This window comes from Corynebacterium sp. HMSC30G07 (assembly GCF_001806945.1).
In the GTDB taxonomy this organism is placed as follows: Bacteria; Actinomycetota; Actinomycetes; order Mycobacteriales; family Mycobacteriaceae; genus Corynebacterium; species Corynebacterium riegelii.
Genome location: NZ_KV786449.1, coordinates 110,415 through 168,085 on the forward strand (window position 1 = coordinate 110,415; position 57,671 = coordinate 168,085).

55 protein-coding genes and 1 pseudogene (2 of these 56 cut by a window edge) are annotated in these 57,671 nt (G+C 60.0%); 20 read left to right on the plus strand and 36 right to left on the minus strand.

Going from position 1 to position 57,671, the window contains the following annotated elements; all coding sequences use genetic code 11:
* The 5 genes from HMPREF3104_RS01960 to rplN all read right to left on the minus strand — a co-directional run.
* Positions 1-503: the start of an HNH endonuclease signature motif containing protein gene (locus HMPREF3104_RS01960; protein WP_070493784.1), read on the minus strand. The gene continues 1,081 nt to the left of window position 1, outside the view; only the first 503 of its 1,584 coding nucleotides appear in the window; its start codon is at positions 501-503; its stop codon lies beyond the left edge, outside the window.
* A 270-nt stretch (positions 504-773) separates the two neighbouring features.
* Complete coding sequence (locus tag HMPREF3104_RS01965) at positions 774-2,303, minus strand: L-lactate MFS transporter (RefSeq protein ID WP_070493787.1); 1,530 nt, start codon at positions 2,301-2,303, stop codon at positions 774-776.
* Positions 2,304-2,429: 126 nt separating this feature from the next.
* Entirely contained in the window at positions 2,430-3,008 is a 579-nt protein-coding gene (gene rplE / locus HMPREF3104_RS01970) for a 50S ribosomal protein L5 (protein ID WP_052205376.1), read from the minus strand.
* 1 nt (position 3,009) lies between these two features.
* The gene (gene rplX / locus HMPREF3104_RS01975) at positions 3,010-3,324 is read right to left on the minus strand and encodes a 50S ribosomal protein L24 (protein ID WP_052205377.1); all 315 of its coding nucleotides are present in this window, start codon (positions 3,322-3,324) and stop codon (positions 3,010-3,012) included.
* Positions 3,325-3,327: 3 nt separating this feature from the next.
* The gene (gene rplN / locus HMPREF3104_RS01980; RefSeq protein WP_052205378.1) at positions 3,328-3,696 is read right to left on the minus strand and encodes a 50S ribosomal protein L14; all 369 of its coding nucleotides are present in this window, start codon (positions 3,694-3,696) and stop codon (positions 3,328-3,330) included.
* Positions 3,697-3,959: 263 nt separating this feature from the next.
* Here rplN and HMPREF3104_RS01985 point away from each other — a divergent pair, with 263 nt between their 5' ends.
* The 10 genes and pseudogenes from HMPREF3104_RS01985 to thiD all read left to right on the plus strand — a co-directional run.
* Positions 3,960-4,751, plus strand: a complete 792-nt coding sequence (locus HMPREF3104_RS01985; protein WP_070493790.1) for a formate/nitrite transporter family protein — start codon at positions 3,960-3,962, stop codon at positions 4,749-4,751.
* A gap of 33 nt (positions 4,752-4,784) precedes the next feature.
* Positions 4,785-6,662, plus strand: a complete 1,878-nt coding sequence (locus HMPREF3104_RS01990) for a GTPase (RefSeq protein WP_070493792.1) — start codon at positions 4,785-4,787, stop codon at positions 6,660-6,662.
* On the plus strand, positions 6,662-8,260 hold the full coding sequence (locus HMPREF3104_RS01995; protein WP_246816323.1) for a GTPase: 1,599 nt from the start codon (positions 6,662-6,664) through the stop codon (positions 8,258-8,260). The genes HMPREF3104_RS01990 and HMPREF3104_RS01995 overlap by 1 nt, the downstream gene beginning before the upstream one ends.
* 147 nt (positions 8,261-8,407) lie before the next feature.
* The gene (locus HMPREF3104_RS02000) at positions 8,408-9,724 is read left to right on the plus strand and encodes a CaiB/BaiF CoA transferase family protein (protein WP_168156342.1); all 1,317 of its coding nucleotides are present in this window, start codon (positions 8,408-8,410) and stop codon (positions 9,722-9,724) included.
* A 14-nt stretch (positions 9,725-9,738) separates the two neighbouring features.
* Positions 9,739-10,830, plus strand: a complete 1,092-nt coding sequence (locus HMPREF3104_RS02005) for a CoA transferase (RefSeq protein ID WP_070493798.1) — start codon at positions 9,739-9,741, stop codon at positions 10,828-10,830.
* A 5-nt stretch (positions 10,831-10,835) separates the two neighbouring features.
* A complete protein-coding gene (locus tag HMPREF3104_RS02010) occupies positions 10,836-11,993 on the plus strand; it encodes a thiolase C-terminal domain-containing protein (protein WP_070493801.1) in 1,158 nt (385 codons plus the stop codon).
* Between the two features lie 81 nt (positions 11,994-12,074).
* Positions 12,075-12,464: a Zn-ribbon domain-containing OB-fold protein gene (locus HMPREF3104_RS12915; RefSeq protein ID WP_371441034.1), complete on the plus strand. Its 390-nt coding sequence runs from the start codon at positions 12,075-12,077 to the stop codon at positions 12,462-12,464.
* Positions 12,465-12,507: 43 nt separating this feature from the next.
* Entirely contained in the window at positions 12,508-14,157 is a 1,650-nt protein-coding gene (locus HMPREF3104_RS02015; RefSeq protein WP_083278861.1) for a helix-turn-helix domain-containing protein, read from the plus strand.
* A gap of 124 nt (positions 14,158-14,281) precedes the next feature.
* On the plus strand, positions 14,282-15,727 hold the full coding sequence (locus HMPREF3104_RS02020; RefSeq protein ID WP_070493807.1) for a GntP family permease: 1,446 nt from the start codon (positions 14,282-14,284) through the stop codon (positions 15,725-15,727).
* An 88-nt stretch (positions 15,728-15,815) separates the two neighbouring features.
* Positions 15,816-16,643, plus strand: a pseudogene (gene thiD / locus HMPREF3104_RS02025) (bifunctional hydroxymethylpyrimidine kinase/phosphomethylpyrimidine kinase); the annotation flags it as partial.
* A gap of 210 nt (positions 16,644-16,853) precedes the next feature.
* Here the strand turns inward: thiD and HMPREF3104_RS02030 are convergent.
* From HMPREF3104_RS02030 to trpB, 19 genes are all read right to left on the minus strand, one after another.
* Positions 16,854-18,107 (minus strand): ABC transporter permease, encoded by a 1,254-nt coding sequence (locus tag HMPREF3104_RS02030; RefSeq protein ID WP_070493810.1) that lies wholly within the window; start codon positions 18,105-18,107, stop codon positions 16,854-16,856.
* On the minus strand, positions 18,108-19,814 hold the full coding sequence (locus tag HMPREF3104_RS02035) for an HlyD family efflux transporter periplasmic adaptor subunit (RefSeq protein ID WP_141738089.1): 1,707 nt from the start codon (positions 19,812-19,814) through the stop codon (positions 18,108-18,110).
* Positions 19,815-19,864: 50 nt separating this feature from the next.
* A complete protein-coding gene (gene glmS, locus HMPREF3104_RS02040; protein WP_070493816.1) occupies positions 19,865-21,733 on the minus strand; it encodes a glutamine--fructose-6-phosphate transaminase (isomerizing) in 1,869 nt (622 codons plus the stop codon).
* Positions 21,734-21,837: 104 nt separating this feature from the next.
* The gene (locus tag HMPREF3104_RS02045; RefSeq protein ID WP_070493819.1) at positions 21,838-23,928 is read right to left on the minus strand and encodes a PhoX family protein; all 2,091 of its coding nucleotides are present in this window, start codon (positions 23,926-23,928) and stop codon (positions 21,838-21,840) included.
* A gap of 123 nt (positions 23,929-24,051) precedes the next feature.
* Positions 24,052-24,285 (minus strand): sulfurtransferase TusA family protein, encoded by a 234-nt coding sequence (locus HMPREF3104_RS02050; RefSeq protein WP_141738090.1) that lies wholly within the window; start codon positions 24,283-24,285, stop codon positions 24,052-24,054.
* Positions 24,286-24,293: 8 nt separating this feature from the next.
* Complete coding sequence (locus tag HMPREF3104_RS02055; RefSeq protein ID WP_070493822.1) at positions 24,294-25,898, minus strand: sulfurtransferase TusA family protein; 1,605 nt, start codon at positions 25,896-25,898, stop codon at positions 24,294-24,296.
* Positions 25,899-25,908: 10 nt separating this feature from the next.
* Entirely contained in the window at positions 25,909-26,274 is a 366-nt protein-coding gene (locus tag HMPREF3104_RS02060) for a DsrE family protein (RefSeq protein ID WP_070493825.1), read from the minus strand.
* Between the two features lie 112 nt (positions 26,275-26,386).
* Positions 26,387-26,707, minus strand: a complete 321-nt coding sequence (gene rpsQ, locus HMPREF3104_RS02065; RefSeq protein ID WP_052205390.1) for a 30S ribosomal protein S17 — start codon at positions 26,705-26,707, stop codon at positions 26,387-26,389.
* A 2-nt stretch (positions 26,708-26,709) separates the two neighbouring features.
* Positions 26,710-26,949, minus strand: coding sequence for a 50S ribosomal protein L29 (gene rpmC / locus HMPREF3104_RS02070; RefSeq protein ID WP_052205391.1), 240 nt, complete (start codon positions 26,947-26,949; stop codon positions 26,710-26,712).
* The gene (gene rplP / locus HMPREF3104_RS02075) at positions 26,949-27,365 is read right to left on the minus strand and encodes a 50S ribosomal protein L16 (protein WP_052205392.1); all 417 of its coding nucleotides are present in this window, start codon (positions 27,363-27,365) and stop codon (positions 26,949-26,951) included. Before rplP ends, rpmC begins: the two co-directional genes overlap by 1 nt.
* A 2-nt stretch (positions 27,366-27,367) precedes the next feature.
* The gene (gene rpsC, locus HMPREF3104_RS02080) at positions 27,368-28,120 is read right to left on the minus strand and encodes a 30S ribosomal protein S3 (protein ID WP_052205393.1); all 753 of its coding nucleotides are present in this window, start codon (positions 28,118-28,120) and stop codon (positions 27,368-27,370) included.
* Positions 28,120-28,479: a 50S ribosomal protein L22 gene (gene rplV, locus HMPREF3104_RS02085; protein ID WP_052205394.1), complete on the minus strand. Its 360-nt coding sequence runs from the start codon at positions 28,477-28,479 to the stop codon at positions 28,120-28,122. The genes rpsC and rplV overlap by 1 nt, the downstream gene beginning before the upstream one ends.
* A gap of 3 nt (positions 28,480-28,482) precedes the next feature.
* Positions 28,483-28,758, minus strand: coding sequence for a 30S ribosomal protein S19 (gene rpsS / locus HMPREF3104_RS02090; protein ID WP_052205395.1), 276 nt, complete (start codon positions 28,756-28,758; stop codon positions 28,483-28,485).
* A gap of 16 nt (positions 28,759-28,774) precedes the next feature.
* Entirely contained in the window at positions 28,775-29,611 is an 837-nt protein-coding gene (rplB, locus tag HMPREF3104_RS02095) for a 50S ribosomal protein L2 (protein ID WP_052205396.1), read from the minus strand.
* A gap of 41 nt (positions 29,612-29,652) precedes the next feature.
* Positions 29,653-29,958, minus strand: coding sequence for a 50S ribosomal protein L23 (rplW, locus tag HMPREF3104_RS02100; protein ID WP_052205397.1), 306 nt, complete (start codon positions 29,956-29,958; stop codon positions 29,653-29,655).
* Positions 29,959-30,639 (minus strand): 50S ribosomal protein L4, encoded by a 681-nt coding sequence (gene rplD, locus HMPREF3104_RS02105; RefSeq protein ID WP_070493828.1) that lies wholly within the window; start codon positions 30,637-30,639, stop codon positions 29,959-29,961.
* Positions 30,636-31,292, minus strand: coding sequence for a 50S ribosomal protein L3 (gene rplC, locus HMPREF3104_RS02110; RefSeq protein WP_052205399.1), 657 nt, complete (start codon positions 31,290-31,292; stop codon positions 30,636-30,638). The genes rplD and rplC overlap by 4 nt, the downstream gene beginning before the upstream one ends.
* Positions 31,293-31,306: 14 nt before the next feature.
* The gene (rpsJ, locus tag HMPREF3104_RS02115; RefSeq protein WP_003848085.1) at positions 31,307-31,612 is read right to left on the minus strand and encodes a 30S ribosomal protein S10; all 306 of its coding nucleotides are present in this window, start codon (positions 31,610-31,612) and stop codon (positions 31,307-31,309) included.
* Between the two features lie 487 nt (positions 31,613-32,099).
* On the minus strand, positions 32,100-33,458 hold the full coding sequence (trpB, locus tag HMPREF3104_RS02120; RefSeq protein WP_070493831.1) for a tryptophan synthase subunit beta: 1,359 nt from the start codon (positions 33,456-33,458) through the stop codon (positions 32,100-32,102).
* An 86-nt stretch (positions 33,459-33,544) separates the two neighbouring features.
* Between trpB and HMPREF3104_RS02125 the strand changes: the two genes are divergently transcribed.
* Genes HMPREF3104_RS02125 through HMPREF3104_RS02150 form a run of 6 tightly spaced genes read left to right on the plus strand, consistent with a single transcriptional unit; the run spans position 33,545 to position 36,707 of the window.
* Positions 33,545-34,078, plus strand: a complete 534-nt coding sequence (locus tag HMPREF3104_RS02125) for an Asp23/Gls24 family envelope stress response protein (RefSeq protein ID WP_070493834.1) — start codon at positions 33,545-33,547, stop codon at positions 34,076-34,078.
* Positions 34,079-34,080: 2 nt separating this feature from the next.
* Positions 34,081-34,431 carry a hypothetical protein gene (locus HMPREF3104_RS02130; RefSeq protein WP_052205402.1) on the plus strand — a complete coding sequence of 117 codons (351 nt, stop codon included), beginning with the start codon at positions 34,081-34,083 and terminating at the stop codon, positions 34,429-34,431.
* Positions 34,432-34,464: 33 nt separating this feature from the next.
* Positions 34,465-34,665, plus strand: a complete 201-nt coding sequence (locus HMPREF3104_RS02135; protein ID WP_052205403.1) for a hypothetical protein — start codon at positions 34,465-34,467, stop codon at positions 34,663-34,665.
* Positions 34,665-35,552 carry an Asp23/Gls24 family envelope stress response protein gene (locus tag HMPREF3104_RS02140; protein WP_052205404.1) on the plus strand — a complete coding sequence of 296 codons (888 nt, stop codon included), beginning with the start codon at positions 34,665-34,667 and terminating at the stop codon, positions 35,550-35,552. Before HMPREF3104_RS02135 ends, HMPREF3104_RS02140 begins: the two co-directional genes overlap by 1 nt.
* Positions 35,536-36,150: an Asp23/Gls24 family envelope stress response protein gene (locus tag HMPREF3104_RS02145; protein ID WP_052205405.1), complete on the plus strand. Its 615-nt coding sequence runs from the start codon at positions 35,536-35,538 to the stop codon at positions 36,148-36,150. Before HMPREF3104_RS02140 ends, HMPREF3104_RS02145 begins: the two co-directional genes overlap by 17 nt.
* Positions 36,147-36,707: an Asp23/Gls24 family envelope stress response protein gene (locus HMPREF3104_RS02150; RefSeq protein WP_052205406.1), complete on the plus strand. Its 561-nt coding sequence runs from the start codon at positions 36,147-36,149 to the stop codon at positions 36,705-36,707. Before HMPREF3104_RS02145 ends, HMPREF3104_RS02150 begins: the two co-directional genes overlap by 4 nt.
* A gap of 13 nt (positions 36,708-36,720) precedes the next feature.
* On the opposite strand, the gene HMPREF3104_RS02155 is transcribed toward HMPREF3104_RS02150, so the two are convergent.
* The 5 genes from HMPREF3104_RS02155 to rpsL form a co-directional block, all read right to left on the minus strand.
* The gene (locus tag HMPREF3104_RS02155; protein ID WP_070493902.1) at positions 36,721-37,413 is read right to left on the minus strand and encodes a hypothetical protein; all 693 of its coding nucleotides are present in this window, start codon (positions 37,411-37,413) and stop codon (positions 36,721-36,723) included.
* Between the two features lie 445 nt (positions 37,414-37,858).
* A complete protein-coding gene (gene tuf / locus HMPREF3104_RS02160; protein ID WP_070493837.1) occupies positions 37,859-39,049 on the minus strand; it encodes an elongation factor Tu in 1,191 nt (396 codons plus the stop codon).
* Between the two features lie 351 nt (positions 39,050-39,400).
* Complete coding sequence (gene fusA, locus HMPREF3104_RS02165; RefSeq protein ID WP_070493839.1) at positions 39,401-41,521, minus strand: elongation factor G; 2,121 nt, start codon at positions 41,519-41,521, stop codon at positions 39,401-39,403.
* Between the two features lie 227 nt (positions 41,522-41,748).
* Positions 41,749-42,216: a 30S ribosomal protein S7 gene (gene rpsG / locus HMPREF3104_RS02170; RefSeq protein WP_052205410.1), complete on the minus strand. Its 468-nt coding sequence runs from the start codon at positions 42,214-42,216 to the stop codon at positions 41,749-41,751.
* Positions 42,217-42,222: 6 nt separating this feature from the next.
* Positions 42,223-42,594, minus strand: coding sequence for a 30S ribosomal protein S12 (gene rpsL / locus HMPREF3104_RS02175; protein ID WP_052205411.1), 372 nt, complete (start codon positions 42,592-42,594; stop codon positions 42,223-42,225).
* A 403-nt stretch (positions 42,595-42,997) separates the two neighbouring features.
* Here rpsL and HMPREF3104_RS02180 point away from each other — a divergent pair, with 403 nt between their 5' ends.
* The gene (locus HMPREF3104_RS02180) at positions 42,998-44,332 is read left to right on the plus strand and encodes a hypothetical protein (RefSeq protein WP_070493842.1); all 1,335 of its coding nucleotides are present in this window, start codon (positions 42,998-43,000) and stop codon (positions 44,330-44,332) included.
* Here HMPREF3104_RS02180 and HMPREF3104_RS02185 read toward each other — a convergent pair.
* From HMPREF3104_RS02185 to HMPREF3104_RS02200, 4 genes are read right to left on the minus strand one after another with little or no spacing between them, the layout of a single operon-like run.
* Positions 44,272-44,910: a hypothetical protein gene (locus HMPREF3104_RS02185; protein ID WP_141738091.1), complete on the minus strand. Its 639-nt coding sequence runs from the start codon at positions 44,908-44,910 to the stop codon at positions 44,272-44,274. The two genes, HMPREF3104_RS02180 and HMPREF3104_RS02185, sit on opposite strands and share 61 nt — an antisense overlap.
* On the minus strand, positions 44,907-45,458 hold the full coding sequence (locus tag HMPREF3104_RS02190) for a hypothetical protein (RefSeq protein ID WP_141738092.1): 552 nt from the start codon (positions 45,456-45,458) through the stop codon (positions 44,907-44,909). The genes HMPREF3104_RS02185 and HMPREF3104_RS02190 overlap by 4 nt, the downstream gene beginning before the upstream one ends.
* The gene (locus HMPREF3104_RS02195) at positions 45,416-46,024 is read right to left on the minus strand and encodes a hypothetical protein (protein ID WP_070493850.1); all 609 of its coding nucleotides are present in this window, start codon (positions 46,022-46,024) and stop codon (positions 45,416-45,418) included. Before HMPREF3104_RS02195 ends, HMPREF3104_RS02190 begins: the two co-directional genes overlap by 43 nt.
* Positions 46,025-46,075: 51 nt before the next feature.
* Positions 46,076-47,722, minus strand: coding sequence for a cytochrome c biogenesis protein CcdA (locus HMPREF3104_RS02200; RefSeq protein ID WP_070493853.1), 1,647 nt, complete (start codon positions 47,720-47,722; stop codon positions 46,076-46,078).
* Positions 47,723-47,923: 201 nt separating this feature from the next.
* Here HMPREF3104_RS02200 and HMPREF3104_RS02205 point away from each other — a divergent pair, with 201 nt between their 5' ends.
* Genes HMPREF3104_RS02205 through HMPREF3104_RS02215 form a run of 3 tightly spaced genes read left to right on the plus strand, consistent with a single transcriptional unit; the run spans position 47,924 to position 49,504 of the window.
* Positions 47,924-48,220 (plus strand): hypothetical protein, encoded by a 297-nt coding sequence (locus HMPREF3104_RS02205; RefSeq protein ID WP_246816324.1) that lies wholly within the window; start codon positions 47,924-47,926, stop codon positions 48,218-48,220.
* Between the two features lie 40 nt (positions 48,221-48,260).
* Positions 48,261-48,806 (plus strand): sigma-70 family RNA polymerase sigma factor, encoded by a 546-nt coding sequence (locus HMPREF3104_RS02210; protein ID WP_070493908.1) that lies wholly within the window; start codon positions 48,261-48,263, stop codon positions 48,804-48,806.
* Entirely contained in the window at positions 48,806-49,504 is a 699-nt protein-coding gene (locus tag HMPREF3104_RS02215; protein ID WP_083278864.1) for an anti-sigma factor, read from the plus strand. The genes HMPREF3104_RS02210 and HMPREF3104_RS02215 overlap by 1 nt, the downstream gene beginning before the upstream one ends.
* 107 nt (positions 49,505-49,611) lie before the next feature.
* On the opposite strand, the gene HMPREF3104_RS02220 is transcribed toward HMPREF3104_RS02215, so the two are convergent.
* The 3 genes from HMPREF3104_RS02220 to HMPREF3104_RS02230 form a co-directional block, all read right to left on the minus strand.
* Positions 49,612-53,625, minus strand: a complete 4,014-nt coding sequence (locus HMPREF3104_RS02220) for a DNA-directed RNA polymerase subunit beta' (RefSeq protein ID WP_052206460.1) — start codon at positions 53,623-53,625, stop codon at positions 49,612-49,614.
* Between the two features lie 96 nt (positions 53,626-53,721).
* Entirely contained in the window at positions 53,722-57,219 is a 3,498-nt protein-coding gene (locus tag HMPREF3104_RS02225) for a DNA-directed RNA polymerase subunit beta (RefSeq protein ID WP_052206461.1), read from the minus strand.
* Between the two features lie 193 nt (positions 57,220-57,412).
* Positions 57,413-57,671: the final stretch of a cell envelope lipid trafficking protein PgfA gene (locus HMPREF3104_RS02230; protein ID WP_070493855.1), read on the minus strand. 704 nt of this gene lie beyond the right edge of the window; only the last 259 of its 963 coding nucleotides appear in the window; its start codon lies beyond the right edge, outside the window — the gene reads right to left on this strand; the stop codon is at positions 57,413-57,415.

The window sequence follows — 57,671 nt, forward strand, 5'->3', positions numbered from 1 at the left end:
GCGGCGTTGATCTTCTCCGCGCGCCGACGCGCCTCCTTCTGCGCCTTGCGTGCGCGCTCACGCTCTTCCTGGCGCTGTCGCTCCTGCTCAGCCTCGCGAGCCTGGCGCTGCGCCTCCTCATCAGCACCAGCATCAGCGCCAGCTTCAGCACCAGCGCCAGCACCAGCGCCACCGAAGAGATCCTCCTCCGGCAACACCGGCTCCCCAAACAGATCCCGGGCCCTGGCGAGGCGGTCGTACGCATCCTTCGGGCTGCAGCCGAGGCGCTCCTTCAAATACGCAGTGGCATGCTTTGCGCCAACCAGACGCCCGGCCTCATCGCGCTCACAGATCGCGGCAAACGAGGCGTCAATCAAACCCTTTGCCGCAATGAACCCTTCGAGGCGCTCCATGTCCTCGTGCACGTCCACAAACTGCACCTGGTCCGGGTCGGCGAACATGTCGCGGATCTGCAGCATCGCAGCGCCGAGTATTTCCACCAGACGGGTTAATTCTGATGCCATGTTCGCCCCCCCTTTCCGGAACTCTTGCTGGTGCGTTGTAAGCGTCGTTAAGAACTGTGCTTAGTACCTTAAAGACGGATCACACACACAAACCCCATTTTTCGGCCAAAAACTATCAAAGCCGCAGGTCGCCATCAAAATTACTGTGACCAACCTCACATTTAGGCGCCAAAACTGAACCCCCCCAGCCCCATCAGACCACTCTCGTTACATCTAAAAGCAAAGAAAAAGCGGCCCACACCAACGTGCGGACCGCTCAGAAGAAGCTACCTAGCCAATGAACATGCCAGATGCCTTCACAATGGTCTCCCACAGGCCGTAAAGCAGCGACGCACCGATAAACAGTGCCAGCACCATGGAAACCGTGGCGTGGACGCCACCGGAGTAACCATTCGCGTGGCCGTCGCGCTCAGCCTCGGCCTCTGTCTGCAGGACGGACTGACGGTCAGCGTCAGCCTTAGCCTTGACCACTTCCGGATCCTCCATCCAGTGCTCAGCAACCGGGCGAACAAGCAGGTTTGCAATCAAACCAACAGCCAGCAGGCCACACATGATGAACAGGGACAGCTTGTAGAGCTCCGGGCCCTCGTTGCCGCGAGCGGCCTGGGACTCCACAACCATGTTCACGATCAGCGGGCCAGCCACACCCGCTGCGGACCATGCAGTGAGCAGGCGGCCATGGATAGCGCCGACCTGGTAGACGCCGAAGAGGTCGCGCAGGTACGCCGGAATCGTTGCAAAGCCACCGCCGTAGAAGGACAGAATGATCAGGGCACAAATCACGAAGATGGCCAGGTTGGCTGTGCCTGCCGTAGCCAGTGCTAGATAGAGCAGCAGGCCCAGGCCCAGGTACACCATGTAGATGTTCTTGCGGCCAATGATGTCAGACAGCGTGGACCACACGAAGCGGCCACCCATGTTGGTCAGGGAAAGCAGACCCACGAAGCCAGCTGCAGCGCCTGCGGTAATTGCCGGGAAGAAGTCCTGGATCATCGGCGCAGCGTTCTCCAGGATGCCAATGCCTGCGGTGATGTTGCAGAACAGGATCACCCAGAGGCACCAGAACTGCGGGGTCTTGATTGCGTTGGCAGCAGAGACGTTGCCCGCGGTCTTCAGTGGGGACTTCTTTACCTTCGACGGGTCGAAGCCAGCTGGGGCCCAGTCCGGGTGCGGCAAGCGGATCGCGTACGCACCCAAGGCGATAACCACCAGGTAGAGAATGGCCAGGGTCAAAAACGTCGGCTGCAGACCAGCTGCGCGGTTAGCAACCTCAGCGCCGCCGCCGAAGAACTCCATCATGCGGTTGGACACCGGCGACGCAATCAGCGCACCACCACCGAAGCCCATGATGGCGAGACCAGTTGCCAGTCCCGGACGGTCCGGGAACCACTTCATCAGCGTGGACACCGGGGAGATATAGCCAATGCCCAAGCCGATACCGCCAATGAATCCGTAGCCCACATAAACAAGCCAGAGCTGGCCCGTCATAATGCCGATGGTGGCCACGAAGAAGCCAACCACCCACAAGGCGCCAGAGACTGCCATGGACGCGCGCGGTCCGACTCGCTCAACCCACGTGCCAAACAGGGCGGAAGAAATACCGAGCATCAAAATGGCAAGGGAGAAAATCCAGCCGACGGCAACCTCACCCACGGTGAAGTGCTCCATCATTGGGCGCTTAAACACGGAGAAGGCGTAGACCTGACCAATGGACAGGTGGATAGCCAGCGCTGCCGGCGGGATCAGCCAGCGGTTAAACTCCTTTGGCGCGATGATTGCGCTGCGGGAAAAGAAAGACATAAGCAACCTTCTAAAGGTGACGGGGATAACAATCTAGCCGTGATCGTAAACTACGCCACGAGCGTCGGCAAGCAAAAAGCCCCTCAACAGAGGGGCTCAAAGCTATAAGGAAAGCATGCGACAGGCTTATGCCTGCTGCATCTTGCCATCCTTGTCCACGAACGGGAAGCCGAGGTAGCGCAGCAGTGCGCGGCCTTCGTCGTCGTTCGTTGCGGTGGTCACCACAGTGATGTCCATGCCGCGGGTGCGATCGATCTTGTCAATGTCGATCTCGTAGAACATGGTCTGCTCGGACAGGCCGAAGGTGTAGTTACCGTTGCCGTCGAACTGCTTGTCGTTCAGGCCACGGAAGTCACGAATACGCGGCAGAGCCACAGTCAGCAGACGGTCCAGGAACTCCCACATACGGTCGCCGCGCAGGGTGACCTTTGCGCCGATCGGCATGCCTTCACGGAGCTTGAAGTTCGCGATGGACTTCTTTGCGCGACGCAGCTGCGGCTTCTGGCCGGTGATTGCGGTCAGGTCCTCGAGTGCGCCGTTGATGACCTTGGAGTCACGTGCAGCGTCACCGACACCCATGTTGACCACGATCTTGGTCAGGCCCGGGATCTGCATGACGTTCTCGTAGGAGAACTCATCATTCAGCTTGGTGCGGATCTCGTCCTGGTAGCGGGTCTTCAGACGCGGAGTGTAGTTCTCGCTCATGCTAGATGTCCTTCCCGTTCGACTTGGCCACGCGGACCTTGGCGCCGTTCTCGTCGAAGCGGTAGCCAACGCGGGTCGGCTTGCCGTCAGAGTCGAGCAGCATCACGTTGGAAATGTGAATCGGGGCCTCCTGGGTTACAACGCCGCCGGACTCTGCGCCGCGCTCGTTGTAGGAGTTTGCCACGTGCTTCTTGATGCGGTTGACACCCTCAACAAGGACCTTGTCGCGCTGCGGGTAGGCCTCAATGACCTTGCCCTGTGCACCCTTGTCCTTGCCGGCGATGACCTGCACCATATCGCCCTTCTTGATCTTCATGGGTTAGATCACCTCCGGAGCGAGAGAAACAATCTTCATGAACTTCTTGTCGCGCAGCTCACGTGCCACTGGGCCGAAGATACGGGTGCCGCGGGGCTCGGTGTCGTTCTTGATCAGAACTGCTGCGTTTTCGTCGAAGGAGATGTAGGAACCGTCCGGACGACGGGTTTCCTTCTTTGCACGCACGACTACGGCGCGCACAACTTCGCCTTCCTTGACGTTGCCGCCAGGGGCTGCTTCCTTCACGGTGGCGACGATCGTGTCGCCGATGCCGGCGAAGCGCTTGACAGATCCGCCGAGTACGCGGATGCACAGGATTTCGCGTGCACCCGTGTTGTCGGCGACCTTCAGGCGCGATTCTTGCTGAATCACTATTGGTCTCCTGACCTGGGTCAATGTGCGCCAGATTTCCGTCCTGTACGCACGTGGTCAATGTTTTTTGGAGCCTGTTGCTTATCGACGAACCTCGTGCGCTCGTCCCTCGCACACGAGGAGAACGCAGTCTGGCCGAAGGGTCTCGGACGGATCCGACCAGCAACAGACAACTGGAGTATTCAACCACGTCCTGCCCTATTTCCCCAAATCGCGCCGCAGAGAAATGCCGCTATGCGCGAGACTCTTGTAGATTGACTTCGATGAGTTTCCACGTGTCAGCACCGAAGTCCATCGAGAAGAAGCTCGATTTGTTTACCCAGGAGCCGGCCCGCTTCGCTACGAGGGCAATTCTTGCTGGCGTGTTTCTGGGCATTATGACGGCGTTCGCGGCAAACACCGCGACCACGATTGAATCGCTCGCGCCCGGCATGGGACGGTATGCCTTCGCCTCGATCTTCGCATCCACCCTCTACATCATTGTGGTGCTCCAGGGCGAGCTGGCCACCGGCGACATGATGTTTATGACTTACGGGGCGGTACACAGAAAAAACACGCTGCGCAAGGGATTTGCCCTCGTATGCTTTGTCACCCTCTTCAACCTGATTGGCGGGGTGCTGGTTACCTCCATGATTGCCACAACAACGATCGGTGAGGCTGTGACCACGGACAGCTTCATTTATCAGCTGATGGTGTCCAAACTTGAAAAACCGAGCGGCAAACTCTTCATTGAGGCGATTTTGGCCAACATCGTGGTCAACATCGCGTTTATGCTCTCAGCCCAGGCGGGGAAGGATTTCACGGCCAAACTGCTTGGCGTGATCGTGATCATCCCGGCTTTCGCAGCCATGAGTTATGAGCACTCGATTGCCAACTTTGTGCTGACCTCTCTGACCGGTTTCGAGTTCGGCCCAGCCGCCATCCCCGGCTACACGCTGGACAACGTTCTGCGGCACTGGGCAATCGTTTGGGTTGGAAACTTCATCGGCGGTGGCCTCATCATGGGCGGCATCTATGGCTGGCTTAACCTGACCAAGACGGAATACAAGGACTAGTTCCCCACGACTGGCTTCCCGCCGTCTGCAACAATGGGTCGGGTGAATACCCCCATGCTTGACCCGATTGATGCGGTCACTCGCCTGCGCAACGCGCTGGCCGCCACGACGCTGCCCGATGAGGCGGCCGCTGAGGCGCGCGCAGTGGTGAATCAATTCGACGATTACATCCTGCCCCGCCTGACCAACCTGGATGCCCCGTTGCTTGCCGTCATTGGCGGCTCCACCGGCTCCGGCAAGTCCACGCTGGTCAACGCGCTTTTGCGTGAGCGCGTTTCCAACCCGGGCGTGATCCGCCCGACCACACGCCAGCCGGTGTTGGTGGCGAATCCGGGCGATGCTGAGTGGTTTAACTCCCCGCGCGTCTTGCCTGGCCTGACCCGCTCCCACGGCGCGGGCAATGAGCAGTCCACCACATTGCGCATTGTGGAAACCCCGAACCTTCCGCAGGGCCTTTCGCTTCTAGACGCCCCGGATTTCGACTCAATCGATGACCGCAACCGTGCCCTCGCAACACAACTCCTGGCGGCGGCGGATCTGTGGATCTTTGTCACCACCCCGGCGCGCTACGCGGATCAACTGGTGTGGAACTTCCTGCACGACGCGGCCTCCCGCGGCATCGAGGTAGTGGTGGTACTCAACCGTCTCGACGAGGCCTCGGCCGAAACCGTGCCGCAGGATCTTCGCCGCATGATGGCTGAGGCGGGGCTTGAAGATGCCACGGTGTTCACGGTCCCGTTCGTGGCCGACCTTGGCAACAACCAGAAAACCCAAGCCACAGACGAGTTTCTGCCCGCAGAGCTGGTCGCCCCGCTGAACACCTACCTGCACGAGCTTGCGCAAGATACTGCCGCCCGGCGCGCGGTTGCAGGCAAGACGGTCGCGGGCGCTGTTGAGGGGGCGTTGGCGAAGGTGGATGCGGCGGTGGTGACAAGGCAGCGTCGTGAAGACTTTGCTAACCAGCTGGATGCAACCATCTTCGATATATATAAGGACGCGCACCGGCATATTATCGACGCCACCTCGGACGGCCAGATGCTCCGCTCCGAGGTAATGGACCGCTGGCAGGACGTGGTGGGCACCTCCGATGTGTTCCGTGGTTTTGAGCGTTGGTTCTCCCAGACCGTTGACAAGGTGGGCAGTTTTTTCTCCGGCCAGCCTGCACCTTTGCGTGAGGTGGAAACTGAGCTGGAGTCCGGCCTGCACGCTGTGATTGTGGACGCCGCCGATACCGCCTCTTCCCGCTCCTGGTCCCGCATCGGCGTGATGGCCCCTGAGCTGCGCGAGAACGCAGATCCGGCGCTTGCGCGCGCAAGCGAGGACATCAATGAGCAGGCAGCGAAGCTGATCCGTGAGTGGCAGTCCGGCATTCTGGAGCGCATCCAGAACACCGCTGGCGAGAAGCGTCAGCGCGCCCGCGTGATGTCGCTTGGCTTGAACATGTTGACCGTCGCGCTGATGTTGGTGGTCTTTTCCACCACGGCAGGGCTGACCGGCGCGGAGATCGGCATCGCCGGCGGCTCTGCCGTGGTAGGCCAGAAGCTGCTGGAGACTATCTTCGGCGAAGACACGGTGCGCAGGATGGCTGCGGATGCCCGCCGCGACCTGGACCAGCGCCTGGACCACCTGCTGCGCGCGGAGCGCGAGCGCTACCACGTGTTGACGGACCCGCTGTTTGAGGGGGCCTCGGCAGAATCCATCCGCAACGCCGCAGCAGAAGCTCGCACTGCTATTGATCAGCGCTTCCCCGGCACGCTTGCACCGGCCCCAACCCAAGCGAACACACCCGCGCTGCCAGCCACAACAGAAGACGTCAACGAAAGCTTCCAGGGCGGCACGCTTCGCGGACTGTTTGACCAGCTGCGCGGCACCTTCAGCCCGCAGCCGCGCGAGACTGGGAGCGCAGAGTAATGGACATTTTCCAACGTAAAGCCTCGCTCGGTGACCGCCTGACCGCGCTCAACGAGGCCGCCGACATCGCCGCACCCTACCTGCCCGCAGATGAGGTGCAGCGCCTCAAGCAGGTAGCGAAGTCGGGCTCTGAGCGCCGCGCGCTTTCCGCCGAGCACACCGTGGTGGGCTTTTTCGGCGCCACCGGTTCCGGCAAGACCAGCCTGTTCAACGCCGTGGTTGGCGAGGACCTGGGCAAGGCCGCCGCGCGCCGCCCCACCACGTCCTCTCCCCTGGCCGCGATCTGGCACCCGGAGAATTCCGAGGAGCTGCTCGACTGGCTCGGCGTTGAGGATCGCCGCGAGCGCAAGGGCGATTTCGCCCCTGGTGCCGGCCCGTTGATCCTGCTTGACCTGCCGGATTTCGACTCGGTGGAGGCCTCCAACCGTGCGATCGCGGAGCGTCTCGCCGGCCAGGTGGACGTACTGGTGTGGGTTTCTGACCCGGAGAAGTACGCCGACAGCGTGATCCATGACCAGTTCATCCGCCCGCACGCCGCCCACGCGGAGGTCACCCTCGCCGTCTTAAACAAGGCCGATCTGCTGCACCCGAATGACCGCGGAACCGTCGCCAATTCCTACAAGGAGCTTTTGCTTGCCGACGGCCTCACGAACACCACCGTCATCACCACCGCAGCCCGCACCGGGGAAGGAATTGAGGACCTCAAAGCGGCAATCGCGAAGGTAGCCAAGGCGCACAACGCTCAATCTGCGCGCATCGCGGCAGATATTCAGTCGGCGACTGGGAAGTGGGTGCCCGCGAAGGTCGCCGGTGGCGTCGATAAGCAAGCGAAGCAAGCTCTGGACGCAACCCTGGCGCAGGCCGCAGGCGCCCAGCGCATCGCGGAGACCACCGCGGCCGCCTACCGCAAGCGCCTCCACCAGCGCACCGGGTGGCTGCTGACCAGCTGGATTTCCCGCTTCAGGCCGGACCCGTTGAAGCGGCTGGGTTTGCGTGAAGAGTCGGACACGGTGGGCGTGCACCGCACCTCCCTGCCGGAGTTGGATGCAGCGTCCAAAGCCGTGGCCAACAAGGGCCTGCGCGATTACTCCGTGGCCGCCGCGCGCGATGTGCCCAACGCCTGGGCAAGCGCCATCGCGGACCGCACGGAGGAGATCTCCCAGAACCTGCCCTCGGAGCTGGACCAGGCGGCGGCGCGGACAAAGCTGCCCGCGCAACCGTCGAAAGGCTGGAACGTGCTCGCCGTATTCCAGTGGCTTGCCCTGCTCGCCGCGCTGGTGGGAGTGATTTGGTACCTGGTGGTGGCGTTCGTGCCGGGTGTGCTCACGCCGCTCCTTGGTGGCGACCTTGTCCCAGAGGTTGAGGGCTGGCCTATCCCCACCCTGCTCATCCTCGCAGGTCTCCTCACCGGCATCCTGATCGGGCTATTGACCACGGTGTTTGGCGGCATCATCGGCGCGCGCGTGAAACGCAAGACCAAGCAAGCGCTGACAAAGGAAGTCGCGGCAGCCTCACAGACCGCGGTGGTGGAACCACTGCAGCGCATTCGTGATGACTACGACAGGTTTGCCAAGACCATCACGGTTGCCGCTGGGTAGCTGCAGTCCCCATTTATATGGTCCTACCGAGCATAGTTAGGTGGGAAATTGTATCGCTTTCCGACATACACCTTCGAGACGTAGATCATTATCGTGGCATGAAAGTGCCGCATATCACTATGGGTGCTCGTGGTCGGAAGGAGCATGATGACAGAGAGCAAGTTTCCCCTCCCCTTAGAGGGCGTGAAGATTCTCGATTTCACTTGGAGCGTTGCCGGGCCAACCATGACCCGCTATCTCGCAGGTCTAGGCGCCCGGGTACTCAAGGTGGAATGGCCGGAAGGCCCAGACCCGATGCGGACCGCTATGTATCGCACGGATACTGATGAAAAGAATTTGAACAACGGCGCTTTCTTCTCGAACCTCAACGTTGGCAAAGAATCCATCACTATCAACGTGAAGGACGCTGACGGACTTCAGACGGTTAAAGAGATCATCGCTGAGGTAGATGCAGTTACAGAGTCCTTTTCAGCACAAGTGATGGAACGCTGGGGACTCGGATACGAAGCCATGAAAGCTATCAACCCCAAGATTGTTTACGTCTCGATCTCCGGCTTTGGACATACCGGACCGCACCTAGACAAAAACACTTGGGGCCCAACTGCCCAGGCTATGAGCGGCATGACAGCAGCAGTTGGTGTCCCAGGCCGTGACCCAGCAGGTTGGGGATACTCCTACCTCGACGTCTGTGCTGGCTACATGGGAGCAATCGGCGCCACAGCAGCGATCCTGCAGGCAAGGAAAACCGGAGAGAGCCAGCACGTGGACCTCTCACAGGTAGAAACGGGACTTGCGCTTGTTGGACCAATGCTCACGAACTACCTCACCGAAGGTACCCGCCCCCCAAATGGCTATCCGGGAGGGAATAGCAGCGTAGACACCAGCGGCAACGACGTAAGTTTCCGGGGAGACCAAGCGCCCCTCAGCGACATTTTTCCTACTTCTAGCGATGGGTACAACGATTACGTGGCATTGACCGTCCAGAGCAAACAGCAGTGGGACGCTCTATGCCAGCTGGTTACTGAGCTTTCCACTATCCACTTTGAAGATGTCCCAAAACACCGGGCTGAGATAGCCGAGGCCCTGAGCACTTTCTTGCAGTCGAAGTCCAAATACGAAGCAGCAGAACTGTTTGCTTCCTACGGCATAGCAGCAGCCCCAGTTCAAGGTGGAAAGGATCGCGTTGAAGCTGATCCACAGCTCGCCCACCGAGGCCTAATCGAAGAACGTGCCCACCCTCGATTGGAGACACACAACGTACAGTCGCTTCCATATCGCTTTGTCCTCGACGAGGGAGGCTGGCCGTTTAAAGATCAGTTCCCGGTCCTTGGGAAAGATACTCGCGGGATTCTGTCCTCTGTCCTGAACCTTGACCAAGAACGCATCGACGAGCTTGACCGCAACGGCGTTTTATGGCCCGAGGGGGTACCTCACGAAATCACCATCGCAAATTCGCTCTGGTAGGAAGGACCACTGTCTTGCACCCCAATATTCTCAACCGATCCCTCGATGGTCTTAGCGTTATTTACGTCGGCGACCAATTCAGCAGTTACACTGCCCGACTCCTCCGTGACCTCGGTGCCCGCGTCATTAAACTCGTCAGCAGTGACTACGAACCGGCCCAACAAGAGGCGCACTACCTAGCCGGAGTTGTTTTCAAAGAAACTAATCAGTTTTATGAAAACGCCAAAGACGCTGACATCATTATCAACTCCCCACACACTGGTGAAGGATGGCCGGTGCTGTCCACCGAAGAGATCAAGTCGCTGCATGAGAGCAACCCACGACAGATTATTGCAACGATTACCCCCTACGGCTTGACGGGCCCTTGGGCAGGTCGGCCCGCCTCCGACCTGACACTCCTTGCGGCCGGTGGATTCCTGGGCTCCTGCGGATACGACGACGGTGAAGAAGCAGGAATGCCAATGGCGCCAACCGGCGGCCAAGCTAATCACGTCGCAGGCATGCTGACCGCAATTGCCGTCCTTGCACAGCTGAATCATCTACAAGCAGACACTCAAGCCAAGGCAGATCCGCTTGACATCTCTGTGCAGCACGCCTTGTCGGTTTCCACGGAAATGGCAATTCCATACTGGGATTACACTGGCCGCGAAGTGGAACGCCACACCGGGCGCCATGCAATGCCAGTAAAAACAGCCAAGTGGCAGCACAAAGCCGCTGACGGCAAATTTTTCTTGGCACTACCGCTCTACGTGGACGACAAACGCTATGCCGTATTCCGCGAATGGATGCGTGATGAAGGATTTGGACATGCTGTCGAATCCGAGCAAATGACGGAAGACGCGTATCGCAGCCAAAATCAGCCAGAGTTGGTGGAACAGTTCCGTGAATTGGTCAACCATCGCAACACAGGGTGGCTCTTCACTGAAGGGCAGCGCCGCAGGCTTCCGTGGGCCCCCATTAACACTGCGGATGAATGTATTGATGATTCCCACTTCGCCGTTCACCGTACAACCATTGAGGAATTAGACGGAATCCGCCGAGCCAGATCACCTTTTTTGATTGAGGCTTCGAATCCACCCACCCCCAACACGAACGAGGAGAATTAGGCGCCATGAGCCCCTTTAAAGCTGACATCATAGGTGTAGGTCAGACCGAATACACTCGCGGTACCGAGCGCAGTGAATCGCAGCAAATTATCCACGCTGCGTTAGAAGCTTGCAAAGACGCAGGAATCGAACCTAGCGCCGTCGATGGCGTTGTTATGGCCTGGAACGACATCCCCTCCAACGAAGATTTCATCAATGCATTAGGTATCACGGATCTGAGATACCACGCACACGTGCATATCGGCGGCGCATCCGCCGCCGCCGCTGTAGGACAAGCCGCAGCAGCTGTTACCTGCGGCATGGCTGAGAATGTGCTTGTGACCCTCGGGTGGAACGCATACTCCAGCAGCCATAGTTTCAGTTCCGCCGACCAAACTGAATCTGCGATTTATGTTCCTGGTCTCGAAATCCGTAAAAACATCGAAATGCCGCTGGGCATTTTCGCGCCGATGCAATGGTATAGCTTCCATGCAAACCGGTGGATTCACGAGTACAACATCGATCCAAATGCAATGCGGACAGTCTCTTTGACTACACGCAAGCACGCCAATCTCAATCCCAATGCGTACTTCCACTCGCGTCAGCTTTCTGAGGAAGACTACGACAACTCCAAAGTTTTGGTTAAGCCGTTTCATTTATACGACATTTCGTTAGAGACGGACGGCGCAGCTGCAGTTCTGGTTTCTCGCAAAGGCAACAGTAAGAAGGGCGTAGCTGTTCTAGCCTCCACTGAAGGACATGCCGACTATCCGGACGATATCTTGGGCCGTCGCGACATTTTAAATATGGGCATTACCAAGGCCGGTCCACGTGCACTTCAGATGGCGGGAGTAACCACAGACGATATCGATTTCGCTCAGTTATACGACTGCTTCACCTTCATTGTGCTTCGCCAACTCGAAGAAATCGGCTTTTGCAAGCGTGGAGAGTCCCCAGACTTTGTCGCAGATGGACATATTGGATTGGGGGGCAAACTTCCTGTGAACACCCACGGTGGCCTCTTGTCAGAAGCTCATGTCGCTGGGATGAACCACATCGTCGAAGCCGTGAAACAGTTGCGCGGAGAATGCGGTGATCGCCAAGTCAAGGATGCAGAAGTTGGTTTAGTCACCGGCTACGGCGATTTCGGAGACGGATCCGCGCTCATATTAGCCCGTAACTAACCCAGGGAAACACCAAATCTTTTATCTCGTCGGGAGAAAGACATGTCAGAAATAAAAGCTAAAGCAGCAGGCGCTCCTATCATGCCCAGTGCAGCAAACGATCCGCGTTACCAGCCCTTCTTTGAAGGGCTTCAAAGGGGCGAAGTGAAGGTTCGCCAATGCACAAATTGCGGGCGATGGCAGTGGCCTCCCCATGACCTTTGTTTCGAATGCCAGGGGTCAGAGTTCGAGTGGCACCTCATGCCCACAACGGGTGAGGTTTACTCCTTCACTGTAATGAACCGTGCCTTCGACCCATATCACCAAGACAAGTTGCCCTACGGCGTCGTAATCGTTGCATTAGGCCCTGTCCACATCACGGGCAGATTCCTAGGCGATCCTGAATCGCTACGCTGCGGCCTTCAGGTGGCATTGGCCTGGGATGAGCTTGCACTGTCTGGTCACAGCCCAGCTTTCTCTGCGACTGCGTAGAAGCCGCTCCCCCTCTGAAAAACAGCGGTAGACTCCTCGCAGTATGGAGCGAAGTCATACTACTGCAGCTTCGAGACGCGCTGCGGTACGAACTGAACTGTACGACACCGTAGTCCGTCTCGCTTCTGTCTCTGATTCTGCCTCGTTATTACGCATCCTCAGCCAAGATGTAAGGCATGCACTCCACTGTGAAGTCACTTACATAGCCACTACGGATTCCAACGGCGAAACCATCACCGCAATTACAGCGAGTGGCGAACCTGCAGTGCGGTTCTCCTCCGTAAAAACGTCGAAAAACACCGGAGTCGCTGGCCTTGTAGTCTCGACTGGCCGAGTCTTCTCTACCTCCAACTATTGGGAGGACGACGAGCTCCGCCACGACCCAGAGGTCGACGCCATTCTTCGGCAAGAGGCACTGGTGGCATACGCCGCAGCTCCGATTGTCTCCAACGGGAAAACCATCGGGGCATTGCTTGCCGCCGAACGGCACGAACGGAAATTCACACAATTCGATCTTGAGTTACTGAGTGAAATTGCATCAATCGCAGGTCCCGTCCTCGAACGAGTGCAACGCGCCGAAGCTCGAGAAACAGAAATCGCTCAACTCACAGATTCTGCGCAACACGCGGAAGCATATTTAAAGACCGTTATGGCACCGCTGGAAGCCCTGACGGAAGAAATGTCATCGCCAACCGTACGGGATCTAACGCTGAGAACTCTTTCTCAACAGTTCGGGGTAACAGCAACGCTGAAGCAAACCGATGAAAGCCCAAACGCCGTCCGGACATCCGTACAGGAAGTTCCAAAAGCAGGCCGAATAGGGAGCTACCTCCATGTTGAGTGCGGATACGATCCAACCAATACTTGGCTAACTGCAGCATCTGAGTCAACGGCTCTGCTATTGGGAGTCGTCGGACTCATGGAGGACTCTCGGGCTGCCGCAGACGAACGAACACGCGGTGAGCTTCTCCAGGATTTACTTCTGGGGCGCTCGCCAGACACCCTCAGAGAACGTGCCATGAAACTTGGGGTCAATGAGGTCTTAGAAGAGGCTGCGGCACTTGTCATTGTTCCTACCAACCCTGACCGCCGAGGCCTACGATCAATGCAAACAATGTCGCTGCTCAGAAAATACTCAGGGCTGGCCGAAGATCAAGGCACTCGAGTCATCGTCTTACTTCCCAAAGAATCGGTTCAAGAGCGTGCCGAGGCTCTCGCAAAATCTTTCTTCTATGAAACCGGCACTGGCTACGCAGGACTATCCACTACTAACTCGCCTCACAGTTACTCAAGGCTCGTCGTGGAAGCGACTTCGCTCGCTTACGCCGCGAAGAGCATAGGCGCCACTGGTTCCGTTGCCACTGAAGCACGGCTTGGTTTCGTGGGCGCTGCATTGGGCACTGGGGACAACCGCGTGGAGTTGATTGTCAGCAACGAATTGCAGCAGGTTATTGATTATGACCGCGAGAGAGGCACCGAGCTCATCGATACGATGCACAACTATGTCAAGAACAATTTCAACGCCCGTCTAACCGCAGAAAACATGGTCATTCACCCCAAGACGGTTTCCCAGCGTTTAGCTCGAATATCGACATTGCTTGGTTCTGACTGGGCACAGTACCCGCGCAGTTTAAATATTGCCGCGGCACTTGAACTACATATGACTCGGAAGGCTTTAGGGAAACAAACCTAACATAGACAAACCGGATATATTTTTGACTACAAAAATATCCCTCAAGGCAATATTCCATTAGGGCGCAGATCACTACCCTCATGCCACAGTGGTTAATGTCACAACGGCTTGAAGGAAGTATCATATGCTCCTGCCTTTCATCGGCATCATTGTGTCGCTTGTATTCCTCATTGGCATGGCCTACCGAGGACATTCAGTCATCGCAATGGCTCCCCTTGCTGCCCTCATAGCGCTCATTTTTTCCGGAGAGCCCCTATTGGCCTCCTACACTCAAGTTTTCATGCCTGCAGTGGGCAGATTCATCACCAATCTCTTCCCCCTTTTCTTGGCAGGAGCCATTTTTGGCCGACTCATGACTGTGAGTGGCTACGCAACGGACATTGCGCAGTGGATCCCCAAGCTCTTCAAGAAGCCAAACGTGCTCGCGGTAGTCACCCTAGTAACCGCACTACTAACCTACGGCGGTGTGTCGGTGTGGGTCGTGGTATTTACAGTCGCACCTATCGCCAGAGCTCTATTCCGCGAAGCTGGGGTTTCATTCCGCCTCATGCCGGCAGCAGTCGCCCTAGGCGCCGGCACCTTCGCCGCTACTGCTATGCCAGGATCTCCGCAGATCCTCAACGTAATCCCCACCCGCTACTTCGAAACCACCACTTTCGCAGCATCCCTCCTCGGCTTCATCGGTAGCACCGTCGTATTCGGATTCGGCGTCGCCTGGCTTACCTACCGCGCCAAGAAACTGGGACCGGAAGTTGAGATTGCAGATGCGGTAGAGGCTAAAGACAACAAAGTCACTCAAATTTCCGGCGAAGGTCCAACCATCTCCACAGTTCTTGAGAAAGCTTCAGAGCGCACGGGATCTCTAACCAAACGTGGCCTCATTGCCCTGCTGCCTATCGCGCTAGTTATCGGAATCAACTTCTTGTTTGTCTACGTAATTGGCCCACGCCTTGACACGTCCTACCTGGCAGAGGACCGTTTCGGCGGAACTTCGCTGCAATCCGTCATCGGTGTATGGTCCGTTACCTTAGGGCTTTTCGTCGCGGGCCTCCTCATTTTCGCACTACGCCCATCAAAAGCAAAGGAATACTTGGGGACGTTGACGGATGGCGCGACCAACGCGGTGCTTCCATCCTTCACCACCGCCTCTGAGGTCGGATACGGTGCTGTCATTGCTTCTCTTGCTGTATTCGCAGTAATCCGTGACGGACTCTTCGGCGTTAGTGAAAACCCAATCATCGTCGGGATAATCGCTGCCGCAGGCATTGCGGGCATCACCGGGTCCGGATCCGGAGGCATCTCAATCACACTGGAAGCGTTCGGCGATCAGCTCTATCAGCTCGCCCAGGTCAGTGGGACTAGCCCTGACCTACTCCACCGCGTAATCGCCATGGCATCGGTTTCCTTCGACTCGCTCCCCCATAACGGCGCAATCATTACCATGCTTCTGGTTTGTGGCATTACGCATCGTCAGGGCTATAAAGATATTGCGGTCGTCACAATCGGCGGCACCCTACTCGGTCTCCTTACGGTGGTCTTTTTAGGGTTGCTCTTCCCGTTTTTGGTCTAGAGCTCAGTTCTAACAGGGGAGTTTCAACAGAAACAACGTGTCGGGACCACAGAATTCACACGCTTTCGCGCGTACGTTAGAAATAACAATGCGAAAGGAAACCATGACAACCAAAACCCCCAACGTTCTCTCCATCGCCGGCACCGACCCCACTGGCGGCGCTGGCATCCAGGCGGATTTGAAGTCCATCGCGGCCGCCGGCGGCTACGGCATGTGCGTGGTCACCTCGCTGGTCGCACAGAACACCCAAGGTGTGCGCGAGATCCACACCCCGCCCCAGGAGTTCCTGCGCGCGCAGCTTGCCGCGGTATTCGATGATGTTACGGTTGATGCCCTCAAGATCGGCATGCTTGGCGACGCCACAACGACCCACACCGTCTCCTCCTTCCTCAAGGACAACCGCGTAGACATCGTGGTGGTAGACCCCGTGATGGTGGCAACCTCAGGCGACCGCCTGCTTACTGCGGACGCCGAGGAAGCACTACGCCAATTCGTGCGCGACCACGCCAGCTTTGTCACCCCGAACATCCCGGAGTTGGCTGTGCTCACGGGCAAGGAGCCTGCCCAGACGTTTGAGGAGGCCATCGAGCAGGGCCGCGGCTTTGCAGCCGACGCCAACGTCACCGTCGTGGTTAAGGGCGGCCACCTCACTGGGGATATGGCCTCCAACGCGCTGGTCACGCCAGACGGTGACGCCACGGTTACCGAGGTCACCCGGGTGAACACGAAGAACACCCACGGCACCGGCTGCTCGCTGTCCTCGGCGTTTGCCACCCGCGTTGCCATCGACCCCACCCCCGCTGAGGCCTTGGCGTGGGCATCCGACTGGCTCCACGAAGCCATCGCGCATGCCGATGAGCTCAACGTGGGACAGGGCCACGGCCCGGTCAACCACTTCCACCAGCTGCGCCGCCTCGCCGGCTTGCTGTAGTTTCGCTGCTTCCCTTCTCAGCCCCTGCCGATAGCCTGTCAGCCAAGGCTCGACATTTTTGTGAGTAGATGCTCGGTCAGAGGCTTGAGTTTTGGATTTGTAGCGCTCTGACCGAGCATCTAGTCACTAAAAGCGCGAGGGTGCGGGAAAGGACTATCCCAACCAACGCCACAAAACCAGCGCCCAACCAGCGTCCTACTCGTAGCGCAGCGCCTCAATCGGCTTCATGCGCGCCGCCCTGTTGGCCGGGTACCACCCGAAGAACAGGCCGATCCCCAGCGAGAACAGCAGCGCGATCACAACCGCGCCCACCGGCGGCAGCGCCACCGACCCCATGGCGGCCGTCCCCGCCATGCCAAGCGCCGCACCAAGCAGCACGCCCAAGGCACCGCCGAGCAGGCAGATCATCATCGCCTCAATAACAAACTGGGTGCGCACCGCCCGGCGCGTCGCCCCCAACGCCATGCGCACGCCAATTTCGCGGGTGCGTTCCGTGACAGACACCAGCATGATGTTCATCACTCCGATGCCACCAACCAGCAGCGAGATCCCGCCAATGGCGGAGATAACCAGACTGATCATGGCCATGGTTTGGTTCACTTGGTCGATTTCAGACTTGGTGTCTAGCACCTTCGCCACGTAGTCCGCATCATCCGCGTAGGCCTGCTCGGCCCAGGTGTTGACGTCGCTGGCAACATCTGCAGTCAAATCAGGCGAAAGCGTGCGAATCTGCAGCATGCGGAAGCCCTGGGTCGGGTTCGCACTCAGGCGGGATTGTGCGGTGTATGGCACGTAGATGGACGCCTCTTCAAAGGTGCCTACCAGCGGCGAGGAGGTCTCAGCACGCCCGTAAGCGCCAACTACTTGGAAGGATGCGAAGCGTCCCGACACGTCAAGGTCCAGGCTCGCACCGATGGCAGAGGCCGGGTCCCCGTTGAAGTACGTGTCTACTACCTCGGGCGAGATCACGGCCACAGCGCGGTCGCCAACAATGTCGTCCTCGGTAAAGATACGGCCGGCGGTAATCGTGTGGCGTTGGATCTCAATGTAATCGGCGTTGACAAAATCCACGGTGGCGGTGCCCTCGTTCAGCCCGCGCGTCACGCGAGCGGATTCGCCGCCCGCTTCCAGGGCAATACCTTGCACCTTCGGCCCGATGAATCCGCGCAGCTGCTCCACCATGTCTGGTGTGATCAGGGAGGCGTCGGGGACGTCCTCGTACATCCAGGGGTCAGACTCGGAGTGGCGGGTTTTGACTTGGACGTTGACGTCATTAAGACCAAACTGCTCAAAATCGCTTTGGAGCTGCTGCTGCATGCCTTTGCCCAGGCTCATGATGGCCACGACGGCGGCGATGCCGATGATCACGCCGAGCAGGGTGAGCACGGAGCGCAGTTTGTTGGCTCGCAGGCTGGTCGCGGCCAGCCGGATCGCTTCACGCAGGTTCACTTATTCGCCTTTGGGGCTCTCGCTTGTCGACGCCTCCGGCGCCCCCTCCACCGACGTCTCCGCAGTCTCCACTGCAGTCTCCGCAGGCGTCTCCTCCGCAGTCTCCGCAGGCGCCTCCTCCGGCGCGTCCAGCGCCGGACCCACCGTTACGCGCTGGCCAATGCGATCGCGGTACTCCCCCGGCGTCTTGATTACGCGGGTGCCTTCTTCAAGGCCACGTACTTCGGCTTCCAGGTCGGTGACAAGGCCAAGCGTGACGTCGGCGGTGGCGACTTCGAATTCGGTGTCGCTGCCGTCGATAGGCCGAAGCACGAGTACGGAGTAGGTGCCATCCTTATCAATGATGGCTTCACGCGGCACAGTCAGCGCCGCCTTCGAGGTACCCGTGGTGATCTGGACTTTGGCGGTGCCGCCGATGCGCAGGCCCTCAGTATCGCCGGTGACTTCGATGGTCACGGGGAACTCCGGGCGCGCGGGCGCCTGGCCAGCGCCCTCTGCCCCGCCGGGTGCGGGTGCTGCCACCGAGGAGACATCTACAACCTTGCCCTTGTACTGCTTCAAACCGCTACTCGGGGTGGTGAAGGTGACCTCGTTGCCCACCTGCACCTTGCCGGAGTCAACCTCGTTGACGTTCGCGGTCAGGATCAACCGGTTCGGGTCCGCAACCGTAGCCAAATGTCCCGAGGACGGCTGGCCGCGCTGCGCAAGCACCTCGGTGACCACGCCGTTGATTGGGGAACGCACCTCACCGGAGGCAATATCCACACGCAGCTGGCTTTGGCCAACCTCCGCGGCAGCCTGCGAGGCGTTCAGGCTCCGCTGCGCCTGGTCCACAGTCGCCGTGCTCGCATCGATTTCCTGCTGCACCGCAAGGCGGGTGACCTCAAGCGCAATGTCCGCGTCGTTTTTCGCCTGAAACGCCTGAGCCACTGCACGCTGCTTCGCTTCCAAGTCCGCGTTCACACCCAGCAGCGAGGCATCGTAGGCCTTCTGCGCCGCATCCAGATCGCGCTGCGCGCCCGTGTAGCGCTGGTCAGACTCCAAAATCCCCACCACCGGGCTAATCCCATCAACTTGCTGCGTAAAGGCAGCGATAAAGTTCGCCGCATTCGCGCGCACGGAATCCAGGCCCGCAAGCGTCACGTTCCTGCGCGCGGTGTCCACCGCGTTTGCCTGCTGCACGGCCTCCGGTGTCAAACCGGCTTCGTGGAGCTGTTTTTGGTGGTTGAAGGTGGCCAACGTGTCGTCGTAACGCAGCTGCGCCTCACGCTGCGCCGCCTCAGCCTGAGTGATCCGGCCATTGAGCCCCCGGTTCAGCGCGTCCTGTTGTTGGGAGAGTTGCTGCTGAGCCCGCTGGAGCTCATTTTGCGTTGCGACGTCCGACGACATCTGCTGCGCACGCTGCGCATCCAACTGACGCTGCGCACCAGACGTGTCCACCCGCGCCACAATCTGGCCCTCCTGTACCGGCTGGCCAATGCGCACATCCACCTCGGTCACCGGCCCGGTCAGCGTGGTGGTCAGCGCCACCACCTCCTGCGAACCAATGTCCGCGGCAGCCGAAACCTTGGCCACCACGTCCTTCGGCGCAAGCACCACTGTGTCTGTATCAGGAACAGAGGCAGCGCCACCGCCGCACGCCGCGAGTGTCAAAGCTGTAAACGCTGCCACCACAGCAGCGCCGAGGGTTACTCTCCGATTTTTCACGGAGTTAGATTAGCAAATACAACCCCTATTTTCCGAGTGCTATCGAGGCGCTACTCAACAGTCACAGACTTCGCCAGATTACGCGGCTGATCCACATTCAAACCGCGAGCTTCCGCCACAGCACACGCGAATATCTGCAGCGGCACCGTAGCCAGAAGCGGCTGCAACAGCCCAGCCGACTCAGGGATGCGGATCACGTGGTTAGCAAACTGCACCACGTCCTCATCGCCATCTTCTGCAATCACAATGGTCACCGCACCACGCGCGCGGACCTCCTGGATGTTGGAGACCACCTTGGCGTGCAGGTTATGACGCGACCCCTTGGACGGCACGATGATAAACACCGGCTGCCCTTCCTCCACCAGCGCGATCGGACCGTGCTTCAGCTCGCCCGCAGCAAAGCCCTCAGAGTGCAGGTACGCAACCTCTTTCAGCTTCAGCGCACCCTCCAGCGCCACGGGGAAGCCCACGTGGCGGCCCAGGAACAGCACCGACTTGGACTGCGCTAACTCCTTGCCCAGCTGCTTGACCTGGTCCTCATTGTCCAGCACGTTCTGCAGCTTCTCCGGCATCTCCTCCAGATGATCAATGATCTGGCGGATCTCATCGGCGTACTTATTGCCACGCACCTGCGCCAGGTACAGCGCAAGCAGGTAGGCAGCCACAATCTGGGAGATAAACGCCTTGGTAGACGCCACGGCGATCTCCGGGCCAGCGTAGGTGTAGAGCACCGCGTCCGACTCCCTCGGAATGGAAGCACCCACCGTGTTACAGATCGCAATGACCTTCGCACCCTGTTCACGGGCGTGGCGCACCGCCATCAGCGTGTCCATGGTCTCACCCGATTGGGACACGGCAACCACCAGCGTCTGCTCATTCACAATCGGGTCGCGGTAGCGGAACTCATGCGCCAGCTCCACCTCCGTAGGGATGCGGCACCAGTGCTCAATGGCATAGCGCGCCACCTGCCCGGCATACGCCGCGGTACCGCACGCCACGATGATGATCTTGTTAATAGAGCGCAACAGCGACTCATCAATGCGCAGCTCATCCAACGTCAGCTGGCCGTCCTCATTGAAACGCCCATAGAGCGTGTCACGGATCGCCGCCGGCTGATCGTGGATCTCCTTTTCCATAAAGGAGTTGTAGCCACCCTTCTCAGCGGCGGTGATGTCCCATTCCACGCGGAACGGTTTGCCTTGAGCCACCGCACCCTCAAAGTCAGTGATCTCATAACCATCAGCAGTCAGCGTGACAATCTGGCCGTTGTCCATCTCCACCGCGTCGCGGGTGAATTCGATGAAGCCCGACACGTCAGAGCTCAAGAAGTTCTCGCCCTCGCCCACGCCGATCACCAGCGGGGAGTTCCAGCGCGCCGCCACAATACGGTCCGGGTGATCCGCGTGGATAGCCAGCAGGGTAAACGCACCCTCCAGGCGCTGCGCGGTCAGCTGCATCGCACGCGTAAGGTCCCCGTTTGCCTCGGTGTTGTAGATCTCCAGCAGCAGCGTGCCAGCAACCTCGGTGTCCGTGTCAGAGACAAAGGTGTAGCCCTTTTCTGCAAGCTCCGCTTTCAGCTGCGCGAAGTTCTCGATGATGCCGTTGTGCACCACCGCCAGCGCACCATTGCCAACCACATGCGGGTGTGCATTCGCGTCGGTCGGGCCGCCGTGCGTAGCCCAACGAGTGTGCCCAATACCTAGGTGGGAAGCGTCAAGGGGTGCGGCAGCAATCGCTGCCTCCAAGTCAGCAACCTTGCCAGCCTTCTTGCGGCATTCAATGCGCCCACCTGTTGCTACGGCGACACCAGCTGAGTCGTAGCCACGGTACTCCAGCCTGCGAAGGCCCTCAATAATGACAGTTTTTGCGTCGCGTTCACTGTTGTTCGCAGCGCCGACATACCCAACGATTCCACACATAGTTCAAAATTTTAAAGGCAAAAAGCCGCAAACCCCACAGCGGACCTCTCTAGATCTCCTGCGGGGTTGCTGAACGTTCGCCGTGAGCCTTACGGCCCGTGATGTTAGGCCTTTTCCATACCAATCATTTGGCCGTCCGGGCGGAACACCTGCGCCACAGCCGGGCGCGGAACAGACGTGCCACCATCCGGCCAGTGAGAAGCTGGGTTTTCAAAGGTAGCGTCATCTTCCTCACCCGGGTGCTGCACGTTCACCAGCACCAGCTGGTCCGTCACAATCGGGCCACAGGTCTCAGCTGCATACGGGACCGTGAGGAAGCACTTGGTCTGGCCACGGTTCTCACCCTCCAGGCCAATGGCGTAGAGGCCATCGTTGGAGCCCAACGCGTTGCCGTCGGTAGAGATCCACAGGTTGCCATGGGAGTCAAAGGCGATGTTGTCCGGGCAAGAGATCGGGGAAACCTGCTCCTTCGGGAAACCGCTGAAGTAGGTCGACGCCGCCTCCGGGTCACCACAGACCAGCAGGAGGTTCCAGGAGAAGTCAGTGCCAGCGTGGTCATCTACAAGCTCCATGACCAGGCCGTTCTTGTTCTCGCGGATCGGTGCGTACTCGGTGACGTCTTCCTTGCTCTTCTTCTCATTCTCACCGGTGGCGCCGCGGTACTTGTTGTTGGTCAGCGCCAGGTACACCTTGCCGGTAACCGGGTTAACCTCGAAGTCCTCCGGGCGGTCCATCTTGGTTGCGCCAACCTCATCCGCAGCAAGGCGGGTGTAGATGGCAACCTCCTCACCGGTGAAGCCCTCAACGTGGGACTCAGCGGTGCCGTCCGCGTGCGCGGTCAAAAGCGGGATCCACGTGCCGGTGCCGTCAAACTCGCCATCCTCAGGAAGGTCACCATCGCCGGTGATCTCGCCTTGCGGGGAGTTGCCCTCCAGGTTGGCAACGTAGAGCGTGCCCTCATCCAGGATGGTCATGTTGTGCGCAACATCGCCCTCCTTGATCTTCTTGGAGGAAACGAACTTGTAGATGTACTCAAAACGAGCGTCATCGCCGGAGTAGCACACCACGGTGCCATCCTCGGTGACGTGGATGTTGCCGGCTTCGTGCTTGAAGCGTCCCAAAGCCGTGTGCTTCACCGGAATGGACTCCGGATCATAGGGGTTGATCTCCACCAGGTAGCCGAAGCGGTTGAACTCGTTCGGCTCCTTCGCCAGGTCAAAGCGGTCGTGCAGGCGCTCCCACTTGCGTTCCGACGCCTCCTCCGGCACACCAAAGCGCTTCACATCAGCCGCCGGGCGATCCCCCGTCACCGCCTTCGCGTTTGCCCAGTACTGGTCAATGTTCTCCTCACCAGACAGGAAGGTGCCCCACGGGGTCACGCCACCGGCGCAGTTGTTGAAGGTGCCGAACACCTTGGTGCCAGTCGGGTCCACGGAGGTCTTCAGCAGGTCGTGGCCAGCAGCCGGGCCGACAATCTTGAACTCCGTCTCCCCGGTGATGCGGCGGTTCAGCGGGCCGAACTCGCGGGTCAGCTCACCGGTCTTCTCGTCGCGCGAGACCTCCAGGATGGTGTGACCGTGGCTGACAATACCGATGTTGATTTCCTCATCCGTCGGGTTCTCCGGATCGTAGTTCGGCAGCATCTGCGGCTCCGTGGAGTACTCGTGCGAGCAGACGTACACCATGCGGTTTTTGTCCGTCGGGTGCTCCATCAGGCCAGCAAAGTCATTGTTGAAGCCGAACTGGCGGGCAGCGGCTGCAGCGGTCTGGTTGTTCGGGTCAAACTCCGGCGCGTCCTCGTATACCGGGTCGCCCCACGCAATCAGCACGGAGGTGGCGTAGCCAGCCGGGACAACAACCTCGTCCTTCTCGTTCGGCGCAACGCTTTCAAAGCGCATGCCAGCAACCGGGGTGATCACAGCAGCTGCAGCATCAGCGTTGGAAGTAGGGGTTGCAGCCTGGGTTTCGGTACCCGCATCGCCTTCAGCGCCACAGGCAACCAACACAGCGGTGCCGCCAAACGCCACGGTGGAAGCACCGAAGGCCTTCAGCACGCCACGACGCGACATGATGTCGCCGAAATACGGGTTATCGGATTCGTTGGTGCATTCACCAGCACAGGCGTTGCCGCACTTGTAGGTGCAGGTCAGGCTGGAACGCTTGGAATGGAAAAGGTTCTTACCCTTCAAAGACATGGATGTACTCCCCGGGAAACGTTGGTAGCAATGTTTTGCTAGCGGTCACAAACGCTGCAAACGTTATTTCCGCTACCTAACCAATCGGGGAAGTCCAGGTGAACAGTTGCTGAACTTTCTTAGTTACTCCGCTTTACGCAGGTAGTAATGAGGCGGGTCCGTATAGAGCAGCTTGTTACCGGTCAGCCCACACCAGGCGTAGAGGTCAATATGAATAGCCTCGTTGATAGAGCGCAGGTGGAGCACGTCGCCGACCTCCATCTGGTCCCGAAAAAGCAGGAAAAGCCGCACGAGTACATCACCGCAGGCGATGTCTTCCGCATCCCAGTAGTGCTGCGACTCGGGCGGCTCTTCCATAAGCTCCACTACTGCGTATCCCCCACCTGCTGCAGGTAGGTGTCGCGCGCTTGGACGATCTGCGCCAGCTGCTGCTGCGCAAGGCGATCTGCCACGATCGGGTTGTCCGCAAAGGTTGCAAACCCGCAGTCAGTACTCAGCAGCACGCGGTCTGTGCCAAAGGCCTCAACCGCAGCGGCAATGCGGGCCACCACGTCCTCCGTCGGCTCAAGTGCCTGCTGCTTTTGGTTGAGCACGCCGACGCAGACCCGCTGGTCCTCGCGAATCCCGCTCAGCGCATCCAAGCTGCCGGCACGTGGAGTGGCCAGCTCCAAGGAGAGCGTGCCCACATTCAGTGCAGCAAACAGGTCTACAAACGGTGCGTAGTCGCCTTCGAGTGCGGCCGATTCATCCGTGGTCCAGTTGCCGCGGCACACATGCAGAGCAAGCCGCTGCGGGTCGAAACCTGCCGTCAGCTGCTCAAGCAGCGACTGCGCAAACGCGAGCTCCTCGTCCACACTGCCGGACAGCTCATCGAGTGCGCCGCACATGAAGGTGCGCCCACCACCGTCGTGACGGCCGTAGACCACCTCAGTCAGCACCGGCTCATCAATCTGGATCATCGCGGTGCCCAGCGAATACAGCTCATGGAGTTCCTCGCGCAGCACACGCACAATGTCGACGGCCATTTCCTCACGGCTTTCATACGCCCGGTCAGAGACGCACTCCATCCACATCGTGCGGGTCAAAAGATACGGCCCAGGCAGACACACCTTCACCGGCGCGTCCGTCAGGGACTGCAGGAAGCGGACCTCATGAGCCACCAGCGGCTTATCGCGCCCAAGCAGGCCGAAGACCGCGGGGTGGCGGACATCTCCGGCAGGAACGTCCAACGCGCGCAGCTCGCGCTCAAACTCCTCCGGATCATCCACGTACGGCAGCAGGTCCGTAATAGGAATGAGCTGGCAGTTCTGCAGCCTTCCTGCAACGAAGCTGGAGTAGTTGTCGCGGCGCATCTCACCGTCAGTAACCACATCCACGCCGGCACGCTGCTGGGCGGCCAACACGAGCTCCACCGCATCATCGGCGGTGGCCTGGAACTGATCTTCCGGCATCCGGCCAGCCAAATTCTCGTGCACCGCTTCGAGCAGCCACGGCTTACGCGGCCACGACCCCATGGTCATTACCGAAAGCGGCGCAATCTGCGGCGCCGACGCAGGCGCCGGGAAATCCGTTGGCACCGTGGGGGTGACCACTTCCTGGGTCACGGGCATCTGTGGGCGCTTGCGCTGCTTTGCGCCGCGCTTCTTCGCCACTGGTTGTGGCGCACTCTCGGGCTCCGATGGGTCAGCCGAAGGCGTGTCAGCCCCTGCGAACGCGCCTTTACACACTAGGAAACGCCAGCGGCCTTGATCCGTCTCCTCGATCATGTTCACCAGCTCATTGCCGGTAAGCCGGCACCAAGAAGGAAGATCATCCGGGACAGTCGGCTCGTAGGAGATGATCTCCAGCAGCTGGCCCGGATCCAGCGGGTCGATGTGCTGACGGATCAGCAGCAGCAGGCCATTGCCGCAGTCAAGGTCTCCCCCATCAAAACTGGTGTGGGGCGCGTACGGGTGAGTTGCTTCTGCCACGTTGTTATGCCTAGTAGGACACGCTCGGCGTGCCGTCCGCCAGGAACTCGACGAGCTTCGCGCCGCCGACGATCTGCGCGCCCTCGATCAGCTGGTCTTCCGTGTAGCCGCGCTTCTTAATGCACGGTGCGCACACGTAGAGGGCACCGCCAGCGGCGATGAAGTTTGCAATGAGCTCCTTGAGCGGGGCGAAGCCTTCCTCGTGGATGTCGTCAGCGTAGCCCTCAACAGCCAGGTAGGCGCCCTCAGAGGAGAGGAACACCATGGTGTCCTGGGCGGAGCCGACGGCAGCGTTGGCTACGACGAAGCCAACGGTGGCCAGATCCGTGTCGTTCTTAGCGTGGGCAATGGTTACACAAAATTTTCCGGTAGACATGCCCGCTAGGGTACAGAAGGTTGGGGCACGTTAGGCGTCGATAAGCAAAATGCAAAAGCCGCACCACCCGGGAAACGGGGGTGCGGCCTTTGGCGCTAGTAACTAGCTAGAACTAGCGAGCCTTCTCAATGATCTCAATGAGACGGAAGTGCTTGTCCTTGGACAGCGGGCGGGTCTCCTCGATGCGAACGAGATCGCCGACGCCGGCGGTGTTGTTCTCATCGTGAGCCTTCACACGCTTGGTGGTACGCACAATCTTGCCGTACAGAGCGTGGGACTTACGGTCCTCAACCTCGACCACGATCGTCTTGTCCATCTTGTCGGACACGACGTAGCCGCGGCGGCGCTTCTGCAGGCCCTTCTCCTTCGGCTTAGCCTCGGTGTGCTTCGGGCCCTTGCCGGTGTTCTTCTCAGTCACGTTTGCCTCAGTCATGGTTATGCCTCAGCTCCTGCAGACTCGGGTACAACGGACAGGCCGAGCTCACGCTCGCGCAGCACCGTGTAGATGCGAGCAATGTCGCGCTTCACCGTGGAGATGCGGCGGTTGTTGGTCAGCTGGCCAGTGGCAAGCTGGAAGCGCAGGTTGAACAGCTCTTCCTTTGCCTCGGTCAGGCGGGTACGCAGCTCATCATCGTTGAGCTCGCGGAATTCGGATGCGGGGGTACCGGCAGCCATTAGAACTGGTCCTCCTTCTTAATCACGCGAGTCTTGCACGGCAGCTTCGCACCAGCGCGGCGCAGAGCTTCCATTGCAGTCTCCTCGTTCGGGTAGGACATCTCGAAAAGGATGCGGCCAGGCTTAACGTTGGCCACCCACTTCTCAACCGGGCCCTTACCGGAACCCATACGCACGCCGAGCGGCTTCTGGGTCAGCGGACGGTCCGGGAAGATGTTGATCCAGACCTTGCCACCACGCTTGACGTGGCGGTTGATAGCGATACGAGCCGACTCGATCTGGCGGTTGGTAACGTAAGCCGGCTCAAGAGCCTGGAGGCCATAGTCACCAAAGTTGATCTTGTTGCCGCCCTTGGACACGCCGGAACGGGTCGGGCGGTGCTGACGGCGGTACTTCACGCGCTTAGGAATAAGCATGCTTAGCCCTCCTGCTTCTGCTCGGCGCGCTGCTGGCGGCGCTGGCCACCGCGGCGCGGACGACGATCGCGGTCGCCACGGCCACGACGCTCATTGCTCGGCGCATTGAGCTCGGACTCGCGAACGCCACCTACGACATCGCCCTTGTAGATCCACACCTTGACGCCAATGACGCCAAAGGTGGTGTGTGCTTCAGCCGTGCCGTAGTCAATCTCCGCACGAAGGGTGTGCAGCGGCACACGGCCCTCGTGGTAGCGCTCAACACGGGACATTTCGGCGCCGCCCAGACGGCCAGAGCACAGAACCTTGATGCCCTTGACCTGCGGGTTGCGCATCGCAGACTGGATAGCCTTGCGCATCGCGCGGCGGAATGCCACACGGTTGACAAGCTGCTCTGCGATGGACTGTGCGACCAGGGTCGCGTCAGCGTCGACGTTCTTGACCTCGAGGATGTTCAGCGCAACCATCTTGCCGGTGAGCTTCTCCAGCTCGCGGCGGATGCGGTCAGCCTCAGCGCCGCGGCGGCCAATCACGATGCCCGGGCGGGCGGTGTGAATGTCCACGCGAACGCGGTCACGGGTGCGCTCGATGACAACATCGGAGATGCCTGCGCGCTCCAGGTTGTTCTGGAAGAACTCGCGGATCTTGATGTCCTCAGCGACGTAGTCGGCGTAGTTCTTGTCGGCGTACCAGTGGGACTTCCAATCGGAAGTGATGCCCAGGCGTAGGCCGTGGGGGTGGATTTTCTGACCCATTAGTTCGCCTCTTCCTTGGACTCGACGACAACAGTGATGTGAGAGGTGCGCTTACGGATCTGGAAAGCGCGGCCCTGTGCACGCGGCTGGTAACGACGCATGGTCGGACCCTCATTTGCGTAGCACTCTGCGATAACCAGGGTGCGCGGATCCAAGCCGAAGTTGTTCTCGGCGTTGGCCGCAGCAGAAGCGACGACCTTGGCAACCGGCTTAGCGGCTTCCTGCGGCGCGTACTTCAGGATCGCGAGAGCCTCAGCAACAGACTTACCGCGGACGAGAGCCAGCACGCGGCGGGCCTTCATCGGGGAAGTGCGCACGAACTTGGCCGTCGCGGATGCAGTGGTGATGGTGTCAGCCATTGCTTATCGACGTCCCTTCGTTTCCTTGACGTGACCCTTAAAGGTCTTGGTGGGTGCAAACTCGCCGAGCTTGTGACCAACCATGGACTCGTCGACGAACACCGGAACGTGCTTACGACCGTCGTGGACGGCGAAAGTGTGACCGATGAAGTCAGGGAGAATGGTTGAGCGGCGAGACCAGGTCTTGATGACCTGCTTGGTGCCGGCCTCGTTCTGAGCGTCCACCTTGTTGAGGAGGTGCTCATCGACGAACGGGCCCTTCTTCAGGCTACGTGGCATGTTGTCTTACCTCCTCTTAGCGCTTCTTCTTGGTGCGACGGCGGCGCACAATCATGTTGTTCGAGTAACGGTTCGGGTTGCGGGTGCGGCCTTCCTTCTGGCCCCACGGGCTCACCGGGTGGCGACCACCAGAGGTCTTACCTTCACCACCACCGTGCGGGTGATCAACCGGGTTCATAACCACACCACGCACGGTCGGGCGCCAGCCCTTCCAGCGCATACGGCCGGCCTTACCCCAGCGGATGTTGATCTGGTCAGCGTTGCCAACCTCACCAACGGTTGCGCGGCAACGGATGTCCACGCGGCGGATCTCAGAAGACGGCATACGCAGCACTGCGTAGTTGCCTTCCTTACCCAGCAGCTGGATGGACGTACCTGCGGAACGAGCCAGCTTTGCACCAGCGCCCGGCTTGAGCTCCACAGCGTGGATGGTCGTACCGGTCGGGATGTTGCGCAGCGGCAGGTTGTTGCCAACCTTGATGTCGGCGTTCGGACCGGACTCCACAACGGTGCCCTGCTTCAGGCCCTTCGGCGCGATGATGTAGCGCTTCTCGCCGTCGTAGTAGTGCAGCAGTGCAATGTTTGCGGTGCGGTTCGGGTCGTACTCAATGTGAGCAACCTTTGCCAGCACGCCGTCCTTGTCAGAGCGACGGAAGTCAATCACGCGGTAGCGACGCTTGTGGCCGCCGCCGCGGTGACGGGTAGTGATGTGGCCGTGCGTGTTGCGGCCACCCTTCTTCGGGAGCGGGCGCAGCAGGGACTTCTCCGGCGTGGAGCGGGTAATCTCCTCGAACTCGGAAACGGAGCTGTTGCGGCGACCCGGGGTTGTCGGCTTGTACTTACGAATAGCCATAGTTTGTCCTTTTCTATCGTCTCTTCATCAGAGCGATGGCCTTAGGCCGTCGCACCGCCGAAGATGTCGATGGAGTCGCTGCCCTCGCGGAGAGTGACGTAGGCGCGCTTGGTGTCCTTACGCTTGCCAAAGCCGGTGCGGGAGCGCTTGCGCTTGCCCTCACGGTTGGCGGTGTTCACCGAAGCAACGTCAACGCCGAAGATCTCTTCCACGGCAATCTTGATCTGGGTCTTGTTTGCAGACGGGTTCACGAAGAACGTGTACGTGTTCTGCTCCATCAGCGCGTAGGTCTTCTCAGAGAGGACCGGTGCGATGATGATGTCGCGCGGATTCGCAACCTTAGCCATTTACTTCTCCTCCTCAGCCGTCGCTGCCGCGCCGGCAGGTGCAGCCACGACGTTGCCGCGGTTGATGAAGGTGTGCAGTGCTTCGACCGAGAACACAACGTCATCTGCATTCAGGACGTCGTAGGTGTTCAGCATGGACGGAGCGATAACGTGCACGCCCGGCAGGTTCCTTGCGGAAAGGCGGGAATTCACATCGTCGCTGCCCAGGACCAGCAGAACGGACTTACGGTCGGTCAGGCGCTCAAGGAAAGCACGTGCAGACTTGGTGGACGGGTTCTGGCCAGGGACCAGATCCTCCACCACGTGGATGCGCTCGTTGCGAGCACGATCCGTCAGCGCACCTGCGAGAGCGGCCTTGATCATCTTCTTCGGGGTCCGCTGCGCGTAGGAACGCGGCTGCGGACCGTGGACGGTGCCACCACCGGTGAAGTGCGGAGCACGGGTCGAGCCCTGGCGTGCACGGCCGGTGCCCTTCTGGCGGAACGGCTTCTTGCCGCCACCGGAAACCATGCCACGGGTCTTCGTTGCGTGCGTACCCTGACGTGCTGCAGCCAGCTGTGCAATTACAACCTGGTGCATCAGGGGAATAGATGCCTCGCGGTCAAAAAACTCTGCCGGAAGCTCAACGGAGCCGTTGGTCTTACCATCAGCGGTGTGGACGTCAAGCGTCAGGTTCGTCATGCGTGAGCACCGCCCTTCACTGCGGTCTTGACGGTAACAATGCTGCCCTTGGCACCCGGGATTGCGCCCTTGACCAGGATCAGGTTGTTGTCGCCGTCGATGCGTTGGATCTTCAGGTTCTGGGTGGTAACGCGGTTACCGCCCATGCGGCCAGCCATACGCGTGCCCTTGAACACGCGACCCGGGGTAGCACATGCACCGATGCCACCCACGCGACGGTGAGCAGCCTGGTTACCGTGCGAAGCACCCTGGCCAGCAAAGCCGTGGCGCTTCATGGCGCCAGCGTAGCCCTTGCCCTTGGTGGTGCCGACCACGTCAACGTAGGTGTCACCCTCAAAGATGGTGGCGTTGTACTCCTGGCCAACCTCGTACGCGGAGGTGTCATCCATACGGATCTCCACGACGTGGCGGCGCGGGTTCACACCGGCCTTCTTGAAGTGACCAGCCTGCGGCTTCTTGGTCTTACGGGGGTCAATATCGCCATAAGCGATCTGGATGGCAGAGTAGCCATCGATTTCGGGGGTGCGGATCTGGGTGACCACGCACGGACCAGCCTCGACGACGGTAACCGGGATAACACGGTTGTCCTCGTCGAAGATCTGGGTCATGCCGATCTTCTTGCCCAGAATGCCCTTCATCTGGTTGTCAGACATTTCAGTTCTCCTGCTTACTGGATGTTCACGTCAACGCTGGCCGGAAGGTCAATGCGCATGAGCGCGTCGACGGTCTTCGGCGTCGGATCGAGAATATCGATGAGGCGCTTGTGGGTGCGCATCTCGAAGTGCTCGCGAGAATCCTTGTACTTGTGCGGAGAACGAATGACGGCGTACACGTTCTTTTCAGTGGGCAACGGCACCGGCCCCACGACGCGGGCACCCGTGCGGGTGACCGTCTCAACGATCTTCTTCGCGGATGCGTCGATCGCCTCGTGATCGTAGGCCTTGAGCCTGATGCGGATCTTCTGTCCCGCCACGCTTACCTCTTCCTCGCATCCCCACGTTCAACTCTCGCTTCGCTCGAAGTTGAACGAAGTGAAACGAGAGCGAAGCGGTGGGGTTGTAGCTTCTAGTTTCTCTATAACGTTGTCCGGGCTGGGCCCTTGGCTCAACGCCAGTGTCTTGTAATTGACTGTCATGACACTTCAGAAAGTTGGGACGGGCGTGCAACAAACTGCTCGCGTACGTCTCCAGTGCTTTCCCCGCGCCTACATACCTACATAAGGCACATATATGACGTGGGTGTCAGACTCGGAAGGGTGCGTGACTCTTCGCGTACTGCCGCTGTTTATTTGCCATGGCCCCTTCCCGGTGAAGGTGTCATGGTTACCTCACCATCGCTCGCCTTTTACAACGAGCCATGTCAAAGCAACCCGAGTATTTAAACACAAAGGCCACAAAAGCGCAAACCCCCGTCGCGCGTGAGAATGTTGGGACGGGGGTGCGTCGATAAGCAAAAGCTCCCTAGTGGTGCGAAACCGCGTTACCGGCCTCCCGCTCGTTGGAAGCGGACGTCATCTCCGCGAGCACCTCGGTGACCTTGATGTCCGCCACGGGCGACTCATACGGGTCCTCAAAAATCTGGTCCCCCAGGATGTTGAACACGTAGTCCATATCCTTGTCACCACGGCCGGAAAGGTTGACCAAGAGGTTCAGCTCCTCACCAGTCTCTTCCGCCTCCTCCGCCATGCGCAGCGCGTGCGCCAACGCGTGGGAGGACTCAAGGGCAGGAATGATGCCCTCATGACGCGAGAGGATACGAAACGCCTGCAACGCCTCCACATCGGATGCCACCACATACTCCGCGCGGCCCGTCTGCTTCAGATACGCGTGCTGCGGACCAACGCCCGGGTAATCCAGGCCGGCAGACACCGAGTGGGACTCATCCATCAACTCACCATCCTGGTCAGTAACCACATAGGACCGAGAACCGTGGAGAAAGCCGATCTTGCCGTGAGCCAACGGCGCGCCATGCTTGTTAGTGTCCAGGCCCTCCCCCGAAGGCTCAACACCAATCAGACGCACCTTGTCATTGCCCGGCTGATCCTCCAAGTACTGCGCGAATGCACCGATGGCATTGGAGCCGCCACCAACGGCAGCGATGACAGCATCCGGCAAACGACCAGTCTCAGCCAGCATCTGCTCACGCGACTCGCGCGAGATCACAGCCTGAAACTCCTTGACCAACGTGGGGAACGGGTGCGGGCCGCAGGCGGAACCCAGCACGTAGTGCGTCGTGGAAAGGTTCTCCAGCCAGTCCCCCAGCGCCACGTCAATCGCATTCGACATGGAGCCGCCGTCCTCATTGGTCACCGGCGAGACCTTCGCACCCATCAGGCGCATACGGCGAACATTCGGCTGCTGGCGCGCAACATCCTGCGCACCCATATAAATAACGCACTCCATGCCCAGAAGCGCAGCCACCATAGCGGTAGCGGTACCGTGCTGGCCTGCACCGGTCTCTGCAATCAGGCGACGCTTACCCAAACGCTTTGCAATCAGCGCCTGCGCCAACACCTGGTTAGCCTTGTGCGCACCGCCGTGCGCCAAGTCTTCACGCTTCAAAAACAGACGGACGTTTTCAAGCTTCTTGCCCGTTTTCTTGGAGCGTGGCAAGTTCAGGCACTCATAGACCGGGGTTGGGCGCCCCAGGTACTTAGCCTGCAGCTCTGCAAGCTCGGCGAGAAACTCCTCATCATGCCGAGCATCAACAAACGCCTGCTCCAACTCATCTAAGACCGGGTACAACGAATCCGGTACATACTGTCCACCAAATTCACCGAAGTATGCGCTGATAAGCGTCTTGCGAATGTCCTGCGTCATGGACCCACATTATGCATGAGCCCAGCGCCCAGCGGGGCTAAACGGGTAGGGTTGAGCAGGTACACCAATCCAATGAAAGGATCATCATGGCTGACAACAACACCCCGAAGACCCCGAACACCCCGTCTACCACTGATTCCACTGCAAATTCCAAGGCAGTAGAGACGGAGCAGGTCCGCCCGCGCAACGAGAACCTGGAGACCGATCACGGCACCACCGTTATTGATGACAACGTGGTGGGCAAGATCGCCGGCATCGCAGCTCGCGAAGTTTCCGGTGTGCACAACCTCGGCGGTGGCGCTGCACGTATGTGGGGTGCTGTGCGTGAGTCCTTCACCTCCTCCACCAACGTCCAGCAGGGCGTAAACGTTGCGGTGGACCAGGGACACGTCAGCGTTGCGGTTGCCATCATCGCTGAGTACGGCGTTGCTATCCACGAGCTGGCTAACGCTATCCGCGAGAACATCACCGTTGCCATTACCCGCATGACGGGCCTGATTGTGGACCGCGTTGATGTGACTGTGCATGACGTGAACCTGCCGGAGCAGGAGACCGCTTTGTCCGAGCAGTACGACGAGAACGTGAACTACCAGGCTGCTAACCCGGCACTGGGCCAGTAGTTATGGCGCAGACCTCCGTAACCCGAGAAACCGCGGAGGCAGCCCGTACCGCAGCACTTGCAGTCTCCGGCGTTGCCGGCCTCCACGCAGGCCGCTTCGGCGAAGTGGCAATTCTGCTTCCCGGTGAACGCATCGAGGGGCTTCGTAACTCTCGGCGCAGCGTTGAGCGTGGCGGCGATAACGGCGGAGAGCACGGCACCGAACTTGGCCTTGAGGTCCACGTTGTGTTTGACGTTGGCTCTGAGCGCGAAGTGCAGGCTGTTGCAACCGACGTTCGTGAAGCGGTACTTCAGGCTACTTCTCTCGGTTTTGTAGACGTTGTGGTGGCGGATGCTGTCCGCGCGTCACACTAACTGGAAGACAATCTGGAAGATTTGGTGTTCCCCATGAATATCTTCGAAAACAAGACGGTGCTGGGCATCATCATCGGCCTGATCGTTGCGTTTTTCGTCACCTTTGGCGGTGTGTTCGGCCTGATTTGGCTGCTGCTGTTCACCGTCATCGGTGGCGTAATCGGCGCTCAGCTTGATGGCCGGCTGGACTTGGCCCGCGCCGTGAGCAAGACCTCCGGCAAGGGCCAAAGCTAATGGACGGCACGTTTTACCACATCAGCGAGAAGGCAGTTGAGCACGTAGCAGAGCAGGCCGTGCTCACTGTTCCCGGTGTACTCAGCCTCGACGCCCAGCTAGCTGGCCTTGCGGGGCGCAAGTACCCGCGGGTGAATGTGCACTTGGACCGCGCCTCAGCAATTGCTGCGGTAGAGGCCGAGATTGCCACCACCTACCCTGCCCCAGTTGCGGCTATTACGGACGCGGTGCGGGCCACCATCATCGCCCACATCCGTTCCCTGTGTGGGCTGGATGTTTCCCGCGTTCAGGTGCACGTGGCCAATGTGCAAACTGAGACGGACGGCCACCGTGTGACTTGGGATGATGTGGCTAGCCACAATGCATCGGCTGAGCCGGTTGGTATCCGCATATCCCCTTCGCCGGTCACCTCCCCGGTAACGAAGGACCCGATCGCGCTTTCGCCGATTGAGGTTGACTCACAGCTGGATGAACTGCGCGAAGTGACGGTTCCTGCGCCACCTGAGGTTCGCACCACAGGCTTTGACGCACCGCCGCTGCAGCTCACCGACGTTGTCGTGCCACCGCCGCTTGAGACGTTTTCGCCTGAGACTCCTCAGCCGCGCCAGCTTGCTGAAGTGCAGCGTTTCGTTCCGCAGGCTGCGTCCGTACACGCTCCGTACCCGCGCCCGGTCAAGGGCGCTACGGTGCCGCCGCGGCGCGCGCTCAAAGAGGTGTACATCAACCGGAGCTCTGTTGTGCCGGTAAGCGCTCCCGCGGCGCCGCACTTGCGTCCGGTTGGGGTGCCCTCGCCGAGACCTGTGAAGCGCCCTGAGGCCCCGATGCCGCAGCCGTTGAAGCAAATCACGATTCGACCGGTGGAGAAGTATTATGACCGCACCCGTTAAGGACCACACGGAAGCGCCAAACCGCCCGCTTGGTCCGCACCCTGGCGCTGAGCCGCGTGCGAATCCGGCTGTCCGTTGGATCACTGTTGTGCTTGGCGTGCTCCTGATTGCGCTTTCCGGCGTGTTGGTTCGGGAGCTTTGGTTCTACGCCCAGGACCAGCCGTTTACCTCTTGGTTGTTGCCGGTATTTAACACGATGGCTTCCTCGCTTATCGACGCAAAGGTGGTCACCCTCGGCATCATCATCGCCCTTGTCGGGCTTTGGTTTGTCATCACCGCCTTCATCCCGAGGGCTCGTACCCATGTGCGCGTGGACTCCCCCGCTTCTATTTGGGTACGTCCCGTGGATATTGCCCGCAAGGCAACCAACGCAGCCCGCGCTGAGACCGGCAGCACTACGGTCCGCTCGAAGGCGAACCGTAAGAAGCTGACGGTTGAGGTTGATGATGACGGCACTGGCTCAACCCAGGAGCGTGTGACCAGCCTGCTTAATGGTGAGTTCAGCCGTCTGCAGGCGCCGCCTGCGGTGGCAGTGAAGGTGAACCAGCCGGCACCTGCGCCGGAGACCGCTACTACTGAACAGGAGGTACAGCGATGACTAAGGGACTTTCCTTCTTCGACCGCCTCGTAGTCTTCCTCTTCGGACTGCTGCTTATTGTTGCTGGCTTTGTGCCGGTGGCGCTGTACTGGGACATCCCCTACGTCAGTGATTGGATTAACCAGTTCAACCGGGCATCGATTTCGGAGGTGCCCTACTACGGCTGGTACAACACCGCGCTGATTATCGCGGCGATCGTCCTGTTTTTCGTCGGCCTGTGGCTAATCCTGGCCAACATCCGCAGCCGCGCGTTCTCCAACAGGGAGATCGCGGCAGCGGACCCGGCACACGGCGACACGGTGATCAATGTCCAGCGCGTTGCCGAGGCGGCCTGTACGGCGATTACGCAATCCCCGTCCGTATCGCGTGCGTCGTGCAAGGTTGCAATGGTGGGCAAACGCCCAACCGCTACCTTTACCGTCATCGCTAACCCTTCCTATGACCTGGGTGAGGCGATCAGCGCCATTGAAAGCGCTAACGAGGATTTCCGCGTAGCCAACCACACGATGGAAATTGACACGGTGTGGAAGCTGCAGCTGGACCGCGTCGCAGCGTAGCCGCTACCAGCGTTTAGGCCTCCAACAGATACGCCTCTTTCAGTAGCCCCAGTTTGCGCGGCCTCCCGCCGCCGGCTGGGGCTACAACTATCTCAGCGCCCGGCGTACAAGCCAGCAGCTGGTCCCACGCGATCATTTCAAGCAGCGATTGTCTCCCCTGCACAGTCCATAACCAGATCCGCTGCCCGAGGATCACCCTAGAGCCGTCCTCACATTGCAGGAGCCAGCGTTCCGAGCCGACGTCCACACGCCGCAGGCCATCGAGCATGTCGGCGTCTTTCGGTGGCAACCCGGTGATCATTTCAACGACGCCCAGCCGGTGCTCTACGCCTTCTGTATCCCGCACCACCAGTGGCCGGCCCGGCCCTGTTGGCCGGAAGGCGTCATAGCGCCACACCCCGGGCATCCGTTTCGGGTCTGCAGCGTTTCGCACTATCGCCGTGGTGCTTGTCAGTGTGATGGTGAGCTGTGGCGCTGTCGTAGCGATGCACACAGTGCGTTCCAGTGGCGCTGTCAGCAGGGATGGGTGTTCTCTTGCAACCTCATCCAGGATTGCCAGCAGCTCGTCCTCGGTGGAGCCCCAGGACAGTCCACGGTTCTGCAACACACCTAGAAAAGCCGGGAGTGTGAGGTCTGGTTGGCCTTCCCACGCATCTTGGAGCCTCGCTATGAGTTTAGGGATGCGGGTTGGGTCAGTTTCGTGCACGCGAGCATTGTAGCCGAGCCCGTCCCATCTGATCTGGCACAAGTTGAGGCCGCGAGTTCGTGCACCAGTACGCGGCCTCCTCACGCTGATCGCGTTTGCGTAAGCAGGACGAACGGCCTGCGAACAGCGCTGGAACACAGATATGCAGGGGAAGATATGCAGGTTCCCAGCTCAGAGCGTTTTTTCAATAAGACCGGCCTTAATGAAAAATGGCCGCTACCTGCAGACCTGCATTTCTTCCCCTGCATATCTGTTGGGACCGGACAGGACAGGACCGGACCGAACCGGACAGCACAGGCTCCCCGATCCTGGCCATAGCTGCCCAAACACCTACCCCCAAACACCTGCACATGTATCCGGGCATGCAAAAAGGCCGCCCTCCCGTGTGGGAGTGGCGGCCTTTAAGGCGTTACTGGGTTACCCAGTTAGACCCTGGTGGCTGGAATTAGCCGAGGATCTTGGTAACACGGCCAGCGCCGACGGTGCGGGAGCCCTCGCGGATAGCGAAGCGCAGGCCCTCGTCCATAGCAACCGGCTGGATGAGCTCAACGGTCATCTCAACGTTGTCGCCCGGCATAACCATCTCGGTGCCCTCCGGCAGCTTCACAACGCCGGTCACGTCAGTGGTACGGAAGTAGAACTGCGGACGGTAGTTGTCGAAGAACGGGGTGTGGCGGCCGCCCTCGTCCTTGGACAGAACGTAGACGGAGCCCTCGAACTTGGTGTGCGGGGTGTAAGCGCCCGGCTTGATGATGACCTGGCCGCGCTCAACGTCCTCACGCTTCAGACCACGGAGCAGCAGAGCTGCGTTGTCGCCAGCCTCAGCGGTGTCGAGAAGCTTGTTGAACATCTCGATGGAGGTAACGGTGGTCTTCTGGGACTTCTCGCGGATACCGATGATCTCGACCTCGTCGTTGAGGTTGAGCACGCCACGCTCCACACGACCGGTAACCACGGTACCGCGGCCGGAAATGGTGAAGATGTCCTCGATCGGCATCAGGAACGGCTTGTCGGTCTCGCGCTCCGGGTCCGGAATGGAGTCGTCACATGCCTGCATGAGCTCCAGGATGGAGTCAACCCACTTCTTCTCGCCCTCGAGAGCCTTCAGAGCGGAGATGTGGATGATCGGTGCATCCTCGTCGTACTCCTGCTCAGCCAGCAGCTCACGAACTTCCATCTCAACCAGCTCGATGATTTCCTCATCATCGACCATGTCGCACTTGTTCAGTGCAACGAGGATGTACGGAACGCCAACCTGGCGAGCCAGCAGCACGTGCTCGCGGGTCTGCGGCATCGGGCCGTCGGTAGCTGCAACCACGAGGATTGCGCCGTCCATCTGAGCAGCGCCGGTGATCATGTTCTTGATGTAGTCGGCGTGGCCCGGGGCGTCCACGTGAGCGTAGTGGCGCTTCGGGGTGTTGTACTCCACGTGGGAGATGTTGATGGTAATACCGCGCTCGCGCTCCTCCGGAGCCTTGTCAATTGCGGAGTAGTCGAACGCCTTGTTCTCCTCCGGGTACTCCTGAGCCAGCACGGTGGTGATGGCAGCCGTGGTGGTGGTCTTGCCGTGGTCGACGTGACCGATGGTGCCAATGTTGACGTGCGGCTTCGTACGCTCGAACTTTGCCTTTGCCACTTGTTGTCCTCCTGGACTTCCATGTGGCTACGACCTTCGCAGCCACGTTGTTTACATTTGCCTTGCCTCATGGCCCGCATGCGCGAGACATGCTGCATCGACCATTTCACAATGTGCCAGTTACATGATCCTAGATTCTGAATGACCGTTTTTCAAACCGGCCGATCCGTGCAAACCGCGGATCCACCTAGTGAGTAACGGCCAACTCAAGCACCACCCCATCTTGCTGGGATTTTGGGCTGGAACTTCAGTAGGCCGCACCCGCTAGGGTGCGCTTCGCGCCGAGCTTTTTACTATCGACGGCTCTGGCGTAGCCGTCGATAAGCAGAAGGCGCAAAGCGTTAGGGCAATTTACTTGCCGGTGCGCTGCTCGATGATCTCCTGAGCAACGCTCTGCGGAACCTCAGCGTAGGAGTCAAACACCATGGTGAAGTTCGCGCGGCCTGCGGTGGAGGAACGCAGGTCACCAATGTAGCCGAACATCTCGGACAGCGGCACCTTAGCGCGAACAACCTTCGCACCGGAGCGGTCCTCCATTGCGTAGACCTGGCCACGGCGGGAGCTGATGTCACCGTTCACGGTGCCCATGTACTCCTCCGGGGTCACAACCTCAACAGCCATGACCGGCTCAAGCAGAACCGGCTTAGCCTTCGCAACTGCTTCCTTCAGAACCTGGGAACCAGCGAGCTTGAAGGCCATTTCAGAGGAGTCAACGTCGTGGTAGGCGCCGTCCTCAAGGGTGGCCTTGATGTTCACCAGCGGGAAGCCAGCGAGGTAGCCGTACTGCATCGCATCCTGGATACCAGCGTCCACGGACGGGATGTACTCCTTGGGCACGCGGCCACCGGTGACGGCGTTCTCGAACTTGTAGGTTGCGCTCTCGCCCTCCTCCAGCGTCTCCGGGTCCGGGTTGTACGGCTCGATGGTGACAATGACCTTTGCAAACTGGCCGGAACCACCGGTCTGCTTCTTGTGGGTGTAGTCCAGGGACTCCACCTTCTTGCGAATGGTCTCGCGGTAAGCAACCTGCGGGGAACCGATGTTTGCCTCAACCTTGAACTCGCGCTTCATGCGGTCAACCAGCACGTCGAGGTGCAGCTCGCCCATGCCGCCGATGATGGTCTGGCCGGTCTCTTCGTCCAGCTTGACGGTGAAGGTCGGGTCCTCTTCCGCCAGCTTCTGAATAGCGGTGCCCAGCTTCTCCTGGTCAGCCTTGGTCTTCGGCTCAATAGCCACCTGGATAACCGGATCCGGGAAGTCCATGGACTCCAGGATGATCGGGTGATCCGGGTTGCACAGGGTGTCACCCGTGGTGGTTTCCTTCAGACCGATGAACGCGTAGATGTTGCCGGCGTCAGCGTGCTCGACCGGGTTCTCCTTATTTGCGTGCATCTGGAAGAGCTTGCCCACGCGCTCCTTCTTGGACTTCGTGGAGTTGAGCATCTGCTCGCCCGGGATTGCCTGGCCGGAGTAGACGCGCACGTAGGTGAGCTTGCCGAAGAACGGGTGCACAGCAATCTTGAATGCCAGTGCGGAGAACGGCTCATCCACGGACGGCTTACGAACGAGATCCTCGGAGCCGTCCACGGAGGTGCCGCGGACCTCGCCGATATCCAGCGGGCTCGGCAGGTAGTCAACAACAGCGTCCAGGACCGGCTCGATGCCCTTGTTGCGGTATGCGGTACCACAGAACACCGGGTAGATCTCGGAGTTCACGGTCAGCTTGCGGATGGCACCCTTGATCTCCTCGACGGTGAGCTCCTCGCCGCCGAAGTACTTCTCCATGAGCTCCTCATCGGACTCAGCAACGGTCTCGAGCAGCTTCTCGCGGTACTCCTCAGCCTTGTCCTGCAGCTCAGCCGGGATGTCGACGATCTGCGGCGGGGTGCCGGTCTCAACCTTGCCCGGCCACAGGTATGCCTTCATCTGGATGAGGTCAACAACGCCGTCAAAGTCATCCTCAGCGCCGATCGGGATCTGCATAACCAAGGGCTTAGCGCCGAGGCGGTCAACGATGGTGCCAACGGTGTAGAAGAAGTCTGCACCCAGCTTGTCCATCTTGTTCACGAAGCAGATACGCGGCACGTTGTACTTCGCAGCCTGACGCCAAACCTGTTCGGACTGCGGCTCAACGCCTTCCTTGCCGTCGAAGACAGCAACAGCGCCGTCCAAGACACGCAGGGAGCGCTCCACCTCAACGGTGAAGTCCACGTGACCCGGGGTGTCAATGATGTTGATCTGGTTGTTGTTCCAGAAGCACGTCACGGCAGCAGACGTAATGGTGATGCCGCGCTCTTTCTCCTGCTCCATCCAGTCGGTGGTTGCGCCACCGTCATGGGTCTCGCCAACCTTGCGGTTGATACCCGTGTAAAACAGGATGCGCTCGGTCGTGGTGGTCTTACCAGCATCGATGTGAGCCATGATGCCGATGTTGCGGACCTTGTTCAGGTCTTTAAGCACTTCTTGTGCCACGTTTTTACCCCAACTTATGAGTTGTCGACACCGCCCCGGCGCACGCTAGGGAGCCGAGATAGCGTCTTTGGCGGATATTGTCCTTGGTCGATTATTCCACTAATTGCGCGTGGAGGTGGGTTACGCACCCGTCGCTACGCAAACGGCCCGGGAGCAAGACACCGACGCATACGCGTGCGGGCAACTTATCCACGGGCCGAAACGTGAGCTCATAGGGCGCGAACCTATTACCAGCGGTAGTGGGCGAAGGCGCGGTTTGCCTCTGCCATCTTGTGAGTGTCCTCACGACGCTTCACAGATGCACCCAAGCCGTTGGACGCATCCAGGATCTCGTTAGCGAGGCGCTCAATCATGGAGTTCTCACGACGCTGACGGGTGAAGGTCACCATCCAACGCAGAGCAAGCGTGTTGGAACGGCCCGGCTCAACCTTGACCGGAACCTGGTAGGTAGCGCCACCGACACGGCGGGAACGAACCTCAAGGTCCGGGCGGATGTTGCCCAGTGCCTTCTCCAGGGTGCCAACCGGGTCAGTACCGGTCTTCTCGCGGCAGATCTCAAGCGCGCCGTAAACGATGCGCTCTGCGGTGGACTTCTTGCCGTCCTTCAGGATCTTGTTCACCAGCTGGGTCACCAGCTCGGAGTTGTATACCGGATCCTTAACTACGGGACGTACAGGTGCTTTTTGCTTACGCATTGTTCTTTACTGTCCCTTCTTCGCGCCGTAACGGGAGCGAGCCTGCTTGCGGTCCTTCACACCCTGGGTATCCAGAGCGCCACGGATGATCTTGTAGCGCACACCCGGCAGGTCCTTCACACGACCGCCGCGCACGAGCACCATGGAGTGCTCCTGCAGGTTGTGGCCCTCACCCGGGATGTATGCGGAAACCTCAATACCGGAGGTCAGGCGCACACGTGCAACCTTACGCAGTGCAGAGTTCGGCTTCTTCGGAGTGGTGGTGTACACGCGGGTGCACACGCCGCGGCGCTGCGGGGAGCCCTTCAGGGCGGCCGTAGCAACCTCGGACTTCTTATCCTTGCGGCCCTTGCGGACCAGCTGCTGAATAGTAGGCATTCACGCTCTTTCTGTCTTCACGACCCGGCACACGCGCCCATACATGCAAAAATGGGGGCTCTTTCGCGGGGCCCTTCCGTCTGCATGAACCAACGCATGCAACGGATGTCGCATGGAGTTCGAAACTTTCGCACCGCGCGAGAATGCGGGCGAAACCTCAATCAAGGTACTACAGGAATAGTTTTGGGAGCAAATTTCGCTTATCGACGCCTACGTGAAAGCCCCGCTCACGCGGGGAACACGGGCTCATCCCTGCTAACGCGGGGACACAACTGGGCAGAACACAAGGCCCTCACGTGATTGGGCTCATCCCTGCTAACGCGGGGAAGTCTGTCCTGTTGAGCCAGTATCCCAATGATACTGAAGCCCCGCACACCCGTCGATTCCGTTTTAGACTGCTGGCATGACCGGCCGCACTGGGTTAGCGCTTCGCTCCACGCGTGACATGATCGCAGCTTCTGCAACCATCCCTGTCAGTGCGTTGCGCCTGCTTGTGCGCCATCTCCCCCAACTGATCGCGCTCATCTGTGCCGGCCTGGCTGGCAGGCAGGCGGTGATCTGGCTGGCGGTGTGGTTGTCCAACTACAGCAGCTTCGGGGCGTCGCTAATCATGCCGCTTGCGCCGCTTTCAGTGATGATGTCGCTGATCTTGTGCCTGTGGGTGCTGCGGCCATCGTTGCCCTTTTTGGCGGAGACGTTCCCGGAGAGGGCGGAGACGCAATCGCGCGCAAGGCTCCTGTCGGTAGGCGGGCTGCTGGTGTCCTTCCTCACGGTGTACGCCACGCACGGAATGCTGAAGGAGGACCTGCGGGATTTCCGACGCGCCACGACCATCGACGAATACATGAACCAAGGCTTCAACGCCGACTTCAGCCGCGCCTTCGTAGACAGCACGGCAGGGCTCATCGCGTTGATTCTGGGCACGATCATCCTGCGCAAAATCATCGGCTATTTCGCGCTTGCGGAGAAAGGCCTCGGCCTGACGTACTTCTCCGCGTACCTTGAGGTGCTATGGATGACCACGGTGTCGGTGTTTCTAACAAACCAGCTCTCAGCTGTGCAGGACTGGGCGCTAACGCGCAGAAGCATTGCGCCGACGTACCGCTCCTACGTGGAGCTTTCGGAAAACATCGAGGACTCCGCCGGGTTTCTTGCGGAGTCCTGGGCATGGCTCGCGGCGAAACTGCCCGCGTTTAGCCAGCTCATTACCGTGCCGATCGCCTGGTTGACGCTGGGTGCTGTGGTCTTTGGCACCTCACTGGTAGCGAAGCAGGCGGCCGAAAGCACTAAACCCGAAGCCACAAACACAGACACCGACGCCAAGGCCTCCAACCCCCGCCTGCGCCAACGCATGAAACAAGCCGCGCGCAGTGAGGCGAAAACGGTGATGGATGATGCCCTAAAGCCCGTCGCCGGCCCGCTGAAAACCACGTGGAAGGGGCTGCGCACCCTCGCCCGCGCTGGACTTGTGCCCATGGTGATCTTCTGCCTGGTGTTCATGCTGGCCACAAGCGTTGAGCTGGGCGTAGTCGAGCTTGGCCGTCTCGTTGCCGGGCCGCAGCAGTCGTTGCAGAGTGAGCAGGCTGCCACGCTCATCCTGGTGTTCGCGCGCATGACGTACCTGATGGTGGTGGTGTGTCTCGTCGCCGCGGCGCTGGATCACTTCCTGCGCAGCACCTACTTGCCGTCGGCAAACTCCCCGAAGGGTTCGGGCTCTGGCAGCACCAACGTCACGTAGTGCGGTTCCTCCCAACCAACGTGCAATTTGAGCGGCTGCACGCCGTCCGGCATGGCGATGGGGGTGAGTTTGCGCCAGGTGTCAGGGCGGGGGTCGCCGAAGCCCTCAACAATCTCCCCGTCCCCTACCAGCGGGCCGCCCTGACCCGGCAGGGTGCAACCGTTCGCAGTACTCAGATCCTGCTGCATCACTGGCTCCACAAAAGCTCTATCGACCAGCTGGTACTCGCGCCCGTCCGAGGCCGTCACCCACATCCGGCACCCCGCCAGCACCGACTCCTGCGGCGCTGACCACTCCGTGAGCACCAGCCACGGACTAAAACCCTCCGGCGCGTGCACCTCCAAAACGTCCTGTTGTTTCGGGTTCAGCTCCTGGAACTCCAGCACGCTCACCTGCGCCTGATACATCGCGCCTTCAACATCCGCGATCGGAAACGCGAAGCTCCCCTCGCCGCCAGCCGAAACCAGCTCTTCGTCGCTCCACGTCCACGGCCGCACGATGCTGAAGTACGGCTGCATCGACGCGCCAACCATCAGCGCCACAGCCACCGGCGCCGCCACCCACCAGGCCTTCCTCACACCGTCACCCCCTCACGGACAATCTCCCCCTCAACCAGGGGCTTTTCTAGCTTGATTGCGACCCGTGGCGCCATATGGTCCCAGGACGCTAGGACTCTCAGCGTGGCGTTATCAATCTTGTCCTGCGGCATCTCAAAGACAAACGTGCAGTCCACAGTCCTGCCCGGGTACAACACGGGGCAGCTGTTGCTCCAGCTGTTGGACTGGGTGAACTCCGTGCCGTCGGCAGCCGTGATGCTCCCTCGCACGAAGCCTATCGACGCCTCCGGGGTCACCCTGAAATCCACCACCACCCACGAAGCGTTCGTGCCCATCCCGTTAAACACCGGCGTGACGTACGCGCGGGTGTCCTCCACTGTGCCGATCTCCGGCGCGCTGCTTGTGTAGTCGAAGGGTGCAAAGACCCGGTCCACCGGGTTCGGCAGCTGCCCGCGGAGAAACACCCCAAGGCTAAGCAGGGCTAGGACCGCGGCAACGGTCCATACTCGACGCCCCATTGCATCCATCACCGCAGACTCACCTCCGCCATGCGCTGCGTTGGCAGCCACATCATCTGGTTGTCCAAGAAGGAGCGCTTGTATTCGAGGGTCCAGATGGTGAGGGTATCGGCGGCGTCGATAAGCTGCTGCCCCTGCGGCCCTTCATCGGCTGGGGTGAACACCACCGCAATGTCCAAGGGCACACCCGGGTTGGGGTTAATCACGTCATAGACGGGCAGCTCAAGCGGCTCCCCGCCGGGCGAAAAGCGCGCCGCCGAGACCAAAAACCGCGGCTGCTGTTCCTCCGGCAGCCCGGAGACTTCCAGGTCGAATGCCGAAAGCAGACGGGTCACCGGGCGCGATTGCGTGTTGGTCAGGCTCATCTCCACCACCCGCGAGCCGTCCAAGACGTAGGTCTTGCGGATCTGGATATCAAACGGCGCGACCTCCACCTCCACCGGCTGCGCCAAGGCGTTGATCCCGACCGGCGCGCTGGCATGGATGAACCCCTCGGGGTCGGCCTTCTCAAAGCCGCCACGTAACCCAAGGAGGCCAACAAACACCACTAGCGCCAGAATGGTCACATTGGTGCGCGTAAAGATGTCGCTGGCTACAGACCTGACAAATCCGTGCACACCAAGAATTCAAGCACGGCTTGCGGCGGCGCGCCCGACTTATCTACATGCTTATCCAAATGTCAGCGAGTACAGACGCACGCCCGCATCCGGGGTAATCCGTACCACACCAGAGAGCGGTTCGGACTGTTTCAGCAGGTCAATCGTGCCATCGGTGACCTCAAAGGTCTTTGTTGCCCCATCTGGGTATTCCACCTTGACATTGCCCTGCCCGGAGACCACCAGCTGCACCCACGCGGCATAGACGTTGATGGCAAGGTGCCCACCTTCCGCGGCGATGGATTCTGGGCCGAGTTCCCATCTGCCGTTAAGCACGAACTGGCCTCGCTGCGGATCAGACTGCGTTCCGAAATCGTGCTGGCCAGGCGTGTAATCCGCGTTGGCGGTGTAGCTCGCACGTTTCGTACCCAGGTAGGTCTCCGGGTTTCGACCGTCCACCCCCGTAGTCACGGAAGACTGCTCGATGGGGTTGGGGAGGGGGGCGTTGGTGGCGTCGGCAAGCAAAGCCCGAATAAGCTGCTCCGTTTCAGCGTAGGAGCCCTCCCCTTCCACGATCTGGCGGACATTGCCCTCCGTGTCAATGAGGTAGCGCGCCGGCCAGTAGCGGTTGCCGTAATTGCGCCAGGTCAGGAAATCATTGTCCTGCGCAACCGGGTAGTGGATGCCCTCCTGCTCCACGGCCCGTTTCACATTGTCCAAGTCGTGCTCAAAGCCGTACTCGGGCGAGTGCACGCCAACGACCTCAAGGCCGGAGTCACGGTACGTGTCATACAGTGCAGTGATGTGCTCGCCCGCACGCTGGCAGTTGATACAGGCGTACGCCCAGAAATCCACCAATGTCACCTTCCCGTCATGCGGAGTCGGCCCAGCATCCGGCGACGCCGTGTTGATCCAGTTTTCCAACCCCGCAAACTCCGGCGCAGGACCGCAATCCTGCAGCTGTCCAGGATCAGCGCGCCTGCATTCATCAAACGAACCCGCAGTCTGGCTCACCTGACCTAGAGCATCATTGGCCAGCTGAGAGGTTTCAAACTTCTCTTTCACTCCCGCAGTCCAATCCGGAAGAGAGCGCTGCAGCGCCGCAGGAGCATTCAACGCGAGAGCCAGCGTGAACACGAGAATCACCGCACCCACCAAGCTGCGGTGGCGCTGCACAAGATCAACTTTCTGACCAATGCGGTTGCCCGCAAACGCGAACGCAAGCAGCGGCAACGCCGAACCCGCTGCAAAGGACAGTGTCAGCGCCACCGTTGACCAGCCGATCTCCCCCGTACTGCCAGCTACCGTCACCGCAGCAAGCACCGGGCCCGCACACGGCGCATAGACAGCCCCCAGCGCCATACCAATGAGAAAGCCGCCCTTCCCTCGCGCCTTCTCCTGCAAGACCGTTGGGCGTGGAAGGGCATCAAACGGCTTCTGCAGCAACTCCCCCACCTGCGGCACGAACATGCCGATGCCCACCAACGCCAGCAGCACAATACCGCCCCAGCGAAGCAGCGATTGCGGCAGATGCAACAGGCCAAGAACAAGTGAGCCCAGCAACGCAATAGCAGCAAAGCTCAGCGTCAGTCCTGCAACTACCCGAGTTGGCTTCCTCCCCACACTCACACTGAGCACCACTGGCAACACCGGCAAAATGCAGGGCGATAAGCCCGTGAGCACCCCTCCGACAAACCCGACAATTACAACGCCCAACATCGTCTTTCACCCTTCTTTTTCAAGCGGTCACTATGTCAAGCTCTACGAAGCATGGGCCCCAAAGAGATTGGAAAAAGTTGCAAAAAATTTTTTTCTGCTCAATCCAATCCGATTGCTTGGTTGGTTCCGTAGTTACTCATAGCTGGCCACCAAACCGGTAGTCAGGATGTTTTGATCAGCACCACAACGAAGGAGCAACCAATGTCCACTTCCACTCACGCCACCACCCGCCGTGCACGCTTCGGCGCCACCGCCCTCTGCGCAGTGCTGGCCGCAACGGGCTTGGCTGCCTGCAACGACGCAGACAGCATGAAGGAAGACACGAAGATGACGCCGACGGAGCAAATGTCCTCCGAAATGATGAAGCCGGAAAAGGACTCCATGGAAAAGGACTCCATGATGTCCTCCGAGTCCATGTCCCCGGAAAAGGACTCCATGAAGGAAGACTCCATGATGTCTTCCGAGTCCATGATGAGCACCGAGGAAAAGAAGCAGTAACCAACACTGGGCAGGTGACCGAGTGCTAAGTTTGGAAGCCGTGGATTTAGACCATCTGCTTACGCGCGTTGCTGAAGGCGACCAGGCAGCGTTCGGGCAGTTATATGACGCCATGGCTTCCCAAGCATTCGGTCTGGCTGTTCACATCCTTCGGGATTCTGCGCAGGCCGAAGAGGTCACCCAAGAGGTTTTTGTAGAGGTCTGGCAGAATGCGCAGCAATTTGATGCCAGCCGGGGCGGGGCAAAATCTTGGGTTCTTCGCTTGACTAAGCTTCGTGCGATTGACCGGTTGCGCAGTTGGCGCAGCTCGCAGGCACGTGACCAGGCTGACTTCTACCGGCAGCTCACCACGTGGGTGGCGGCGGAGGATGAAGCGCAGGAGCACATGGACTCCGAGTCGCTGCGCAGGCTCGTAGACTCTATTGGGGAGCCGCACCGAAGCGCGCTCATGCTGGCTTATTATGGCGATCTCACTCACCAGGAGATCGCGGAGATCACCGGAGTGCCGCTTGGCACTGCGAAAACACGGGTCCGTGACGGTCTTCGGAAGTTACGCGAAGCAGTCTCAGCAAATGGAGGGCTGTGATGAACGACGCTTTTAAGCCCCAGCAGGGCGATGATGATGTGCAGAGCTTTGCTCCGCTTTTCGACGCCGCCGCGACCCCCATCGCACCGCCCCCCTCCCTGAAATCCGACATCTTGCGTCGTATCGCGGAGACCCCGCAACGTGGAGAGCAAGAGGCAGCGCAAACCGCAGCTTCGGCCGAGATCGTCGATTTGAATGCAGAGCGTGATCTGCAGGAAATGCGCCGCTCACGCACACCGGCACGAAAGTGGTTCGCCGCGGCAGCAGCCACGATTCTGGTTTTCGCCGGTGCTGGTGTGGTCATAAACCAGTTCAATGGTTCCGATGCTCCGGACTCGACGAGTGTGGTCGCCGCACCCGGTATTGAAGAGATGCACGCGGTGATGAGTGCCGCTGACGTTCGCCAAGGCAAAGCCGAAGCAGGTGGCGCCATCCTGGATATTGTTGTCAGCAACGATATGAACAAGGGCGGCGCCATGGTAAATGGCCAGCCGGATCTTGAGCCCGGGATGGGCGCCCAGGTCTGGGCTGTGATGTCGGATGGCGCCACAATGTCCGCAGGTGTCATTGGGCAGGATCCCCACACCGACGTGTGGATGCCGCTGCCTGGCGACGCAACGTCGGTGCTGGTAACCGAAGAAGTTTCCGCAGGCGCCGCTGAGCCAACCGGTCGCGTGCTGGCACACGTCAAGCTGTAGAAAAACCGGGCCCCGGCCGTCGCAGTGAAAAACCAAAAGCCCGGCACCTTCCACAAACGGGAAGGCGCCGGGCTTTTGGGAAGCGGACCTAGCTACATGCCAGAGAACTAGATCTGATCGAAGCCGTACTCATCCAGCGGGACGGAGGCGCCGGTGAACTCGCCGTAGCCTTCGTCGCCGTAGATGGAGTCGCCGAAGCTCGGGATCGAGTAGGCCGCGGAGCGTGCCGCCTCGGTCGGCTTGACCTGGATGTTGCGGTAGCGGGAAATGCCCGTACCGGCCGGGATCAGCTTACCGATGATCACGTTCTCCTTCAGGCCGATCAGCTTGTCGGAGCGCTTGTTAATCGCGGCGTCCGTGAGCACACGGGTGGTCTCCTGGAAGGAGGCTGCGGACAGCCAGGACTCCGTAGCCAGGGAGGCCTTGGTGATACCCATGATCTCGGAACGCATCTCCGCCGGCTGGCCACCGTCGGTGACAGCAGCGGCGTTGACCTGGCGAGCCTCCGCCAGATCCACCAGCGTGCCCGGCAGGAACTCGGTGGTACCCGAGTCGATGACGGTGCCGCGGCGCAGCATCTGGCGGATGATGATCTCGATGTGCTTGTCGTGAATGGACACACCCTGGGTGCGGTACACAGCCTGGACCTCATCGATCAGGTGCTTCTCCACACCACGACGGCCGAGAACCTCAAGCACGTCGTGCGGGTCAGCAGCACCACGGAGCAGGCGGTCGCCCACCTCAACGTGGTCGCCCTCGCGCAGGGAACGCTCGATGTAGGCGTCCGGGTTGGACTCCATCGGGCGGCGCACCTGGGCCAGGCCCTGACGCTTCGACAGCTTCTCGTAGACCACAACATCCGAGCCGTCATCCGGGTGGATGGTCAGGGTCCAGAAGTTGCCCTCGTCCTCAAGGGTGATCGTGCCAGCCACGGATGCGATCGGTGCGCAGTTCTTTGGCACACGTGCCTCGAACAGCTCCTGAACACGCGGCAAACCACCGGTAATGTCGCCACCGACACCACCCTGGTGGAAGGTACGCATTGTCAGCTGGGTACCCGGCTCACCAATGGACTGTGCAGCGACGATGCCGACGGCCTCGCCGATATCAACCAGCTGGCCGGTAGCCATGGACTTGCCGTAGCACTTCGCGCAGACACCGGTCGGGGTCTGGCAGGTAAGCACGGAGCGGACCTTGACGTCCACGATGCCGGCAGCCACGAGTGCGTCGATACGCTCCTCAGAAAGCTCAGCGCCAGCCTCGAGCACGACGTTGCCCTCGGCGTCCTTCGCGTCAGCTGCCAGGACACGGCCGGCGACAGAGGTCTCGACCAGGTCATGACGGGCGTACTTCTTCTCGTTGTCCGAGCCTGCGAGGACAACGGCAACAGGTACCTTGACGCCCTGGTGGGTGCCACAGTCGTCCTCGCGGACGATGACGTCCTGCGCCACATCCACCAGACGACGGGTGAGGTAGCCGGAGTCTGCAGTACGCAGAGCCGTATCGGCCAGGCCCTTACGGGAACCGTGGGAGTTGTTGAAGTACTCCATCACGGTCAGGCCTTCGCGGAAGGAGGTCTTGATCGGACGCGTGATGTACTCACCACGCGAGTTCACAACCATGCCCTTCATGCCGGCCAGGGTCCAGATCTGGCGCATGTTACCGGCAGCACCGGACTTCACAATCATCGGAATCGGGTTGTCATCCGGGTAGAGATCCTCCACGGCCTGACCCACCTTGTTGGTAGCGTCCTGCCACAGCTCGACCAGGCGGTCGTAGCGGTTCTCCTCGGTCAGAGCACCCTTCTCCCAGAACTTGCGCTCAATCTCTTCTGCCTCGCGCTCGTACTCCTCCAAGACTTCGTTCTTGTTCGGGAGCACCAGCACGTCAGACATGGAGATGGTGATGCCGGAGCGGGTAGCCCAGTAGAAGCCAGCGTCCTTCATCTTGTCCAGCACCTGGGCAACGGTGATCATGGGGTACTTCTCCACCATGGACTGGATGATGTCACCCAGCAGCACCTTGCCGGAGCCGCCGCCCTTGCGCACCATGGCGCCTTCCTGGTACGGGAAGTTGAACGGCATCAGCTCGTTGAACATGATGCGGCCCAGGGTGGTCTGGGTGGTCCAAGCCTGGCCCTTCTCCCAGCCGTCCGGGAACTGCTCGGCCTCGATCTCCGGCGTCGGACGCAGGTGATCAATGCGCACCTGGATCGGTGCCTGCAGGCCAAGTACACCCAGGTCGTAAGCCATGATGGCTTCACGGTAGGAGGAGTACACGCCACGTGCCGGGCCGTTCTCATCAGCAGGAGCGTATGCGCCCTCGCCGCCGATCTCGTTTTCGCCCTTCAGCATGGTCAGGAAGTACAGGCCGGTCACCATGTCCAGACGCGGCATAGCCAGCGGCTTGCCGGACGCCGGGGACAGGATGTTGTTGGAGGACAGCATCAGGATGCGGGCCTCAGCCTGTGCCTCAGCGGAAAGCGGCAGGTGAACAGCCATCTGGTCACCGTCGAAGTCGGCGTTGAACGCCTCACAAGCCAGCGGGTGCAGCTGAATTGCCTTACCCTCAACCAGCTTCGGCTCAAACGCCTGGATACCAAGGCGGTGCAGCGTCGGTGCACGGTTCAACAGCACCGGGTGCTCTGCAATGGCCTCTTCCAGCACGTCCCACACCTCAGGACGCTGACGCTCCACCATGCGCTTGGCGCTCTTGATGTTCTGCGCGTAGTCATTGTCCACCAGGCGCTTCATCACGAACGGCTTGAACAGCTCAAGTGCCATCAGCTTCGGCAGACCACACTCGTGCAGCTTCAGCTGCGGACCAACAATAATCACGGAACGACCAGAGTAGTCCACACGCTTACCCAGCAGGTTCTGGCGGAAGCGGCCCTGCTTACCCTTCAGCAGGTCAGACAGGGACTTCAGCGGACGGTTACCCGGGCCGGTGACCGGGCGGCCGCGGCGACCGTTGTCAAACAGCGCGTCCACGGACTCCTGCAGCATGCGCTTCTCATTGTTCACAATGATCTCGGGCGCGCCGAGGTCAATCATGCGCTTGAGGCGGTTGTTGCGGTTGATCACGCGACGGTACAGGTCATTGAGGTCGGAGGTAGCGAAACGGCCACCGTCCAGCTGCACCATCGGGCGCAGCTCTGGCGGGATCACCGGGATCGCATCCAGGATCATGCCTGCCGGGTCATTGCCGGAGCGCTGGAACGCAGCGACAACCTTCAGACGCTTCAGTGCGCGGACCTTCTTCTGGCCCTTGCCCTCAGCGATGATGCCGCGCAGCTCCTCTGCCTCAGCATCCAGGTCGAAGTTACGGATCAGGGTCTGGATAGCTTCCGCACCCATGCCGCCGGTGAAGTAGTCCTCGTAGCGGTCGACGAGTTCCTCGTACAGGTTCTCATCAATAATCATCTGCTTCGGAGCCAGCTTGGTGAAGGTGGTCCAGATCTCGTCCAGACGCTCCACCTCACGCTCACCTGCCTCACGCAGGTGCGTCATCTCCTTGTCAGCAGCGTTCTGCACCTTCTTGCGTGCAGCCGCGGTTGCGCCGGCAGCCTCAAGTTCAGCCAGGTCCTCCTCCAGCTTCTGAGCGCGCTCGGCGATCTCAGAGTTGGTGTCGTCCTCGACTTCCTTCTTCTCCATGATCATCTCTGCCTCAAGGGTGGAGAGATCATTGTGGCGTGCCTCATCATCAACGCTGGTGATGATGTTGGCAGCGAAGTAAATAATGCGCTCAAGGTCCTTCGGAGCCAGGTCCAGCAGGTAGCCCAGACGCGACGGCACACCCTTGAAGTACCAGATGTGCGTCACCGGCGCAGCCAGCTCAATGTGGCCCATGCGCTCGCGGCGAACCTTGGACTTGGTCACCTCGACGCCACAGCGCTCACAGATAATGCCCTTGTAGCGGACGCGCTTGTACTTGCCGCAGGCACACTCCCAGTCACGGGTGGGGCCGAAGATGCGCTCACAGAAGAGGCCATCCTTCTCCGGCTTCAAGGTGCGGTAGTTAATGGTCTCCGGCTTCTTTACCTCGCCGTGGGACCAACGACGGATGTCGTCGGCGGTGGCCAGGCCGATGCGAAGCTCATCGAAGAGGTTTACGTCAAACACGTAAAACTTCCTTTTCAGTAGTGGTTTGGGGTTGAGGTTCGTAGTGTTCGCGGCAACGTCGACAAGCAGCATGCTTCTCGACGCCCCGCCCTAGCCTTACGCCGTATCAGCTGCCGCACCCTCATCGCGGGAAAGGTTGATACCCAGCGAGGATCCGGCCTGATCAAACTCATCATCGTCGCCGTCAAGCTCCATCGGCGTGCCATCCGTGGAGAGGACCTCCACGTTCAGGCACAGCGACTGCAGCTCCTTCAGCAACACCTTGAAGGACTCCGGAATGCCCGGATCCGGGATGTTGTCGCCCTTCACAATCGCCTCGTAGACCTTCACGCGGCCAACAACGTCATCCGACTTGATGGTCAGGAGCTCCTGCAGGGTGTAGGCAGCGCCGTATGCCTGCATTGCCCACACCTCCATCTCGCCGAAACGCTGGCCACCGAACTGGGCCTTACCGCCCAGCGGCTGCTGCGTAATCATGGAGTACGGGCCGGTGGAACGAGCGTGAATCTTCTCGTCCACCAGGTGGTGCAGCTTCAGCATGTACATGTAGCCAACGGAAATCGGGTACTTGTACGGCTCACCGGAACGGCCGTCAAACAGCATGGTCTTGCCGTTCTCATCCACCATGACGTCACCGTCACGGTTCGGCTTGGAGTTAGCCAAAAGCCCTGCGATCTCATCGTTGGTCGCACCGTCAAACACCGGGGTTGCAGTCAGCGAGTTCGCCGGCACGTCATAGAGATGCTCCGGCAGCGTCTCCAACAGCTTCGCGTTCTTCGGGTCATCCGGGTTCACCGTCCAGCCGGCCTTAGCCAGCCAACCCAAGTGCACCTCAAGGACCTGGCCAATGTTCATACGACGCGGAACACCGTGGGTGTTCAGGATGATGTCCACCGGGGTACCGTCCGCCATGAACGGCATGTCTTCCTGCGGCAGGATCTTGCCAACAACACCCTTGTTGCCGTGGCGGCCAGCCATCTTGTCGCCGTCCTGGATCTTGCGCTTCTGTGCAACGTAGACGCGGATCATCTCGTTGACACCCGGAGCCAGATCATCATCGTCCTCACGCGCGAAGCGACGAACAGCAATAACCTTGCCCTGCTCACCGTGCGGCACCTTCAGAGAGGTATCGCGCACCTCGCGAGCCTTCTCACCGAAGATGGCGCGCAGCAGGCGCTCCTCCGGGGTCAGCTCGGTCTCACCCTTCGGGGTGACCTTACCCACCAGGATGTCGCCGTCACGCACGTCCGCACCGATGCGGATAATGCCGCGCTCATCCAGGTCCTTCAGCACGTCCTCGGACACGTTCGGGATCTCGCGGGTGATTTCCTCAGCACCCAGCTTGGTGTCGCGGGCATCAATCTCGTGCTCCTCAATGTGCACGGAGGTCAGGATGTCCTCCTCAACCACACGCTGGTTGAGAATGATGGCGTCCTCGTAGTTGTGGCCTTCCCACGGCATGAACGCAACCAGCAGGTTGCGGCCAAGTGCCATCTCGCCGTCCTTGGTGCCCGGGCCATCAGCAATGACCTGGCCAGCCTCAACGCGGTCGCCCTGGCTCACAATCGGGGTCTGGTTGTAGCAGGTGCCCTGGTTGGTGCGCTCGAAGGTGCGCAGCATGTAGGTGTCGCGGCCACCTTCATCATCCATGACGGTGATGTAGTCACCGGTCACGGTCTCAACCACACCAGCCTTGGGGGAGATCACGGTATCGCCAGCATCGTATGCAGCGCGCTGCTCCATACCGGTTGCCACGTACGCAGCCTCTGCGCGCAGCAGCGGCACAGCCTGCTTCTGCATGTTCGCACCCATCAGCGCACGGTTAGCATCGTCGTGCTCCAGGAACGGAATCATTGCCGTAGCAACGGACACCATCTGACGCGGGGAGATATCCAGGTAGTCAACGCCCTTCGGGCCGACAACGCCGATGTCGCCGTCCTTCAAGCGGACCTCAATACGCTCACCGGTCAGGTTGCCGTCCTTATCCATCGGAGTAGCCGCCTGCGCAATGGCGTAACGGTCCTCCTCATCAGCGGTGAGGTAGTCAACCTGGTCGGTCAGCTTGCCGTCGTTAACCTTCTGGTACGGCGTCTCAATGAAGCCGAACGGGTTGACGCGAGCGTACGAAGACAGTGCACCGATCAGACCAATGTTCGGGCCTTCCGGCGTCTCAATCGGGCACATGCGGCCGTAGTGAGACGGGTGCACGTCACGCACCTCAATGCCGGCACGCTCACGGCTCAGACCACCCGGGCCGAGCGCGGAGAGACGACGCTTGTGCGTCAGACCAGACAGAGAGTTGTTCTGGTCCATGAACTGGGACAGCTGCGAGGTACCGAAGAACTCACGGATAGCAGCAGATACCGGACGCACGTTGATCAGGGACGTCGGGGTGATGGACTCCGCATCCTGCGTGGTCATGCGCTCACGCACAACACGCTCCATACGGGACAGGCCCACGCGAACCTGGTTCTGGATCAGCTCGCCCACCGTGCGCAGACGACGGTTACCAAAGTGGTCAATGTCATCCGTGCTGATCGGGATGATCTCACCGGACGGCGAGGTCATCTCGGACTCACCTGCGTGCAGGCGCACCAGGTACTCGAGGGTGGTTGCAATGTCCTCTTCGGTCAGCGTCATCAAACCGTCATGATCGCCGCCGAGGCCCAGCTTGCGGTTGACCTTGTAGCGGCCCACGCGAGCAAGGTCATAACGCTTTGCCTTGAAGAAGGAGTTCTCCAGCAGGGACTGCGCAAGGTCACGCGTCGGCTGCTCGCCCGGACGCTGCTTGCGGTAAATCTCCAGCAGCGCCTCATCGGTGTTTGCCACACCATCAGACTCAAGGGTGGCCATCATGATCTCGGAGAAGCCGAAGCGCTCCGTGATCTGCTCGGTGGTCCAGCCAAGCGCCTTCAGAAGAACGGTCACCGGCTGACGACGCTTACGGTCAATACGCACACCAACCGTGTCGCGCTTGTCCACGTCAAATTCCAGCCACGCACCGCGCGACGGAATCACCTTCACAGAGTGCAGCGGGCGCTCCGTGGACTTATCAATCGTCTCGTCGAAGTACACACCCGGAGAACGCACGAGCTGGGAAACCACCACACGCTCCGTGCCGTTCACGATGAAGGTGCCCTTCTCCGTCATCAGCGGGAAATCGCCGATAAACACGGTCTGGGACTTGATCTCCTGCGTGTCATTGTTAATAAACTCCGCCGTGACGTACAGGGGCGCGGAGTAGTTGATGTCCTTGTCTTTAGCTTCCTCGATGGTGTACTTCACATCTTCGAAGCGCGGCTCGGACAAGCTCAGGCTCATATTGCCCGAGTAATCCTGGATCGGAGAGATCTCCTCAAGGATGTCCTCCAAGCCACTCGTCACACGAGCGGTTTCGCCACGCAGCTGCTGCTCGCGCTCACGCCACTCGGACGTGCCCACAAGCCACGCAAAAGATTCAAGCTGCACATCGAGCAGGCCCGGGACGGTAATGGGCTCATTGATTTTGGCGAACGAGTAACGCTCGGGCGCCCCGGGGATTTCAGCCATTGACATGGTCTGGTCTGAGACTGCCAAGTTGGGTCCTTCCAGCACCTTAGCGGAAGCCGCAAAAATCTGCTCTGGCATACAGATCTGCGACGTTTCCGCTGGTTAAGTTAGCATTCGGTCTGCTTCGGAAGTTCCGCCCCCAGAGACAACAAAATCACCTTGTCAAATCGGCCTTCATCTACCGCATCTGCAAGGTTTGCGCGCACACTGGAGACGGCTTCCAGCGCAACGAATGAGCTTATACCACATCTCCGCTCTTGTAAAGAGATGCCCCACCCGCGGACACCCTACCACCCGAACGGCGCTGCGCGAGTATCCACACGAGCCCCGCCAGCGTCAAGATGCCACCAGCACCAATGGCGACGCGGGAAGCAAGCGTACCCCACGTCGGTGCGGACAAGCGAGCCAGCTCTTTGAGCAGCGCGCTGACCTGCTCCGGGTCCGTCTTCGCGTCATACTTTACGACGTTTTCCAGCCCGTTACCCTCAGCGTCCGCA

Coding starts and splice junctions, on each gene's coding strand:
- HMPREF3104_RS01990 (WP_070493792.1), top strand. CDS start 4,785: ATGGGTCGGGTGAATACCCCCATGCTTGACCCGATTGATGCGGTCACT.
- rplE (WP_052205376.1), bottom strand. CDS start 3,008: ATGAGCGAGAACTACACTCCGCGTCTGAAGACCCGCTACCAGGACGAG.
- rplP (WP_052205392.1), bottom strand. CDS start 27,365: ATGCTTATTCCTAAGCGCGTGAAGTACCGCCGTCAGCACCGCCCGACC.
- glmS (WP_070493816.1), bottom strand. CDS start 21,733: ATGTGTGGAATCGTTGGGTATGTCGGCGCTGCGAACAACAGTGAACGC.
- HMPREF3104_RS02135 (WP_052205403.1), top strand. CDS start 34,465: ATGAATATCTTCGAAAACAAGACGGTGCTGGGCATCATCATCGGCCTG.
- rpsS (WP_052205395.1), bottom strand. CDS start 28,758: ATGCCACGTAGCCTGAAGAAGGGCCCGTTCGTCGATGAGCACCTCCTC.
- trpB (WP_070493831.1), bottom strand. CDS start 33,458: ATGACGCAGGACATTCGCAAGACGCTTATCAGCGCATACTTCGGTGAA.
- HMPREF3104_RS02140 (WP_052205404.1), top strand. CDS start 34,665: ATGGACGGCACGTTTTACCACATCAGCGAGAAGGCAGTTGAGCACGTA.
- HMPREF3104_RS02020 (WP_070493807.1), top strand. CDS start 14,282: ATGCTCCTGCCTTTCATCGGCATCATTGTGTCGCTTGTATTCCTCATT.
- HMPREF3104_RS02015 (WP_083278861.1), top strand. CDS start 12,508: ATGGAGCGAAGTCATACTACTGCAGCTTCGAGACGCGCTGCGGTACGA.
- HMPREF3104_RS01985 (WP_070493790.1), top strand. CDS start 3,960: ATGAGTTTCCACGTGTCAGCACCGAAGTCCATCGAGAAGAAGCTCGAT.
- rplD (WP_070493828.1), bottom strand. CDS start 30,639: ATGACGAACCTGACGCTTGACGTCCACACCGCTGATGGTAAGACCAAC.
- rplC (WP_052205399.1), bottom strand. CDS start 31,292: ATGTCTGACAACCAGATGAAGGGCATTCTGGGCAAGAAGATCGGCATG.
- HMPREF3104_RS02200 (WP_070493853.1), bottom strand. CDS start 47,722: ATGTTGGGCGTTGTAATTGTCGGGTTTGTCGGAGGGGTGCTCACGGGC.
- rpsQ (WP_052205390.1), bottom strand. CDS start 26,707: ATGACTGAGGCAAACGTGACTGAGAAGAACACCGGCAAGGGCCCGAAG.
- HMPREF3104_RS02215 (WP_083278864.1), top strand. CDS start 48,806: ATGAACGACGCTTTTAAGCCCCAGCAGGGCGATGATGATGTGCAGAGC.
- rplV (WP_052205394.1), bottom strand. CDS start 28,479: ATGGCTGACACCATCACCACTGCATCCGCGACGGCCAAGTTCGTGCGC.
- rplB (WP_052205396.1), bottom strand. CDS start 29,611: ATGGCTATTCGTAAGTACAAGCCGACAACCCCGGGTCGCCGCAACAGC.
- HMPREF3104_RS01965 (WP_070493787.1), bottom strand. CDS start 2,303: ATGTCTTTCTTTTCCCGCAGCGCAATCATCGCGCCAAAGGAGTTTAAC.
- HMPREF3104_RS02060 (WP_070493825.1), bottom strand. CDS start 26,274: ATGTCTACCGGAAAATTTTGTGTAACCATTGCCCACGCTAAGAACGAC.
- rpsL (WP_052205411.1), bottom strand. CDS start 42,594: ATGCCTACTATTCAGCAGCTGGTCCGCAAGGGCCGCAAGGATAAGAAG.
- HMPREF3104_RS02180 (WP_070493842.1), top strand. CDS start 42,998: ATGACCGGCCGCACTGGGTTAGCGCTTCGCTCCACGCGTGACATGATC.
- HMPREF3104_RS02130 (WP_052205402.1), top strand. CDS start 34,081: ATGGCGCAGACCTCCGTAACCCGAGAAACCGCGGAGGCAGCCCGTACC.
- rpsC (WP_052205393.1), bottom strand. CDS start 28,120: ATGGGTCAGAAAATCCACCCCCACGGCCTACGCCTGGGCATCACTTCC.
- rpsG (WP_052205410.1), bottom strand. CDS start 42,216: ATGCGTAAGCAAAAAGCACCTGTACGTCCCGTAGTTAAGGATCCGGTA.
- HMPREF3104_RS02010 (WP_070493801.1), top strand. CDS start 10,836: ATGAGCCCCTTTAAAGCTGACATCATAGGTGTAGGTCAGACCGAATAC.
- HMPREF3104_RS02205 (WP_246816324.1), top strand. CDS start 47,924: ATGTCCACTTCCACTCACGCCACCACCCGCCGTGCACGCTTCGGCGCC.
- rplX (WP_052205377.1), bottom strand. CDS start 3,324: ATGAAGATCAAGAAGGGCGATATGGTGCAGGTCATCGCCGGCAAGGAC.
- rpmC (WP_052205391.1), bottom strand. CDS start 26,949: ATGGCTGCCGGTACCCCCGCATCCGAATTCCGCGAGCTCAACGATGAT.
- HMPREF3104_RS02145 (WP_052205405.1), top strand. CDS start 35,536: ATGACCGCACCCGTTAAGGACCACACGGAAGCGCCAAACCGCCCGCTT.
- HMPREF3104_RS02125 (WP_070493834.1), top strand. CDS start 33,545: ATGGCTGACAACAACACCCCGAAGACCCCGAACACCCCGTCTACCACT.
- HMPREF3104_RS02045 (WP_070493819.1), bottom strand. CDS start 23,928: ATGTCTTTGAAGGGTAAGAACCTTTTCCATTCCAAGCGTTCCAGCCTG.
- HMPREF3104_RS02150 (WP_052205406.1), top strand. CDS start 36,147: ATGACTAAGGGACTTTCCTTCTTCGACCGCCTCGTAGTCTTCCTCTTC.
- rplW (WP_052205397.1), bottom strand. CDS start 29,958: ATGGCTAAGGTTGCGAATCCGCGCGACATCATCATCGCACCGGTCCTC.
- HMPREF3104_RS01995 (WP_246816323.1), top strand. CDS start 6,662: ATGGACATTTTCCAACGTAAAGCCTCGCTCGGTGACCGCCTGACCGCG.
- HMPREF3104_RS02050 (WP_141738090.1), bottom strand. CDS start 24,285: ATGGAAGAGCCGCCCGAGTCGCAGCACTACTGGGATGCGGAAGACATC.
- HMPREF3104_RS02000 (WP_168156342.1), top strand. CDS start 8,408: ATGACAGAGAGCAAGTTTCCCCTCCCCTTAGAGGGCGTGAAGATTCTC.
- HMPREF3104_RS12915 (WP_371441034.1), top strand. CDS start 12,075: ATGCCCAGTGCAGCAAACGATCCGCGTTACCAGCCCTTCTTTGAAGGG.